Genomic DNA, 57,671 nt, shown 5'->3' on the forward strand with positions numbered 1-57,671 from the left:
GTGCCTGGCCACCGACGGACACGAAGTGATCGGTGTCGATCAAAACCAGACGAAAGTTGATCTGATCAATGCGGGCACCACACCGATTATTGAGAAGGATATTGGCGAAATCATCGCGGCAACTGTCAAGAGTGGCCATCTGCGCGCCACCGCGGACGTTCGCGACGCCGTGCTTGGCAGTGACATGTCGCTGATCTGCGTGGGCACGCCGTCCCAGTTGAACGGCAACCTGGATCTTTCCCACGTGCGCAAGGTATGCACGCAGATCGGTGCCGCGATCAAGGACAAAGATGGTTTTCATGTGGTCGTCGTGCGCAGCACGATGCTGCCCGGCTCAATGACTTCGGTGGTAATCCCCTCGCTGGAAGCTGCATCGGGCAAGAAGGCCGGGCTCGATTTCGGCGTTTGCAACAATCCTGAATTCCTGCGTGAAGGCACCGCGGTCTTTGACTATTACCATCCCCCAAAAACGGTAATCGGCGAAACCGACGAGCGCGCGGGCGATTTACTGGTCAAGCTGTACGAGAAGATGGATGCGCCGCTGGTGCGAACCGACGTCGCCACGGCCGAGATGGTCAAGTACACGGACAATACGTGGCATGCCGTCAAGGTGGCATTCGCCAACGAGATCGGCAACATCTGCAAGGCAATCGGCATCGACGGCCACAAGGTGATGGATATCTTCTGCCAGGACACCAAGCTGAACCTGTCGCCGTACTACATGAAGCCAGGATTCGCGTTCGGTGGTTCATGCCTGCCGAAGGACGTGCGCGCGCTGACCTACAAGGCCCGTTCGCTCGACCTGGAACTGCCGCTGCTCGATTCGATCCTGCCGTCGAACCGCAAGCAGGTGGAAAAAGGCGTGAAGATGATCGTCGACAAAGGCTCCCGCAAGGTCGGCATCCTGGGCTTTTCGTTCAAGGCAGGCACCGATGACCTGCGCGAATCGCCGATGGTCGACGTGATCGAGACCCTGCTGGGCAAGGGCTTCGAGCTTAAGCTGTTCGACAAGAACGTCAATCTTGCAGCGCTGACCGGTGCCAACCAGGATTACATCCTGAATCACATCCCGCACATTTCGAAGTTGATGGTGAATTCAATGGAAGAAGTGCTGCAGTTCGCCGATACGGTGGTGATCGGTAACGGTGCCGCCGAGTTCAGGCAGGTGCCAGGCATGCTGAAGGACAATCAGACGATCGTCGACCTCGTGCGCATCAGCAAGGAGCAGAGCGGAGGCCGGTACGATGGTATTTGCTGGTAAGCGCGTTAGCGAAGGGAAGCAGCGCCGCGTCCTTATCCTGGTCGAGAACCTGCCATCGCCGTTCGACCGGCGCGTATGGCAGGAAGCGACCACGCTACATGCGAACGGCTACGAGGTATCGATCATCTGTCCAACCGGGAAAGGGTATGAAGGCCGATACGAGGAGCTCGACGGCATTCATATCTATCGCTACAAGCTGCCGCTGGAAGCGGAAGGCGCGAAAGGCTACGCGATCGAATATTCCGCTGCGCTGTTCCATACTTTCCGGCTCGCCTGGAAGGTGCTTTTCCAGCGCGGCTTCGATGTGATCCATGCATGCAATCCGCCCGACCTGCTGTTCTTGATTGGCGGTTTCTTCAAGCTCACGATGGGCAAGAAGTTCCTGTTCGATCACCACGACATCAACCCCGAACTGTACGAAGCGAAGTTCGGGCGCCGCGATTTCTTCTACAAGCTGATGGTTCTGTTCGAGCGCTGGTCGTTCAAGACGGCCGACGTGTCGATCGCCACCAATGAATCGTACAAGCGCATTGCGATCGAGCGGGGCGGCATGGCGCCGGACCGCTGCTACGTCGTGCGCAGCGGCCCGAAGCTGGACCGCCTGCGCGTGCTGCCGCCGGTGGATGCGTTGAAGAAGGGCAGGCGCTACCTGGTCGGCTATGTCGGTGTGATGGGCGCGCAAGAAGGCATCCACCTGCTGCTTGAAGCAGCCAGGTACCTGATTGTCGACATGGGCCGCAAGGACGTGCATTTCGGTCTTGTCGGCGGCGGCACGTCGCTCGACCAGATGAAGGCGCTGGCCGTGAAAATGGGCATCGCCGACTACGTGACGTTCACTGGCCGCGTGCCGGACCAGGACCTCCTTGAAATGCTGAACACGGCGGACGTATGCGTGAACCCGGATGTGGCAAACGACATGAACGACAAGTCCACGATGAACAAGATCATGGAGTACATGGCGCTGGGCAAGCCGATCGTGCAGTTTGACCTCGCCGAAGGCAAGGTGTCGGCGCAGGAAGCGTCGCTCTATGCGAAGAAGAATGATCCGGTGGACATGGCGACGAAGATCACCGAGCTGCTGGACGATCCAGTGCGCCGCGCGCGCATGGGGGCCTTTGGCCGCCATCGCGTCGTCAACGAACTGGAATGGCAATACGAAGCACCGAAACTGCTGGCGGCGTATGAGCGACTGTATTCGGTCAACGCTCCGCGGCCTGGTGCGGTTCCCCCCTCATATAAAGGAAGCTAAATGAAAATTCTCGTTACCGGTGGCATGGGTTATATAGGGTCTCATACCGTTGTCGAACTTGTGAACGCCGGCCATGAAGTCGTCGTGGTCGATAACCTGGCCAACGCCGACCGTGCCGTGCAAGAGCGTGTGCAGCGCATCACCGGCAAGCCGTTCGAATTCTTCGAGGCGGACATTCGTGACCGTGCCGCGCTGGAGCGGGTCTTCTCGACTCGCCAGTTCGATTCGGTGATTCACTTCGCCGGGCTGAAAGCGGTTGGCGAATCGGTCGCGCAGCCGCTGCGCTATTACGATAACAACGTGTCCGGTAGCGTCGCGCTGCTGGAGACGATGGCCAAGTTTAACGTCAAGTCGATCGTGTTCAGCTCGTCGGCCACTGTGTACGGCGATCCGGCCACGGTGCCAATCACCGAGGATTTCCCGCTGTCGGCAACCAACCCCTATGGCCGCAGCAAGCTGATGATCGAAGAAATACTGCGCGACCTGCATAAATCCGATGACAGCTGGCGCATTGCCCTGCTGCGCTACTTCAATCCCGTGGGCGCGCACGAAAGTGGCCTGATCGGTGAGGAGCCGAGCGGCATCCCGAACAATCTGATGCCTTACGTAGCGCAGGTTGCGCACGGCAAGCGCGAATCGTTGTCCGTGTTTGGCGGTGATTACCCAACGCCGGACGGCACGGGCGTACGCGATTACATCCACGTCGTCGATCTGGCGATCGGCCACGTCAAGACGCTGGATAAGCTGGCGACAGGTTCCGGCGTATATACCTACAATCTAGGCACTGGTCGCGGCAACAGCGTGCTCGAGATGGTGCGCGCATTTGAAGCTGCAAGCGGCCGAAAAGTTCCATACAAGATCGTCGACCGACGACCCGGAGACATCGCCGCCTGCTATGCAGATACGGCGAACGCCGAGCGGGAGCTCGGCTGGAAAGCACAGTTCGACATCGCCCGCATGTGTAATGACACATGGCGCTGGCAGTCTTCATCGAAATAATTTTCCAGGAGAGCTTCACATGAAAGCAATGATTCTCGCGGCTGGCAAAGGCACGCGCGTGCGGCCACTGACGTACGAACTACCAAAGCCGATGATCCCCATTCTCGGCAAACCCGTGATGGCCTATCTGGTCGAGCACCTGGCCCGCTATGGCGTCACGGAGATCATGGTCAACGTCAGCTATCTGCACGAAAAGATTGAAGAGTATTTCGGCGAAGGTCACCAGTTCGGTGTGCAGATCGGTTACTCGTTCGAAGGCTATACGAACGATGATGGCGAGGTGGTTCCTGAGCCGCTCGGTTCCGCTGGCGGCATCAAGAAAATCCAGGAATTCGGCGGCTTTTTCGACGAAACCACGATCGTGCTGTGCGGCGACGCACTGATCGACCTGGATCTGAAATCGGCCCTGTTCGAGCACCGCCGCAAAGGCGCACTGGCAACGGTCATCACTCGTGAAGTGCCGTGGGACAAGGTGTCCAGCTATGGTGTCGTCGTCAGCGACGCGGATGGCCGGATCCGCGAGTTCCAGGAAAAGCCCGATCCAGCCACCGCGAAATCGAACTGCGCGAGCACCGGCATTTACATTTTCGAGCCGGAAGTGATCGACCTGATCCCGACCGACCGCGCGTTTGACATCGGTTCCGAACTTTTCCCGCTGCTGGCCGAAAAGGGCCTGCCGTTCTACCAGCAGACCCGCAAGTTCAACTGGATCGACATCGGCAGCGTCAAGGATTACTGGGAAGTGCTGCAAGGCGTATTGCTGGGTGAAGTGGCCAACATGGCGGTACCCGGCATCCAGGTCGACGAAGGCCTGTGGGTCGGCCTGAATACCAGCATTGACTGGAACAATGGTACGAAGATCGAAGGTCCCGTGTACATCGGCTCCGGCGTCAAGGTCGACGCGGGTGCCCATATCGTCGGCCCGACGTGGATTGGCCACGGCAGCCATATTTGCTCCGGCGCGAAGGTGGAACGCAGCGTCCTGTTCGAATATACCCGTGTGTTACCGGATGTTACGCTGAGCGAATTGATTGTCTTTAAGGACTATAGTGTCGACCGCGCTGGCGAGATGAAGCATGTGTCTCAGTATGAATCCGATGAATGGGCTAATGCACGGGACCGCCGAGCGGCTCGCCGCCGTGACACCGAACAAGATACCCCCCAGTTGGAACAGAAAAAAGCATGAAAATTTATCCCGTTATCCTGTCCGGCGGCGCCGGCACCCGGCTGTGGCCATTGTCGCGAGCGGCATTGCCAAAGCAACTATTGCCGGTGGTTGCCGAGAAAACGATGCTACAGGACACGGCGCTTCGCCTGAATGGTCGTCCGGAACTGATGCAGCCGCTCATCGTGTGCGGTAACGAGCACCGCTTCCTCGTTGCTGAGCAACTGCGCGAGGTCGATATCAAGCCGCTCGGCATCTTGCTCGAGCCGGAAGGCCGCAACACGGCGCCAGCCGTGGCGGCGGCGGCGCATTACCTGAAGGCAATCGATGCCGAGGCGGTGATGCTGGTGTTGCCAGCCGATCATGTGATCAGCGACACCGAGGCGTTCTACGGCGCAATCCTGCGCGCCGCCGCGCTGGTTGAGCATGGTGCGCTGGCCACGTTCGGTATCGTGCCGACGGCACCGGAGACGGGATATGGCTACATCCGCAGCGGCGAATTGCTGCCGGTGGGAGACAATTGTTTCAAGGTCGACCGCTTTGTCGAAAAGCCGGACCGTCCTACGGCTGAAGAGTTCGTCAAGGCCGGCAATTATTACTGGAACAGCGGCATGTTCCTGTTCCGTGCCGACGGCTATCTGCGGGAGCTGCAGCAATTCCAGCCGGCAATTGCCACCGCCACGGCCGAAGCAGTGTCGAAAGGTTACCGCGACCTGGACTTTTGCCGGCTGAACGAGGAAGCGTTTGCGGCCAGCCCGTCCGACTCGATCGACTATGCGGTGATGGAGCACACGCGTCACGCCGTCGTCGTGCCGGCGGCAATCGGCTGGAACGATGTCGGTTCCTGGTCCGCACTGTGGGAAGTGCAGCAGCATGACGAAAACGGCAATGTCTGCCGTGGCGATGTTTACCTCGATGGCGTCAAGGACTCCCTGGTGCGCGCGGAAAGCCGGTGCGTGGCCGTGATCGGCGTGGACAATGTCGTGGTCGTCGAAACCAACGATGCCGTGCTGGTTGCCCGCAAGGATCAGGTCCAGCGCGTCAAGCAGGTAGTCGACCACCTGAAGGGCCAGCAGCGCACCGAGCACCTGCACCACACCAAGGTGTACCGGCCGTGGGGCTGCTATGAAGGCATCGACATCGGCGAGCGCTTCCAGGTCAAGCGCATCACCGTCAATCCGGGTGGCAAGCTGTCCCTGCAGATGCACCATCACCGTGCCGAGCATTGGATCGTCGTATCGGGCACCGCGAGGGTCACCTGTGGCGACAAGGTTCAACTGCTGACCGAGAACGAATCCACCTATATTCCGATTGGCATGAATCACCGGCTGGAAAACCCCGGCAAGCTGCCTCTGCACCTGATCGAAGTGCAGTCGGGAAGCTACCTGGGCGAGGATGATATCGTGCGGTTCGAGGACGTGTACCAGCGCACCTGATCACGGTATCTCCGGTGCCGGAAGCCGGTTCGCGATGATGCTGGGCGGCCTTGCCATACTCGGGGTCGCGCTCCGGCGCCGCGTCTGACACCGCGCGTTATAATAAAAAACGGAAGCTCATGCTTCCGTTTTTTTTTCGGCCTGATCGTTTTCTTCCAATGTCTTGACGTGCACGGAGCCCAACCATTTTGCGAACCGCCTTTTTATTGACCGGCCTGCTGGCCGCTGCGATTGCCCAGGCAGCGCCGGGACTACGGCCGGAACAGCTGGCGGTTGTCATCAATGACGACGAACCGAACAGCGTAGAACTTGGCGAGTATTACCGTACCGCGCGCGGCATCCCGGAGGCAAACATCGTGCATGTCCGTATTCCGGGCAAGCCGCGCAAGCTTACTCTGGCACAGTTCGCGCAGCTCAAGGCGGAAATCGACGACAGGTTGAAACCCGAAGTGGAGGCTGTGCTGATGGTGTGGACGGCCCCGTATGCGGTCGAGTGCAATGGCATTACGGCGGCCTACGCCTTGGGATACGACGCGACGCAATGCATCAAGACCTGCGGGCCCGGCAAGCCCAGTCCGTACTTCAATGCGTCGGCGCTGCCAAGCCAGGTGCAGCCGGGCATGCGGCTGGCGATGCTGCTGCCGACCGACTCCGTCGAGGAAGGCAAGGCACTGATCGATCGCGGCAAGGCAAGCGGGTTTCGTGTTCCGCGCGCCGGAGCCTACTATCTGGTCACCAGCGAAACCGCGCGCAACAGCCGCGCGCAGTTCTTCCCGAAGGCGGGCACCATCCCGCAACGCAAGCTGACGATCCACACGCTGCGGGCCGATGCCATTGAAGGCAAGCGCGACATCATGATTTACCAGACCGGCAAGGCACGCGTGCCGAGCCTCGACACGCTCCAGTTCATGCCTGGCGCGTTGGCGGATCATCTGACCTCCATCGGCGGCGACTTGCTGGGAAACGGGCAGATGAGCAGTCTGCAGTGGCTGCGGGCCGGCGCGACCGCCAGCTACGGTACCGTGAGCGAACCGTGCAATTTTTGGCAAAAATTTCCCAATCCTGCCGTGCTGCTGAGCCACTATGCCAATGGCAGCACGGCAATCGAAGCCTACTGGCGCAGTGTCGCCTGGCCGGCGCAGGGGGTCTTCATCGGCGAGCCGCTGGCCGCCCCATATCGCCGCTGAACGGCACGGCCACGGCCACAGGCCATTGATCACCATGGGGCATCCCGGCAGCATGTTGTGCTGTCGAGCGCCAACCCTCCGGCTGCCTTTTCCCGGCACTGCGGCGCAGGCAGTGCAGCCGTACAGCGTCCCCGTTGGCATGCGCAAGTGCGGCAAGCCAGCGGCTGCCGCCGTTGTCGCGCGCCGCTTCACATTCATCGCCACGACCCGTTAGGCCGAACGGAGCATCGGACTGTCATTAAGGAGTCATATCGTTTAGCTAATATTTGATTGGCAATATTCGATTCACTCCTTCAATATCGCAGGAATAACAATGACACGACACGCTCCAACCCCGGGCCGCAAGACAGTGCTTGCAGCGGCTCTGGCCACCTTGCTGGCCGGCTTTGCCGCGCCGGCCATGGCCGCTTCCGACATCGTCATCAGCCAGGTCTATGGCGGCGGCGGCAATAATGGCGCCACGCTGAAGTCCGATTTCATCGAGCTGTTCAACCGGAGCGATGCGGCGGTTACGCTGGCGAACTGGAGTGTGCAATACGCGAGCACCGCGGGCAGCAGCTGGCAGGTCACGCGGCTGCCGGCGATCACGATCGAGCCCGGCAAGTATTACCTGGTGCAGCAGGCCACGGGCAGCGGCGGCGACGTCGCCCTGGAACCGGATACGACCGGCACGATCCCGATGAGCGGCAGCGGCGGCAAGGTCGCGCTGGTCAGTTCCACCACCGCGCTGGCGGGGGCCGCGCCGGCCGGCGGTACCTTGGTCGACCTGGTGGGCTGGGGCAGCGCCGGGCACTTCGAGGGCAGCGCGCCGGCCGGCGGCACCGGCAATGCCACCGCCGTGCTGCGCAACGAAGCCGGCTGCATCGATACCGATGACAACCGCGCCGACTTCACCGTGGCCGAGCCGATTCCCCGCAATGCGGCCGCGCCGGCGCACTCGTGCAACGTGCCGGTCGCCAGGCCGATCGTGCTGAGCTGCCCGGCCAGCCTGGGGATCGCCCAGGGCTACGCCGGCGGCGCACATCTCGACGCCAGCGACGCCGACAGCATCGTCAACGCAGCGTCGATCACATCCGCTGCTGTTCATGGCATCAGCCTGGGCTTCGCTGCCGCCAACGCCGAAGGCGGCAGCGCGTCCGGGCGTATCGAGGTCGCCGCCGACGTCCCGCTAGGCGATTTCCCTGTCACGGTCCGATTCGCCAACGACGATGCGCAGGAGGCCAGCTGCACGGTCAACGTTTCCGTGCGTCCGCTGGCGCCGCTCACGCGCACGATCCCGCAGATCCAGGGCAGTGGCGCGACGAGCCAGTACGCCAACAGCGTGCAGACGACCGAAGGCATCGTCACCGCGAAAGTGGCCGGCGGCTTCTTCCTGCAGGATGCCAACGGCGACGGCGATCCGGCCACGTCCGATGGCCTGTACGTCTACAACGCCGCGGCCGCCGATGGCGTCGCTGTGGGACAGCGTGTGCGCATCACCGGCAAGATCACCGAATACACGCCGGGCGGCGCCAACCGCTCGTACACGGAAATGACGGACGTGACGTCCGCTCCGGTGCTCTCGTCCGGCCACAGCGTGGCGCCGACCCATATCGTGCTGCCGAACGAGCGGCTGGACCAGGTGGAGGGCATGCTGGTGCGTTTCGCCCATCCGCTGACGATCTCGCAGACCGACTACCTGGGCAACCGCGGCGAACTGTCGCTGTCGTCCGGCCGCCTGGAGATCCCGACCAACCGCCACGCACCGCGCAGCCCCGAGGCGGCGGCACTGGCGGCGGCCAATGCCGCCAACCTGATCGTGCTCGATGACGGCATCTTCACGACACCGGTCACCATCCCGTACATCGGCGAAGGCCGCACCGTGCGCGCCGGCGACCTGGTGCACGACCTGACCGGTGTCGTCGATTACGGCGCACTGGGCGCAGGCGGTGCCGGCTTCAAGCTGCAGCCGACAGTGGCCCCGGCCATCACGCGAGATAATCCGCGCGAGGGCGCACCGTCGCTGCCTGCGGGGAACGTGAAGGTGGCCAGCGCTAACGTGCTGAACTTCTTCACCACGTTCACCAACGGCACTACCGCAACGGGGCAGACGAATCAGGGCTGCACGGTGGGTTCGACGACCACCCAGGGCAACTGCCGCGGCGCCGACAACCTGACGGAATACGTGCGCCAGCGCGACAAGATCGTCAACCAGCTGAAGGACGTCGATGCCGATGTCGTCGGCCTGATGGAAATCCAGAACAATGGCGACACCGCCGTGGGCCTGCTGGTCGACAGCCTGAACGCCGCCTACGGCTCGCCGGTGTACGCGGTGGTACCGAAACCGGCCGCCACCGGCACGGATGCGATCCGCGTGGCGATGATCTACAAGCCGGCCAGTGTCACGCTGGTGGGTGGCGCGCTGTCCGATGCGAACAGCGTCAACAATCGTCCGCCGATGGCGCAGGCATTCCGCGCCGTCAACGGTGAAAAATTCTCCGTCATCGTCAACCACCTGAAGTCGAAGGGCAGCTGCCCGTCCGGCTCGGGTCCGGAGGCCGACAACGGCGATGGCCAGAGCTGCTGGAATGCGACCCGCGTCGCGCAGGCAAGGCGCCTGGTGGAGTCGTTCGTGCCGCAAGTGCAGGCCGCGGCCGGCGACGACGACGTGCTGCTGATCGGCGACATGAACTCGTATGGCATGGAAGACCCGATCGCCGCGATCACGGCGAAAGGGTACGTGAACCAGCTGGAACGCTTCGTGCGCCCGGTCGGCATGCCGTACTCGTACGTGTTCGGCCACCAGGCCGGTTACCTCGATCATGCGCTGGCCAGCCCTTCGCTCAGCCCGCAGGTGGTCGGCGCCGCGGAATGGCACGCCAACGCGGACGAACCGGAAGTCATCGACTACAACACCAACGGCAAGCCGCAGGATCTGTATGACGCACAGCCGTACCGTGCGTCCGACCACGATCCGGTGGTCGTCAGCCTGGCGCTGGCGCCAGCGTACAGCGACGTGACGGCCAGCGTGCAGACGATCGGCTCCGGCCTGGCGTACAGCCGTTCCACGCAACTGTTCACGGGCACCGTCACGCTGGTCAATCGCTCCTCGTCCACGCTGAATGGCCCGCTGCAGTTCGTGCTGGCCGGCCTGTCGCAGGGCGTGACGCTGACCAATGCCACCGGTGTGAAGGATGGCTCGCCCTACATCACGGTCAACGGCCCGCTGGCGCCGGGGGCCCGCGTCGTGGTCCCGGTCAGCTTCAGCAATCCGGCAAAAGTCAACGCAACCTATACGGCCACCTTCTACAGTGGCGCATTCTGAGGATTCCATCATGACCGCATCCCCGTTCTTCTTCCGCCAGGCGGCCGCCGCGCTGGCGCTGGCCCTGTGCAGCAGCCTGGCAGCCGCCGACACGTCGTTCAACATCAGCATCGACACCTCCGGCTTCGGCTCCAGCGGCTGGCTCGACATGCAGTTCAACCCGAATGGTGGCCTGTACACGCCGGCCGCGACGGCAACAGTCACCAATTTCGCCGGCTTCGACGCCGCCGCCGCCGCGTATAGCGAAGGCAGCGTTGCCGGTTCGCTGCAGTCCGGCTACGTGTTCGGCAACGGCAGCTACTACAACGATCTGTTCCATGCGGTGAACTATGGCGGCGTGTTGAGCTTCACAGTGACGTTCGCAGGCGATGCCGAGCTCACCGGTAACCTCGGCCAGTCGCTGTTCACCGTGGCGGCCTACGCCGCGGACGAGGTTACGCCACTGGGTGTATCCAGTGGCGACAGCCTGCTGGCGATCACGTGGACGCCCGCCACGGTGGCAGGCATGGCCGGCAGCGCCAGCGCGGTCACGTACTCGGCCGCGGCCGCCGTCTCGGCTGTGCCCGAACCATCGTCCTGGCTGATGCTGGGCATCGGCGCGATGCTGGTTGCCGGCGCCGCCCGCCGCCGAATCTGATCCGACGTGCACTCTCCAGCCAGCCGTGTCCGCAGGGGCCGGCTGGCTTTTCTTTTGGCGCTGTCGCGTTAGCTCGGTGAAGGTTCGAGCAGAACCGTTGTCTGATCTGCTGTTGAGATAAGCGCGATGACGTCCTTGCTCGTGCGCGACGCGTGAATGCTGCAAGACGTTTGCGTGGCGGGCCGGCCGGCATCACGCACGAATCGCCCGTCCAGGCCGGCGTCCAGGCCGGCGTTCGGACGCGCGGCGCAAGCTACATCGGGTGAATGGGTATCGGCGCTTCGAGACGTGGCTGCGCCTGTTAAACGGCGTGGCGAGCCGCTATCTAGCCACTTGCACGGGCAGGCAGCGGGTGCTCGACGCAGCCCGGTTCAAGGCTCCCGCCCATCGGCCTCGCACTGGCGTGCTCGCAGATCGCCAGCGATGCCGACAGCCCGCGATGACGACGGGCAGGGCAACGCAACTGCCATCATGCACCGGTGGCCTGCTCGCGCACCGCGGGCGTTGCCATCCCTGTTGCGCCCTCCGCGCGACTCCGGCCGGCAAACCGGTTGCGTATCGCCTTTTGCAGGCGGCCGACGAAGCGTTCCTGGACGATGACGCACACTGCCACCAGCAGGAACAGATACAAGGGGTAGAAAATCATCGACTGCTCGGCTTCGCGCGCCATGGCAAGTACCGAGGTAAAGCCGCCGGAGGCCGACGGCCACACCTGGATAACCTGTTCGGCCTTTCGGAACAGTGCGAAAAGTGGGATGTGCAGCAGGAACAGGGGCAGCGACGCCGCACCCAGGCGGTCGCCCCAGTAGCGCAGCGTGCTGGACAGTGTCGGCCTGGCGCACGCGCACAGCCAGATGAGTGCAAGGCTGGCCGGGAAGAACAGTCCATTGCGGACAATGTGCAGGCGATACTGTTGATGAAGCACGATCATGCCAAGCACGATGGTGGCAACCACCAGTATCGCCGACACCAACCGTTGCCGGTGGCTGCCGGCTGCCGGACTGCGCGCGAATGTCACGCACAGCACCATTCCCGCAACGAATAACGGCAGGCGGATGATGGGGTTCCTGTGCAGCAGCCCCGCAGTGAACACATTGTTCGCATTCAGCAGATCGGCAATCGCGCCGGGCAGGCAAAACACTATTCCAAGCAGTACCAGTGCGATCTTCGGCGATTTCATCCGGTAGATCTTCAATGCGATCAGGGGAAACAGCAGGTAGTAGAAACCCAGTGCCGACAGCGACCATGATGGTCCATTGAAGATCATGTAGAACGGGTTCCACGCATTGAGCAGGGTGAACGACATGAACAGGGCAAGCGCCACTTCCCACTGCTCAAGCACCCTGATCACTTCGCCCGTGGTATCGGCACCGACGGTGATGCCTCCGCGCGCGAACAGTGTCACGGCAACCGGACCAATCGCCAGCAGCAGGCCGACGACGTGCAAGGGATAAAGCGTGGAAAAGCGTGCAACCAGGAAGCTGCGCGTGTTGATCTCGCGCCCGTTCTTCATCACGACATACGCATGCATGAGCAGGAAGCCGGACAGCACGAAAAAGACACTGGTGGCCATGTTGCCAAGCCCTAAGGCATGGTCGAACCAGGTGTTCTCGATCGGCGGATAATGAACCCGCAAGGTGTGAAACAGAACAAGGTAGATCGCCAGAATGAAGCGAAGCCAGTTCAGTGCCCAGAATCCTTTTTCTTTCGGGGTGACAGGGGCATGTTGGCCACCAACGATGCCGGATTCCAGATTTTCACTTTTCATTTCACTTCCGCTTCTCAATGGATGACTGATATTGATGCGGCTACCGTCGCGGATTGCCTGCATCACGAACACAGTCGGTCCGCGCAACGCGGGCTCTTAAACGCATGCCGCTGGACAGGTACAGGTCAGGTGACTGCCGGTTTATGGAAGAGCAAAGTGGCAATGGCCAAACGACATCGATGGACCGGCGATCGGCCACTACAGGCACGGATCGCTTCCCTGCATCGCTAATGCAGCGCTGTACTGAACAAGGCGGGATGTGGCCTCGGCACTGGTTAAACTATTTCGTTCCGGCCAGCAAGTCATACGTGAACGCTGCCGAACGCCGCCCGATCCAGAGGCAGCTCAACGACGCATATTTCATGTACCACGACGCTCTCGCGAGAGTGGCGCCATTGCTAATGTTGTTATTTTAACCTTATCAAACCTAGCCTGTACAGCGTGAAAGTGTTCGCGTCGCGAATTCGCGACTTGCCGGCGGATCGGCCGCACGAGGTCTGGCTGATTACAACGGCCGGGGTCGTCCGGCCATTGGCGACAGGCGGCAGCGCCATGCCTGGAACCCCTGGATTTAGTCGCGCAAGCTATGAATGACTGGGGCAAATTGTATTAGCAGGATTGCTACCGCTCGTGCATAGTGGCCCAGATGCTCAACATGTCATGTGGTGAATCATGGTAATCCAGGTACTTCTCATCGACGACGATTCAGCCATCCAGCAGGTGCTCGGCCATAACCTGCGACAGGCCGGCCATGCCGTGCGCAGTGCCGCTGACGCAGAAAGCGCCCTGATGCGGATCGACGAGAAATTGCCCGACCTGGTGCTGGTCGAATGGGATTTGCCTGGCCAGTCCGGCCTGTCGCTGATCCGCCGCTTGCGCGCACGGCCAAGCACGGTCGACCTGCCACTGATCATGCTGTCGCGCCGAACCACAGAGCCGGATGCCGTGCTGGCGCTGGAGGCGGGCGCTGACGACTACCTCATCAAACCGGTGGGGCCCCGTGAGACCCTGGCGCGGATCAATGCGGTATTGCGGCGCTATCATCCTGCGCCGCCTGAGACCTTGCGCATTGAGCCCGGCACCCAGCGCGTGATGGCGGGCAGCCGGCAGATCGTACTGGGCCGTGTCGAGTTCCGGCTGCTTGATTTCCTCATGCAGCATCCGCGGCGCGTGCACACGCGTTCACAGTTGCTGGACGGCGTGTGGGGTGTCGATGCCTACCTCGACGAACGCACCGTCGATGCCCATGTGGGACGCCTGCGCCATGCACTGCAGCCATGCGGCCTTCATGGCCATATCGAAACGGTGCGTGGCAGCGACTATCGTTTCGTGCCCGCATGACAGCAACGGACGGGTTGGTCATCCTCAGCCGGCAGGAGCAGGAGTACCTGCTGCATGCAATCGAATCCAGTCTCGACATGGCAGAGCCGGGCGAACTGTTCTTGTGGGCGCAGGGGCAATTGCAGGCACTGTTGCCGCACCGTCTGCTCGTCTGCGCGCATCTGGGACCGTCCGGCGAGGTGCTGCGCACTGAACTGCTGCATGGGGGCGCCGTGGCGCCGTCCGAGGCGGAAGCCTTCCGCGACCCGGTCAGCGGGCCATTGCCAATGTTGCTGGAGCGCTGGCGCCAGGGCGGGGCGCGGCCGCTGGCGTTGGTGGCCGGCGACGATGGCCGGCTGGCGCCTTACGGGATCGATAACCTGATCGCGCACGGCAGTGCGCCATTGCCCGGAGGTTCCACATTCTTCCTGCTGTGCGACCTGCCGCAGCTGCCTGGCGCCCGCCAGACGCACTTCCTGCGCCTGATGCTTCCGCACCTGCACTTGGCGCTGCTGCGGCTGGCACCTGCAGGTGTCCAACCGCCACGCAGCCTGTCGGCACGCGAGGAACAGGTGCTGCGCTGGCTCCGCGAAGGCAAGAGCAACCAGGAGATTGGCCACATCCTCGGTATCAGCGCGCTGACCGTCAAAAACCATCTGCGACGCCTGTACCGCGTGCTGGGCGTGAGCAATCGCGCGCATGCCGTGGCACGGGGGGCGCAACTGCGCGCCCACTGGAACGAACATTGCCAATAGGTCAAGCCGCGAACCGGCTGTCAACGAAAAACGCCCTCGCGGTGCCAGCGGGCGCCTGCTCTGCAATGCAAAACAAAAAAATTGTCTAAACCTTAAATGACGTGGTAGCCTTCAACGTCAACTCGGCAATCGGAGGTTGTTTCGGATGCAAGCAGCACAGCGTAAAACGCAGTATGCAATTCACGGCGCGGCGGACCGTCGGCACGCCCGCGGCTTCACGCTGCTCGAGCTGCTGGTGGTGATCGTCATCATCGGCCTGCTGGCAGCCTATGTGGGACCCAAGTATTTCTCGCAACTGGGCAAGTCGGAAGTCACGGTGGCGAAGGCGCAAATCGAAGCATTCGAAAAGTCGCTCGATACCTATCGCCTGGATGTCGGCCGGTACCCGAGCACGGAAGAGGGCCTGGGCGCGCTGCTCGCCGCGCCGGCCACCGCGGGCGCGAAATGGAACGGCCCCTACCTGAAGAAAGGCGTGCCGCCCGATCCGTGGGGCCAGCCGTACCAGTACAAGGCACCCGGCACGCGCGGCGAATACGAGATCACCTCCCTGGGCAAGGACGGCCAACCCGGCGGCAGCGCCGACAACGCCGACATCTCTTCGCAATAATCCCTCATCTACCCGTTCTCGGCAGCGATCCCATGCAGTTCGATGTCCGCACCCTGTCGCCGGAAATGGTGATCGGCCACATGGTGGTCGATGGCCGCGACGAGGCCGACGCGCGGCGCCAGGTCGAGGCGCGCGGCCTGTTCGTCAGTGCCATCCATCCGGTGCGCGGTGCACTGCGGCGCAGCCAGGGAAAAGCGCTCTCGCTGGTGCTGTTCAGCCAGGAATTGCTGGCGCTGCTGAAGGCGGGGCTGGGCATCGTCGAGGCGCTTGAAGCGCTGCTGGAAAAGGAATCGAGCCCGGCCACGCGTGGCGTGCTCGAGCGCCTGCTGGGCGGCCTGCGCGAAGGCCAGCGCTTCTCCACCGTGCTGGCCGAGCAGCCCCAGTTGTTTCCGCCGCTGTATGTCGGCATCGTGCGCGCCGCGGAAGGCACCAGCGACCTGCCGCGCTCGCTGGAGCGCTACATCGACTACCAGCAGCGCATCGATACCGTACGCTCGAAGATCGTCAGCGCCGCGATCTACCCGTGTATCCTGCTGCTGGTGGGCGGCGGCGTGTCGATGTTCCTGATCGGCTACGTGGTGCCGCGTTTCGCCGAGGTCTACCAGGGCGCCGGCCGCAATTTGCCGTGGTTGTCGCAGGTGATGCTGTCGTGGGGGCAGTTCGCCGGCGCGCATACGGGCGCGCTGCTGGCAGGCCTGGCGATCGTGCTGGTCGCGGGTGTCACGGCGGTACGCCGGCTGATGGCGAATGGCGGCCTGGTGCGCCTGCTGGGCAAGCTGCCCGGCATCGGCGAGCGCGTCAAGATCTATGAACTGTCGCGGCTGTACCTGACGCTCGGCATGCTGAATGAAGGCGGCATCACGATCGTGCAGGCCATCGAGACGGTGCAGGGCATGGTATCGGCCAATGTGAAGAGTGGCCTGCAACTGGCGAAAGTCGCCGTGGAGTCGGGCCTGCCGCTTTCCACCGCGTTCGAGGCCAACGGCCTCACCACGCCGATTTCGCTGCGCATGCTGCGAGTGGGCGAGCGCACCGGCGACCTGGGGCCGATGCTGACACAGTCGGCGGCTTTCTATGATGGCGAAATCAGCCGCTGGATCGACCGTTTCACGCGCACCTTCGAACCGCTGCTGATGGCTGGCATCGGCCTGATCGTGGGCGCCATCGTGGTATTGCTGTACATGCCCATCTTTGACCTTGCCGGAGAAATGTCGTGAACGATCCGGCCATACAGACCGCCATCGCCTCGCTCGACCATGCGCTGCTGGCGCGCGCGCGCGCCGCCCAGGCCGTGTCGAAACGCACGCTGGTGGAAGAACTGGAAACGCTGAGCGGCATGGAGCCGCGCCTGGTGGTGCGCGCGCTGGCGCTGCCGTTCGGGCTCGCCGTGCTGGAAACGGTCGAGATGCTGGCCTTTGCGCCGGCGTTCGACCTGCTGCCGCTGTCGCAGGCGATGGCGAAGAAATGCGTGCTGCTGCGCACGCTCGAGGGCGTGGTGATCGGCGTCATCGCCGACCCGTTCGACCTCGATTTGCAGACCTGGCTGTCGGCCCAGGCACGCGCCACGCCGCATGCGCCGCTGCAAATGCGGCTGGCGCTGCAGGCCGATATCGCCGCCTACCTGTCGAAGCAGGAAGAAGGCGCGCGCGCCACCGACTCGCTGCTGCCCGGTACCGAGAACGGCCGCAGGGACGGCAAGACAGCCGCCGTGCTGTCGTTTGCCTCGGTATCCGAGGCTGCCAGCCCGGCGGTGCGGCTGGTGAATTCCACGTTGTACGACGCGCTGAAAGCCGGCGCGTCGGACATCCACCTGGAAAGCACCGCCGGCGGCCTGGCCGTCAAATACCGTGTCGATGGCGTGCTCGATCACGCCACCGCGGTCGGCGGCATCGAGGTCGCCGAGCAGATCATCTCGCGGCTGAAGGTGCTGGCCGAGCTGGACATCGCCGAACGCCGCGTGCCGCAGGATGGCAGCTTCCGTGTCGAGTCGGCCGGCCGCGAGATCGACCTGCGCGTATCGATCATGCCGAGCATCCATGGCGAGGACGCCGTCATCCGCGTGCTCGACAAGCGCGCGATGATCGAAGCGTACGGTTCGCTGTCGCTGGAATCGCTGGGCTTCGACGCACCGTCGCTGGCCACGCTGCGCACGCTGGCGCAGGAAGCCTACGGCATGCTGCTGGTGACGGGGCCGACCGGTTCCGGCAAGACCACCACGCTGTACGCGGCGCTGACCGAAATCCATAACGGCCGCGAGAAAATCATCACGATCGAAGACCCGGTCGAATACCAGTTGCCCGGCATCCTGCAGATCCCCGTCAACGAGAAAAAGGGCCTGACGTTTGCCAAGGGCCTGCGCTCGATCCTGCGGCACGACCCGGACAAGATCATGGTAGGCGAGATCCGCGACCGCGAAACGGCGGAAATCGCCGTGCAGTCGGCACTCACCGGCCACCTGGTGCTGACCACCGTGCACGCCAACAATGTGTTCGACGTGTTCGGCCGTTTCACCCACATGGGCATCGATCCGTATGCCTTCGTGTCGGCGCTGAACGGCATCTGGGCGCAGCGGCTGGTACGCATCAACTGTCCGCACTGCGCGGTCGACTACACGCCGGACGACGACGAGCTGGCCAGCGTGGGCCTGGCCCGCGCCGACGTCTTCGACTACCGGTTCAAGGCCGGCAAGGGCTGCGGCGACTGCCGCGGCACCGGCTACAAGGGACGCCGCTCGATCGCCGAGATCCTCACGCTGAACGACGAGATCCGCGAGCTGATCGTCGAGAAGCGGCCGATCCGGCAGGTCAAGCAGGCCGCGTACGCGAACGGCACGCGCAGCCTGCGCCATGCCGCCCTGGAAGTCGTCAAGCGCGGCGGCACGACGCTGGCCGAGATCAAGCGGGTGACCCTGCATGCGTAGAGCCTTCGGACAGGTATTGTGCCTCGGCGTCGCCACGGGTGCCGTCAGCCTCCTGGCGGCCTCGCGCTGGCGCGGCGACAAGGTGAAGGTGCTGGCCGAGCAAGCGCTGGCGGGCGCCGGCGGCGAGGCCCTGGGCGCGGCACTGCGCGCACTGCTGGCCAGGCAGGACGTGGCCGGCTGGCCGGTGACGGTGGTGCTGGCCGACGAGCTGTGCCGGCTGTGGCAGGTAGCGCCTCCGCCGGGTGCCGCCCGGCTGCCCGACATCGAGGCGGCCGCCGCACTGCGCTTTCATGCCTTGTATGGGGAAGGCCCGGCAGCGTGGCAAGTCACGGCCGACTGGCATTCCACCGAACCGTTTTTTGCCGCCGCGGTGCCGCGCACGCTGCTGGCGCTGATCGATGCCGTGGCGCTCGAGAACCGGCTGCACGTGGTGCAGGTGGTGCCGCATTTCGTCACCGCGTGGAACCGCTGGTGCCGGGCGATCCGGGCTGGCGCCTGGTTCGGCCAGCTGCACGACGGCCTGCTGACCGTTGCGGCGATCGAGGGCCGGCAATTGCGCGCAGTGCGTGCGCTGCAGATGCCGCCGGCCGCCGATCATTACTGGCTGACGCAGATGATGGGGCGCGAAGCGCTGCTGCTGGGGCTCGAAGCGCCAGCGCAGGTGCAGCTGTGCGGACCTCTGCCGGCGGCGCTGGCCAGGCCGGCCGGCACGGGGCAGGTGAGCGTCGCGCGAGTCGACACCGGCCTGGGCGACGAGTTGTCCACCACCGGCCGCCTTGCCTTTGCCGGGAGCGCGCCATGAAGCCGATGCAGATCGATTTCGCGCCCCTGACCTGGCGGCGTGCCCTGTACCGGCTGCACCCGGCACTGCTGGCGGCCGGCATCGCCGGTATCGCGCTGTGCGCCGGCGGCATCTGGTTCGCCATGCAGATGGCCGAGCAGCGTGCCGCGCGCGCGCAGCAGATCGAGCAGTTGCGCGCCAGCCAGGCCGCGCTGTCGAAGCGGCCGGCGCGGGTGGCCGAGGTGGCGATTCCGGAAGCGCAGGCCGTCGCCGTGAACGCCGCGATCCTGCGCCTGAACGTGCCATGGCGTGCACTGGAGGATGCGATCGGTGGCGCCACGCCGGCCAGTATCGCCTTGCTGGCGCTCGATCCCGATCCGAAAAAGCAGTTGTTGAAGATCACGGCGGAGGCGCGCAACAGCGATGACATGGTCGACTATGTACAGGTGCTGAAGCAGCAGGAGTTCTTCACCGGCGCGGCACTGGTGCGCCATGAAATCGGCGAGCAGGAGGCGAACCATCCGGTCCGCTTCCAGGTCGAAGTGCAATGGAGGGTGCAATGAAGGACCGCGCAGTGACGGAAGTCCAGCTCGCGCCGCTGATGCTGGCGCTGCGCCTGTCGGCGTTGCGTGCCGGCGGCGCGGCATGCCTGGCGGTGGCGCTGCTCGCGGCCGGCCTGGCCACCTGGGCGTGGCTGCTGCCGCAACGGGCCGCCTTGCAGGAAGAGCTGGCACGGCCGCTGCCCAAGGCGTCGACCCTCGTGGAAGCGCCGCCACCACCCACCGCCAACGAAAACCTGGCGCTGTTCCATGCCACGCTGGGCGAGAAACGCTACGCCGAGCAGCAGGTCAAGACGCTGTTCGACCTGGCTGGCAAGGCTGGCCTGGCGCTCAATCGCGGCGAGTACAAGTTCGCCTACGACAAGGCCAGCGGCGTGACCACCTACCAGATCGCATTGCCCGTGAAGGGCAGCTATCGGAACATCTGGCAGTTCGCCCTGGAGGCGCTGGCCGTGGTGCCGTTCGCCGCGCTCGATGAAGTGAGCTTCCGGCGCGACACGATCGCCGACCCGGTCGTCGAGGCGCGGCTGCGCCTTACGCTTTACCTGAAGGATGGCCCATGAAGCCCCGGCACCTGCTGATGGGAGCGGGGCTGGCGATCGCGGCCGGGCTGGTGCTGTTCGGCGATACCACGCCGGAAAGCGACATGGCCGAACCGGTCGAACGGGCGCAGGCGCCGCGCGCCGCGGCGCCTGCCGCCGCGCGCGCGCCTGCCGCGCCGCCGGCGGATGGCGCAATCCTGCGGCTGATCCCGCGCGCCGAATTGATCGGCGCGACGGGCGAGGGCGCGTTCAAGGGCAGCGAGGGCGTGTTCGCCGGCCAGGACCTAAATCCGCCGCCACCGCCGCCCGAGGCACCAAGCGGCCCGCCGCCGCCGCCACCGGCGCCAACCGCGCCGCCGCTGCCGTTCACCGTGCTGGGCAAGGGCGTGGCGGACGGTGCCTGGGAAGTCTACCTGGCCCGCCCCGACCGCACCTATGTGGCCCGGGTGGGTACCGTGATCGACGGCATGTACCGCATCGACACCATCGCGCCGCCGACGCTGACGGTTACTTACCTGCCCCTGAACCAGGTGCAACAGCTAAATATTGGAGTCATGGATTGAACACGCACGATAATGGACGCTGGGTACGCGGTGGACGCTGGATACGCGGTGCAGGCTGGATACGCGGTGGCCGGGCATGCCGCGTGCTGACACTGTCCACGCTGGCACTGGCGTTGGCAGGCTGCGCCGGCCAGATGGCGTATCGGGACGGCACCGCACTGATCGAGAAAGACCAGGTCGAGGCGGGCCTGCTGAAGGTGCAGGAAGCGATCGCGCAGGATCCGGGCAATGCACAGTATCGCGCCACCTACCTGCAGGCGCGCGACCGCGCGATCATGCGCTACCTGGACCAGGCCGAGCGGCAGACAGCCGAAGGCCAGCGCGAACTGGCGCTGCAGAACATCCAGCGCGTGCTGGCCCTCAATCCGCAGAACGAGCGCGCCCGCATGGTGCTGCGTGGGCTGGACATGGCGGAACGCCATGACAGGCTGCTGGCCGATGCCGCCGCGCTGGTCGAGCAGAAGGAATTCGGGGGCGCCATGGCCAAGATCGACGCGGTGCTGGCCGAAAAGCCCGACCAGCCGCGCGCAAGGCAGCTGCAGCGCGAGATCGCCGAGTGCAATCCACCGAATGGCGGCGAGACCGCGCTGGCGAAGACCTACAAGCAGCCGATCACGATCGAGTTCCGCGAAGCGCCGCTGAAGCAGGTGTTCGACGTGATTTCGCGGCGCTCGGGCCTCAATTTCGTGTTCGACAAGGATGTGAAATCCGATGCCCGCACCACCATCATGCTGAGGAACAGCACCGTCGAGTCGGCGGTCTACTATCTGCTGATGACGAACCAGCTGGAACAGCAGGTGATGGATGCGAACACGATCCTGATCTACCCGAATATCGCGGCCAAGCTGAAGGAGTACCAGGAAACCGTCGTCAAGACGTTCTACCTGGCCAACGCGGAGGCCAAGCTGGTTGCCAACACGCTCAAGACCATCCTGAAATCGCGCGACGTGGTGGCCGACGAGAAGCTCAATCTCGTGATCATGCGCGACAACGCCGATGCGATCCGCCTCGCTGAAAAAATCGTGGCGGTGCAGGACATGGCCGAACCGGAAGTGATGCTGGAAGTGGAGATCCTCGAAGTGAAGCGCAGCAGCCTGCTGCAGCTGGGTGTCGCCTGGCCCACCAGCGTTACGCTGGCGCCGCTGGTGACGGGCGAGGGAACGCGAGTGACACTGAGCGACCTCGACAACCTGAACCGCCGCACGCTCGGCATCACCGGCATCAGCGCAACGGCCACGGCGAACCGGAATGCCTCGGACTCGAACCTGCTGGCCAACCCGCGCATCCGCGTACGCAACAAGGAAAAGGCCAAGATCCTGATCGGCGACAAGGTGCCCGTCATCACCACCACCGTTTCGCCCGGCACCGCCGGTTTTGCGCAGGAAAGCGTCAGCTATATCGACGTCGGCCTGACCCTGAACGCGGAACCGACGATCTACCTGAACAACGAAGTGGCGATCCGCATCTCGCTCGAGGTGTCGAACCTGGTCAATACCATCGAGACCAAGTCGGGCACGACGGCGTACCAGATCGGTACCCGCCAGGCCTCGACGATGCTGCAATTGAAAGATGGCGAGAACCAGGTGCTGGCCGGCTTGATCAACAACGAGGAGCGCAACGGCGGCAACCGCGTCCCGGCGCTGGGCGACCTGCCCATCCTGGGGCGCCTGTTCGGCACGCAGCGGGACGAGACACAGAAGACCGAGATCGTGCTGTCGATCACGCCGCACCTGGTGCGCAACCTGCAGCGGCCGCCGGCGGAGGCCACTGAATTCTCCGCCGGCACCGAGGCGAACTTCCGCCGCAAGCCGGAACTGTCGGTGCGCACGCCGGTGCTGATGCCGCAGCGCGGCGCGCCCGCCACAGGGACGCCAGGGGCACCCGGCACGAGCGGCATGCCCGCGGCGCCGCCGACGCCGCAGGAAAGCGGCACGCCGGTCGGCGTACCGCTGTCGACATCGCAACCGGGGCCGGCATCGAGCGTGACCCAGCAGCCGGTACAGGTGCTGCCGGTCGCGCCGCCGCCGCCAACCACGTTGCCGCAGCCCGCCACGACGACGCCGCCGCCCGTGCAAGAGCAGTGATGAACGGCATGCTCCGCCGGCGGCACGGCTTCACGCTGATCGAGCTGCTCGTCACCGTGGCCATCCTCGGCCTGCTGGCGGCGCTGGTGGTGCCGACGGCGCAGGTCACCGTGCAGCGCCGCAGCGAGGCGGAACTGCGCACCGCGCTGTACCAGATCCGCAAGGCCATCGACGATTACAAGCAGGCCTACGACGATGGGCGCATCGCCAAGACGCTCGGCAGCACCGGCTATCCGAAGAACCTGGAAACGCTGGCCGACGGCGTGGTGGACCTGCGCGATCCGAAACGTGGCAAGATCTTCTTCCTGCGCCGCGTGCCGCGCGATCCGTTCGCCTTCGACAGCGAGCTTTCCGCCGCGCAGACCTGGGGCAAGCGCAGTTACGCCAGCGAGGCCGAGGAGCCGCGCGAAGGCGAGGACGTCTACGACGTGTATTCGAATTCCGACAGGGTAGGGCTGAACGGCATCCCCTATCGAAAATGGTAGGCAAATGGTGAACAAGTCCAGGAACGATGGATTCACGCTGATCGAGCTGCTGGTGGTGCTGGGCATCGTCGCGCTGCTGCTGACGCTGGCCGTGCCCCGCTATTTCCCCAGTGTCGACAAGACAAAGGAAACGATCCTTGCCGATAACCTGCGCAGCACGCGCATGGTCATCGACCAGTTCTATGGCGACACCGGCCGGTATCCGGAATCGCTGGAACAGCTGGTGGAGAAAAAATACCTGCGCGCGCTGCCGGTCGACCCGATCACGGAAACCACCGACAGCTGGCAGCTGCTGCCGCCGGAAGATCCGGCGCAAGGCGGCATCGCCGACATCAAGAGCGGCGCACCGGGCAATGACCGCAGCGGCAAGCCGTATGCGGAATGGTAAGCGGCCGTCCGCAGCCGGCGGTTTCACCTATGTCGGCCTTATCATCCTGGTCGCCATCATCGGCCTCGTGGCGGCCACCACCGTGCGGGTCGGCGTCACGCTGCAACGCGCGCAGGCCGAGCGCGACCTGCTGCATATCGGCGAACAGTTCAGCAATGCACTGCAAAGCTATGCCGCCGCCACGCCGGCCGGACAGCCTCGGCAGCCAGCCACGCTGAAGGAATTGTTGAAGGACCCGCGTTTCCCCGGTACCCGCCGGCACCTGCGCAAGATCTTCGTCGACCCGATGACCGGCAAGGCCGAATGGGGCATCCTTTACCTGTCGGACAACAAGGGCATCCTGGGCATTCACAGCCTGTCGGCGGCGCAGCCGATCAAGATCGCCAATTTTCCTTCGCGCTTCCAGTCGTTCAGCGGCAAGCAGAAGATCTCTGAATGGGTCTTCACGTTCGATGGCCAGGAACCATTGCCGCCGGGCCAGTTCAAGCCGGGCCAGCAGGGCCAGCAGGGCCAACAGGGGCAACAGGGGCAACAAGGGCAACTCAAGCCGCCCACGGGCAGCACGTCGACGACCGCGCCAGGCATCGGTGGCGCAGCGCCGGGCGCGCCGCTCAACCCGACAGCGCCTGCTGCGCCCACCGAGCCGGAGCCCGCTGCGCCGGATCCGGTGGACAATCCTTCCCCCGAACCTGCGCCATCGCCCGAATCGCCGGCGGAGCCGGCAGCCGAGCCGGCTGAACCCGAGCCTGACGAACCGGCTCCAGCCGATCCGGCGGAGCCTGCTGAAACTCCCGAACCTCCCGCGCAGCCGGAGCGGCTGCCCGCCGGGGCGAACGCCTCCTGACGTCCGCGCCGGCGCCACGGCCACGGCCCGTGTGTGGCCGCCAGTGACACCTCATCGGCTGCCTGGCGCTGTTTTCGTACGACAGCACGATTGAAACCCTACCAAACTGCAGAGTCTGGCGATCTCGGTTAGAGTACGCGCCGTGGCAACTTTTGTTGTAAGAATAATAGTTGTCATAAGAAAGTTACAATTTTCTCTTGTAATTTTGTGATGCTATTATGTTATGATCTATCTCAGCAGTTCAGCAATGTACTGACCAGCGACGTACTACTACTACTACTCTCACAAGGATAACTTCATGAAACTGAAATTCGCCGTAGCTTCCGTACTGGCCGCCGCTTCGATGAGCGCTTTCGCCGACAACCAGAACCTGTCCGTCATCGAAGGTGTTACCACCGAATTCGACTCCGTCGGCACCCTGTTCGCTACCGATGGCGCAGATGTGCTCACCTTCGGTGGTGTGGCACCTGGCCTGTACGACGTTGTCATCACCGTCAGCGGTCAACAGTTCGACTGGAACATCGGCGCAACGACCCTGAACGGCGTGACCGGCGCATACGACGGTTCGTTCGGCAAGTTCAAATTCCTGGGCGTGGAAGCCACCACCAGCTCGCCATTCGTCCTGAACCTGGCTGGTACGGTGACCGGTAAATCGCCGTTCTACTCGGGCGAAATCAACATCACTTCGGCAGTTCCGGAGCCAACCACTTACGGCATGCTGCTGGGCGGCCTGGGCATCATGGGCTTCCTGGCCCGTCGCAAGTCCAAGCAAGCGTAATTCCAGTTTTCTCAAAAAAACCGCTGCCTCGGCAGCGGTTTTTTTTTGCCGCATGCAGCTGCGGCTCGCCTTTCGTCTGCAGTCCTTGGCTACTTCCCAGTGCGCCGGAAGTCGCGCACGCGAAAGCCCAGTGCCAGCAGCGCACCGAAATACACGGCGCCGCACACGCCGATGACGAGGAACAGCGCGCCCGCGCGCAGGAAGGGTGTCGCGCGCATGGCCAGCCAGTCGAAGTGCTGGCTGCCGAACCAGGCGACGGCCCCCATCACGGCCACCGCGCCAACCAGCCGGGCGAAGAATTTGCCCCAGCCGGGCAGCGGGCGATAGATGTCGCGCTTGCGCAGGCCGGTGTACAGGAACGTGGCGTTGATGCACGCAGCCAGGCCGATCGACAGCGCCAGGCCAGCCACTTCCAGCCACGGCACGAACACCAGGTTCATCAACTGGGTGGCGAACAGGACGCCTACCGCGATCTTCACCGGCGTGCGGATATCCTGCTTGGCATAGAATGCCGGCGCCAGCGTCTTGACGAGAATGATGCCGATCAGACCCACCGCGTAGGCAATCAGCGGCCGCGCCGACATGCGGGCCGCTTCGTCGCTGAAGTGGCCGTAGTGGAACAGCGTGGCGATCAGCGGCAAGGCCAGCACGGCCATCCCGACCGCAGCGGGGATCGCCAGCAGGAAGGTGAGGCGCAGGCCCCAGTCGAGCAGCGAGGAATATTCCTTCGGATCGCCGTCCAGGCTGGCTTTCGACAGATTGGGCAGCAGGATCGTGCCCAATGCCACGCCCAGCAGCGCGGTGGGGAATTCCATCAAGCGGTCGGCATACGTGAGCCAGGAAATGCTGCCTTCGCGCAGGTGCGAAGCGATGGCCGTATTGATCATCAGGCTGATCTGGGCGGCGCCCACGGCGAATACCGCCGGGCCCATTTTTTTCAACACGCGGCGCACGCCGGCATCGCGCAAGCCCGCGAGCGGATTGATCGACAAGCGCGGCAGCATGCCGATTTTCACCAGGGCAGGAACCTGGATCGCCACCTGCAGCAGGCCGCCGACGAACACGCCGATCGCCTGCGCATAGACGGGTTGTTCCATGTACGGCGCCAGGAACAGCGAGCCCGAAATCATCGACAGGTTCAGGAGCACCGGCGTGAAGGCTGGAATCTTGAACTGGCGCCAGGTATTCAGGATGCCGCCCGCCATCGCCACGAACGACATGCACGCTATATAAGGGAACATCAGCCGGGTCATCCATACGGCGGCGTCGAATGCGCCCGCATCCTGCTGCAAGCCACCGGCGATCACGGCCAGCAGCAGCGGCGCGCCGACGATGCCGGCGGCGCTCACGAGCAGCGTGGCCCAGACCAGGCAGTTGGCCACGTGATCGGACAGGGTCTTGCTGGCCTCGGCCCCCTCCCGGGTCTTGTACTCGGCGAGGATCGGCACGAAAGCCTGCGAAAACGCGCCTTCGGCAAACAGGCGGCGCAGCAGGTTGGGAATGCGGAAGGCGACATTGAACGCGTCGGTATAGGCGCCGGCACCGAAAGCCCGGGCAAACAGGCTTTCGCGCAGCAGCCCCGTGACACGCGACAGCATGGTCATGCTGGAGACGGCGGCGAGGGTTCTGAGCAGGTTCATGGGGCGAGATTATAGCGGTGCTGCCTGGATGCAAGTCTTACAATTTTATGAAGCGCCGCGTGTGTGGTTTTGGCAAGTTTTCGCGACGATCCCGCTTTTTGAATTGCTCCGGGATCAAAAGCTCGTTATAATTTAAGGCTGTACAGAATTCAGTGACGCAGACATCGATGTTGACCAGCTCTGCGTTGGCCTGCTTGGTCGACTGAACGCACCGGTTTGGCAAACGCTGTTGTTTGCAAACGAACTTTGACAACGATTTAGGAAATTCCATGGCAAATACCGCACAAGCGCGCAAACGCGCTCGTCAAGCAGTCAAGCAAAACGCACACAACTCGGCACAGCGTTCGACCCTGCGCACCGCGATCAAGGCCGTTCGCAAGGCAATCCAGGCTGGCGACAAGGCTGCTGCAACGCAGATCTTCCAGTCGTCCGTGTCGACCATCGACTCGATCGCCGACAAGAAAATCATCCACAAGAACAAGGCCGCTCGCCACAAGAGCCGCCTGGCAGCTGCCCTGAAGGCACTGTCCGCCTAAGTTCGCGTGCGGCGGCAATGGCCGCCAGACAGGTGCACACAAGACCCGCATGGCGCAGCCATCGCGGGTTTTTCGCTTTGCGCGGAGAATTCAGGCAGGGTGGCCGCTTATTTCCGTGTAGGCAGGTTGCCGATCTTCATGCCCGGCTTGATGTGTTTTTGCTGGAACCATCCCTGGTTCATTTCAAGTGCGTACTTGACCGGCACGCCTTTCGTCGAGCAGTGGCTGTCGAGCGTGTGCGGCTGCATGTCGCGGATGTTGACGATCTTGCCGTCGGCATCGATGAACGCTACCGACAATGGCAGTGGCGTGTTTTTCATCCACATGCATTGCGTGGCCGGCGCATCGAACACGAACACCATGCCGGCATTGGCCGGCATCGCTTCGCGGAACATCAATCCCTGCGCGCGCTGGGCATCGCTGGCTGCAATCTCGGCCTTGACCAGGTGCATGCCGGCAGTCAGCGTGGTGGTGTCGAAGCGCCCGTTCTGGGCGGCGGCGCCAGTGGCGGCGCAAAGGACGGCGAAGGCAGCGAGGGCAGGGGCGATCTTCATCGTGTCGAGGGCAGGTGGGTGAGCGGCATGGCAGCCGCGGCGCGGGCACGGTGCAATGCACTCCGTGCCGCGACGGGAAATTTTTCTGTCGAAAGCATACTCAAGGCTTCAGTTCGGCGGGATCGATCTCGATCCATTCGCCCGGCATCAGCGGATGGGATGCCAGCGATACCGCGCCGATGGCGCTGCGCACCAGCCTCAGCGTGGGCAGGCCGACCGCAGCGGTCATGCGCCGCACTTGGCGGTTCTTACCTTCCTGCAGTGTGATGGCCAGCCAGGAGGTCGGCTTGTCGGTCCGCATCCGGATCGGCGGATTGCGCGGCCACAGCCATTCCGGCGCGGCAATGCGCATCGCGCGGCAAGGCTTCGTCGTGAAATCGCCCAGGTCGAGCGGCGCCTGCAGCCGCGCCAGCGAGGCGGCATCGGCAATGCCGTCGACTTGCACCAGGTAGGTTTTCGCTTCCTTGCGGTCCGGATGGGCGATTTCGTGCTGCAATTTGCCGTCGTCGGTCAGCAACAGCAGTCCCTCGCTGTCGGCATCGAGGCGCCCGGCCGGATAGACGTTCGGCACCGGCACGCAATCAGCCAGCGTCAGGCGCTCGGGCTGCGGGGAAAACTGGCACAATACCCCGAATGGCTTATTGAGTAAGATCAGCATTGCGGGATTGTACCGACTAAACCATGGCGGGCATTGAAATACTGATGCATAATCGGCAGTTGCTGTAGTTGTCTTATATCTTATAGAAGACATTTACACCTGGCTTGCAACTGTTGGGCACCTCGAAAACCGTCGTGAGCGGCAGCAGTTTTGGCCGAGAAGCGCAGCCGTACAGGCGTACGGCGAGCATCGCAGGCCGAAAATGCCACGCGCGGCAGGTTTTTCGAGATGTCCTGGTGTGTGCAAGCCGTCATAGCAGCCGCAAGTTCATGGCGCCGCCAGCGTCGCTTCATTTCGGAGAATTCGATGTACCAACATATCAAAGTGCCGGCCGACGGCGAGAAAATCACCGTCAACGCGGACTTTTCGCTGAGCGTGCCGGACCAGCCGATCATTCCCTTCATCGAGGGCGACGGAACCGGCGTCGACATTACGCCGGTGATGCTGAAAGTGGTCGATGCCGCCGTGGCGAAGGCCTATGGCGGCGCGCGCCGGATCAGCTGGATGGAAATCTATGCCGGCGAGAAATCCACCAAGGTATACGGTCCCGATGTCTGGCTGCCCGAAGAAACGCTGGCGGCAGTCAAGAATTACGTGGTGTCGATCAAGGGGCCGCTGACGACGCCGGTGGGTGGCGGCATCCGTTCACTGAACGTGGCGCTGCGCCAGGAACTGGACCTGTACGTCTGCCTGCGCCCGGTGCGCTGGTTTGCCGGCGTACCGTCGCCAGTCAAGGAGCCGCACAAGACCGACATGGTGATCTTCCGTGAGAACTCGGAAGACATCTACGCCGGCATCGAATACGCGGAAGGTTCCGAAGGCGCGAAGAAGCTGATCAAATTCCTGCAGGAAGAGCTGGGCGTGCGCAAGATCCGCTTCCCTGAAACGTCCGGACTCGGCATCAAGCCGGTGTCGCGCGAGGGCACCGAGCGGCTGATGCGCAAGGCGATCCAGTACGCGATCGACAACGACAAGCCGTCCGTCACGATCGTCCACAAGGGCAATATCATGAAGTACACCGAGGGCGGCTTCCGCGACTGGGCGTATGCGCTGGCCCAGAAGGAATTCGGCGGCGAGCTGATCGATGGCGGTCCGTGGTGCAAAGTGAAGAACCCGAAGACGGGCAAGGATATCGTCGTCAAGGATTCGATTGCCGATGCCTTCCTGCAGCAGATCCTGCTGCGCCCGGCCGAGTACAGCGTGATCGCCACGCTGAACCTGAATGGCGACTATATTTCGGATGCGCTGGCCGCGCAGGTGGGCGGCATCGGCATCGCGCCAGGCGCCAACATGTCCGACTCGGTGGCCATGTTCGAAGCCACGCATGGCACCGCGCCGAAGTACGCCGGCAAGGATTACGTGAATCCGGGCTCGCTGATCCTGTCGGCCGAGATGATGCTGCGCCACATGGGCTGGACCGAAGCCGCCGACCTGATCATCGCATCGATGGAGAAGGCCATCACCAGCAAGCGCGTGACCTATGACTTCGCCCGCCTGATGGAAGGCGCCACGCAGGTGTCATGCTCGGGTTTCGGCGAAGTGATGATCGAGAATATGTAATCCGCGCTGCCTTCCCGACGAGCCCGCACGGCATGCGGGTTCGTCATCGTTGCAAGGTCAGGCGCTGCGCCGTCGCGCTGCAAAGCCGATACCGGCAAGCCCGGCCAGCAGCATCATCCACGTTCCAGGCTCCGGTATCGCGGCAACCGGCACCATCTCGATCTGCAGCGTGATATTGCGCCAGGCAATGCTGGCAAATGGGGCCGGGCCGTTTGCCTGCCGATACCCGTTGATGTCCGCAGCCGTGACCAGTTCGGCGTAGAATGGCTTGCTGGAATCGATGTATTCGGGATCCGTCAGCGTGGCGGTCTCGCTCACCAGGGAATCCTCGGACGGCGCACTATTGTAAAACCAGCCGCCGCCGAAACCTTGACCGAGGATATACAGGCTATAACCCAGCCAGAAGTCATTTCCCTGATACTCTGCAGGCGGGTTCACCCGTTCCACGTCGAGAAATCCACCCAGCGTCATGGACTTGACGGCGTAGCCTTCCGCGGGAGTGAAGTCGGCCGTAATGCCATACCAGGCACCGACGTACTGGTTGGTCGTCTGTTGCAGGGCAGTGCCTTCGGCCCACTCCAGGCCGAGCACGGCGAACCGGCCGTTGTCGGAAAGGATGTTCACCTTGTCGAGACTGGCCTGGGACTGGTCGCGGAAATTGCCGACGGTAAGGTGGCTGAGCGTTACCTCCGATGGGGCAGCGAAGGCGCCCTGAACTACCGTGGAAAGTAGTGCGGCGCATGCCGGACGATGCAGTTTCATGAAGACTCCTGAATAGTTGAGTTGAACATTGCGCTGAAATGAATAAACAGGACGCACGCACGGCTCCCGCGCGCATCGGTGAAACTTGCAAACTGCTATAGGATGGGGCGAAAAAAAACCCCGCATCAGCGGGGTTTTTTCAGTCGAGGAAGCAGATCAGCTAGCCTGGATATTGGAAGCTTGCTTGCCTTTCGGGCCCTGCGTGACTTCGAACTGCACCTTTTGACCTTCTTTCAGGGTCTTGAAGCCGTTCATGTTGATTGCGGAGAAGTGTGCGAACAGATCTTCGCCACCATCATCAGGGGTGATGAAGCCGAAACCTTTGGAGTCATTGAACCACTTAACGGTACCAGTTGCCATAATAAAAAGAACTTTCAAATAATAACGAATCACACGAGCCATAAAAGCAAGAAGCTTCCTGCCCCCTCCTCGACAACTCACTTCTTACCAACATGTACATTTCTGCACAAGTCGATATGGCATTGTTGGCGAGCCAATTTTCTATGTCAAGCGCTTTGTCGGGGCAATAGTAAGATTTTTGCAACACGAGAAATCAGGAAAGGACTTGATTTTGCGCCAGGGGGCGCCATCTGCGCGCAGTTGGGAAAGCGCGTAAGATTGAGGACAAATGGAAACGTCGGGTTAAACGGGCGTTGCATCGACCACGAAAGCATTAGAATATAAGCGTATGGCAACCAAGCATGACACCGAGACCGTCCTGGAGCGGCAGACGCTGAAGCCGCCCCCCATGTACCAGGTGGCGTTGTTGAACGACGACTACACCCCGATGGAATTTGTGGTCGCGATCATTCAGGAATATTTCAACAAGGATCGCGAAACGGCTACGCAAATTATGCTGAGTGTGCACCGCTACGGCAAAGGCGTGTGTGGTGTGTTCTCTAAAGATATTGCATCAACCAAGGTGGAGTTCGTTTTAACGCATGCGCGCAAGGCAGGGCATCCCCTGCAGTGCGTGATGGAGGAAGTATGATCGCGCAGGAATTGGAAGTAAGTTTGCACATGGCGTTTGTCGAGGCTCGGCAGGCACGGCATGAATTCATCACGGTTGAGCATCTGCTGCTGGCGCTGCTGGACAATCCTTCGGCGGCCGAAGTGTTGCGTGCCTGCGCGGTCAATATCGAAGACCTGCGCAAGACACTCACCAACTTCATCGGCGACAACACTCCCACCGTGCCCGGAACCGGCGAAGTGGACACGCAACCCACGCTTGGTTTCCAGCGCGTGATCCAGCGCGCCATCATGCACGTCCAGTCTGCCTCCAACGGCAAAAAGGAAGTGACGGGCGCGAACGTGCTGGTGGCCATTTTTGGCGAGAAGGATTCGCACGCGGTTTACTACCTGCACCAGCAGGGCGTAACCCGCCTGGATGTCGTCAACTTCATTTCGCATGGCGTTCGCAAGGACCAGTCCGGCGAAGCGGCCAAGGCATCGGAAGGCGTCGAGGAAGGCGCCCAGACGGAAGGCCAGACCAAGGAAAGCCCGCTCGACCAGTTCACGCAAAACCTCAACAAGTCGGCCGCGGAAGGCAAGATCGATCCGCTGATCGGCCGTGAGGAAGAAGTCGACCGCGTGATCCAGATCCTGTGCCGCCGCCGCAAGAACAACCCGCTGCTGGTGGGCGAGGCCGGCGTGGGCAAGACCGCCATCGCCGAAGGCCTGGCCTATCGGATCACGCAGGGCGATGTGCCGGAGATCCTGTCGAACGCCGTCGTGTACTCGCTGGACATGGGAGCGCTGCTGGCAGGCACCAAGTACCGCGGCGACTTCGAGCAGCGCCTGAAAGCGGTGCTGAAACAGTTGAAGGACAACCCGAACGGCATCCTGTTCATCGACGAGATCCACACGATCATCGGTGCCGGCTCCGCCTCGGGTGGCACGCTGGATGCGTCCAACCTGTTGAAGCCGGCACTGGCCAACGGCCAGCTGAAGTGCGTCGGCGCGACCACGTTTACGGAATTCCGCGGCGTGTTCGAGAAGGATCACGCGCTGTCGCGCCGCTTCCAGAAAGTGGACGTCAACGAGCCGACCGTCGAGCAGACCGTGCAGATCCTGCGCGGCCTGAAATCGCGCTTCGAGGAACACCACGGCGTGAAGTATTCGTCGTCGGCACTATCGACGGCGGCCGAACTGGCGGCCCGCTTCATCAATGACCGCCACCTGCCGGACAAGGCCATCGACGTGATCGACGAAGCCGGCGCCGCCCAGCGCATCCTGCCGAAGTCGAAGCAGAAGAAAACCATCGGCAAGACGGAGATCGAAGAGATCATCTCGAAGATCGCGCGCATTCCACCGCAAACCGTCAACCAGGACGACCGCAGCAAGCTGCAGACGATCGACCGCGACCTGCGCAATGTCGTGTTCGGCCAGGATCCGGCGATCGAAGCGCTGGCATCGGCGATCAAGATGTCGCGTGCCGGCCTCGGCAAGCAGGACAAGCCGATCGGCTCGTTCCTGTTCTCCGGCCCGACCGGCGTGGGCAAGACCGAAGTGGCGAAGCAGCTGGCCTTCATTCTCGGCATCGAACTGATCCGGTTCGACATGTCCGAGTACATGGAACGCCATGCCGTCTCGCGACTGATCGGCGCGCCGCCGGGATATGTCGGTTTCGACCAGGGTGGCCTGCTGACCGAAGCGATCACCAAGAAGCCGCACGCCGTGCTGCTGCTGGACGAGATCGAAAAGGCGCACCCGGACATCTTCAACATCCTGCTGCAGGTGATGGATCACGGTACGCTGACCGACAACAACGGCCGCAAGGCCGACTTCCGCAACGTGATCATCGTCATGACCACGAACGCGGGGGCGGAAGCGCTGCAGAAGGCGCCGATCGGTTTCACGAACACCAAGGAAACCGGCGACGAAATGGCCGACCTGAAGCGCATGTTCACGCCGGAATTCCGCAACCGGATCGATGCGATCATCAGCTTCCGCGCGCTGGACGAGGAAATCATCCTGCGCGTCGTGGACAAGTTCCTGATGCAGCTGGAAGAGCAGCTGCACGAGAAGAAAGTGGAAGCGATCTTCACGGAGAACCTGCGCAAGTTCCTGGCGAAGAAGGGCTTCGATCCGCTGATGGGCGCGCGGCCGATGTCCCGCCTGATCCAGGACATGATCCGCAAGGCGCTGGCCGACGAACTGCTGTTCGGCCGCCTCGTCACCGGTGGCAGGGTGACGGTGGACCTGGACGAGAAGGACCAGATCAAGCTGGACTTCCCGGAACCGGATGCGGCACCTCTGCCGCCGCCGGAAACGGTGGAAGTGGAGTAATCCTCTTCGGCAACAAAAACCCGCTCGCGAGAGCGGGTTTTTTTTCGGCCCGCTCCATATCGCGGTCCTGTTGATTCCGGATACTCAGCCGCGCCGGCGCCTTGCCGCCATCCCGGCCACCGCCAGCCCGGCCAGCAGCATCGCATACGTGCCTGGTTCGGGCACGGCCGGAACGGTCGACAGCGTCAGCTCGATATACGGCTCTGCGCGAATCCCGCCCAGGTAGATGCCCTGGTCGCCGGCGTCGACCGGGACCGCGTTCAGTGTCTGGTTCGTGAACCCGATGACGAAATAGGACCCGGATACGGCGTTGATATCGGCCAGCGCCGCGCCGTTCAGGGTAATGATCGCGGGGCTGTCGTACAGCGTGGCCGACGCGTACTGCGTTCCGCTGCCGAGGTCGGCGAACACACCGGTGCCCGGATGGAAGGTGTTCAGGAACGGCTGCAGGCCGCCATCGACGTCGAACAGGCCGATGACGCTTGGCGGGGCGTCGCCGTACACGGAAGGCGACAGCGACAGCGTGGCCGATTCCCAGGTGGTGCCGGCCGGGATGAAGAATGCCGCCCAGCTGTTGAAGCGCAGGCCCGTGTCGTTGCCAGTGTAGGTATTGCCGAGCGGCGTGGCTTCGTTGCTGCCGCCATTGCTGTTGACCCAGCCCTGCAGCTGGGCGATCTCGGTTACGGAATCGGCCTGCGCGGGCAGGGCGGTGGCCAGCACGAACGCACAGGCGGCGAGACGGGCAAGCGGGCGGGCGAAACAGACAGGGGGCGTGCGCTTCATGGGCGATTCTCCTTGCGGTGGTGGGGGGATGCGAACCATCGTAGAAGTCGACCGGACAGCCCATCAATGACAGTTACAATTGTTGCATCTTCCCCGTCGGTCTCTGCCAACGATCCACCGTTGTGCTAGCGTCGCGCGCCCGCGCGCGCTACGTTTTCCTGCGCCCGTGCCCGCTGCGTTTCCTGCGCCGTGCCCGCTGCGTTTCCTGCGCCCGTGCCCGCTGCGTTTCCTGCGCCCGTGCCCGCTGCGTTTCCTGCGCCGTGCGCGCTGCGTTTCCTGCGCCGTGCCCGCTGCGTTTCCTGCGCCCGCGCGCGCTTACCCGCGGCGCCGGCGCCCCATCCGGTAAGCGCAAGCCAGCAGCAGCACGCCTGTCGCCAGCATGCCGCCGCGCCCCGGTTCCGGCACCGGCGCCAGCGGCACGCCATCGAGCGTGATCGCGTCGAATGCCAGCCCGCTGTCGGCACTGCGATCGACCCAGTTGACCACGCCGAACTCCAGCGTGTACGCGCCCGCGGCCGCGATCGTGTAGGCGGCGCCGATCCAGCCGGTCTGTCCGCAAGGCTCCAGATAGCAGCTGCCCGAATCGGCTCCCAGCGGGCTCCACGTCGGGATAAGACCTTCGACATTGGAGAAGGGCGGATCCAGCGTGGCCGCGCCGGCCGGCATGCCGAAGCCGGGCACGGCGCCGCCGCCCGGCGAGGTGCGGGCCGTCGCCAGCAGCGCCGCCTGGCTGCCATCCGAATTCAGCAGGCGCACCCAGGCGTAATCGCTGAAGTCGCCGCCATCGGTCGTTACATAATTGAAGGCAAACCGCAGTGCGTCCCCGGCCTGCGCTGTGAACAAATGGGAGCGCAAGGCACTGCCGGCGAACGAATCGGCTGGCGCGCTGACGCCGGGCAGCAGCACGCCGGCCACGCCGCCATTGGTCGATACCCAGCCATACTGCGTGCCGCCGGCGGGCGCCAGGGTGATATTGCCGTCCTCCTGCGCGGTACCGCAATCGCCCGTGCATTGCCAATTCGCAGGAATGCCGCCATCGAACACCTGCGCGTGGCTGGTGCCGGTCGTGCCGAGACAGATCGCCGCTGCCGCGGCAAGGCAACGCATTGGAATTTTCATGACTGGTCTCCGTCGGTTTGAGATAGCTCAAACAACCAGCATTTCTCGTGCCTGCGCTAGCCGCAGGGCGAGACCGCCGGCAAATGCCCGGCGTGTGTAAAAGTTTTCGACATCCGTTGCCATCACAGCTCCAGGCTGCGCACCTGTGCGGCGCGGCGCCGCGACACCTCCACCTTCAGGCCATCGGGCAGCAGCAGGTCGAAGCCGCCCGCATCATTGGCCGTCACGCGCTCGACGAATGCCAGGTTGACGATATGGCGCCGGCTGGCCCGCAGGAAGCATTGCGGATCCAGGCGTTCTTCCAGCTGCGTGAGCGAGCGCAGCATCAGCGGTCGCGCATCGTCGAAATAGACGCGCGTGTAGTTGCCTTCGGATTCGAACAGGCGAATGCTGTCCAGTGCCACGAACCAGCACCGTTCGCCATCGCGAAGGAAGAGCTTGCGCGGGGCAACCGGCTTCCCCGGGGCCGGCACGCCGAGCCGCAGTGCGGCGCGTTCCAGGGCGCTTGCCAGCCGGTTGGCCTGGATCGGCTTTTGCAGGTAATCGAGCGCGTTGACTTCGAACGCTTGCAATGCATACTGGTCGAACGCGGTCGTGAAGATCACTTCCGGCGTGGCGTCGAGCGCCTGGAGCAGGTCGAAGCCGCTGGCGCCAGGCATCTGCACGTCGAGCAGAAGCAGGTCGGGTTGCAAGGCCGCCACCTGCGCCATCGCCTGCTCGGCATTGGCTGCTTCGCCGACGATCTCGACGCCGGGATGCGCGCCCAGCAGACGCCTCAGCTCGGCACGCGCAAGGCGCTCGTCATCGACGATCAGGACCCGCAACGATGTCCGCATTGCTGCTTCGCGCGGCGATTCCGGCCTCATGCCCGGCCTCATGCGGCAACCGGCAACTGCAGCGTGGCGCGCACCCACCCGTCGCGTTCCGCCAGGTCGAGGCGGGCACCCCCGCCCACCGCCAGTTCCAGCCGCTTGCGGGCATTGGCCAGCCCGACCTGCGTCGATTGGCCGGCGCGGCGGATCGCGCCGGCATTGGCGATCTCGATCAGCGTCACGCCTTCGCCGCGCCAGGCGCGGATGCGGATGTCGCTGCCGGTGACGCTCAGCTCCACGCCGTACTTGACGGCATTCTCGACCAGGGTCTGCAGCGACATCGGCGGAATCATCACCTGTTCGAGCCCCGCTTCGATGTCGACCTGCACGCGCAGCCGTTCTTCGAAGCGGATCTTCTCGATCGCCAGGTAGGCGCCCACGGCTTCCAGTTCGGCCGCCAGCGGTACCGTGTCGGCATGGCCCGATTGCAGCGCATAGCGCATCAGCCCGGCAAGCTGGTCGATCATTTGCGCCGCGCTGTCGCGATCCTCGTAGATCAGCGCGCGCACGCTGTTCAGGCTGTTGAAGAAGAAATGCGGGTTCACCTGCGCCTGCAGTGCGCGCAGTTCGATGTCCTTCGCGTGCAGTTCCAGCCGCAGTGTCTCGGCTTCGGCCCGGTGGGCCCGCCGCAGCGTTTGCGCCGCCGTATAAAAAATGGTCCAGGCGACGAAACAGCCAAGCCAGAACAGCAACGCACTGGGTAGCCAGGCAAAGCCGTGTGGTTTGCCGAACGGCTGCAGCACGGCAAAGCCGGCATACGCGATCGCGCATTGCAGCACCGTCAGCACGGCAACGCCGCCGGCCAGCAGCGGCAAGGATGTGGTGCCGGCACGCTTCAACAGATAACGGTGCCACAGTTCCGACAGCAGCAGCCCGCCGGCGGCACCCCAGAAGCACACGCCCGCCATGGCGGGTGTGACGACGATGCCGGCAGCCAGCGACAGATTGAACAATGCGACGCCGCCCCAGCCCAGCACCTGAAAAATCCAGTACCAGTTCAGGCGCGCGATCAGGGGGACTGGTGCGGTGACGTTGTTCACTTGCCGTTCACTTCAAGAATTGGTCGATGCGATCATACATCCAGGCCGGGTCGTCGTACATGATGAAGTGGCGCGCACTCTGTGCCATTTCCACGCGCACGCCGGGCAGCCTGGCGTACTGCGTCCTGTACACCTGCTCGATCGCTTCCCGCGGCGCGTAGTCCTTGTAGGCGACCCAGGTGCCCAGCACCAGGGTCGGCGCCTGGATGCGGGCCACATCGTCGCGCAGGTCGTTTGCCATCAAATCATGCATCGCACCGGCGACCACCTTGCGGTCGGAACGCTGGCCCCAGCCGGCGATGCGGTCGACGTCCTCGGGCTTGCTCACCATCGTCATCACGGTACGGCGTTGGCTGGCCGCGTAGTCCGTCTCGGCGCCGGCCAGCATGCGCTCGCGCATGGCGCCTGCCATCTGCTTCAGCTGGTCGGCCGTGATGTTCGGTACCTGGGTGGCACCCAGTGCGGGCAGCGAGTCCACGATGACGAGCTTGCCCACCATGTCCGGATGGCTGGCCGCGAACTTCATCGCCACGAAGCCGCCCAGGCTGTGGCCGATCAGTACCGGCTTGCCCAGCTTGTTGGTGGCAATGTACTCGGCCAGCTGGCTTTGCACCTGCGGCAACAGCTCGCCCTCGATGGCTGGCTGGCCGGCAAAGCCCGCCAGGGTCAGCACGTGGCACTGGCGCGGACCGCACAGGTGCTGCGCCGTGCCATGCCATACCTCGCCGGAAGAGGCGAGGCCGGGGATCAGGATCACGGCCGGACCGCTGCCGGTGACCTCGGCCTTGAAGGCGGAAGCCGCCTGAGCGGGAAGCGTGGCGAACAGGGCGGCTGCTGCTACGGCGAAGATCGGTTGATATCGTTTCATGGTGTTCCTCCTTGAAACGCATCCTCGCACCCGTGGCCCGACCCGGCACAGGCTGCGGGACGAACGGCACAAAACAAGGATGAACGGCGTGGGATGAATGGTGAGATGAGTGGCGAGATGAATCGCGAAATCAGCGGCGAAATCAGCGGCAGCTCAGCCGCCCGCTTCCTCGCGCAGCCGGCGCCACAGCGTGGTGCGGCTGATGCCGAGGTAGGCCGCGGCCGCGTCGCGCCGGCCGTCGAAACGGCGCAGCACATCGGTCACGCGCTCCGCGGCCGGCGGTACCGCGCCGGCGGCACCAGCAGCCAGCTCGGGCCCCACGGCAAGCACGAATGCGGGCGTGAGTGCCTGCAGCGGCTCGGCGGCCAGGAACAGCGCCAGCCGTTCGCACAGGTTGCGCAACTCGCGCACGTTGCCGGGCCATGCGTACCCGGTCAGCAGCGGCGCGCATGCCTGCAGCTCGGCTTGCAGGTTGCGCTGGGCGCGCGCCCCCAGCGCGGCGAGCGCATTGCGCAGCAGCCACTCCGCCAGCGGCACGATGTCGGCGGTGCGTTCGCGCAGCGGCGGCAGCGCCAGGCGCAGGACCGCCAGCCGGTAGAACAGGTCGGCGCGAAAGCGCCCGTCGCGCACCCGCTGCGCCAAGTCGCAATGGGTGGCGCTGACGATCCGCACGTCCACCGGTACCGGCCGCGTGCCACCCACGCGCACCACTTCGCGCTCTTCGAGCACGCGCAGCAGCCGGGTTTGCAGCGCCAGCGGCATTTCGCCGATCTCGTCGAGGAACAGCGTGCCGCCATTGGCCGCTTCGAACAGTCCGGCACGGCCGCCGCGCCGCGCGCCGGTAAACGCGCCTTCCTCATGGCCGAACAGTTCCGCCTCCAGCAGCGATTCGGCGATTGCGCCGCAATTGACTGCCAGGAACGGCCGGCGTTCGTCCACCCGGCCGTGCGGCGCGGCGCGGTGGATCGCCTGCGCGGCCAGTTCCTTGCCGGTGCCGGTCTCGCCCTGGATCAGCACCGTGGCGTTCGATCGCCCGTACAGCACCACCATCTGCCGCACCTGTTCCATCGCAGGGGATTCGCCGCGCAGGTCCGCCAGGCCGTGGCGGGCCCGCGGCGTGTCCTGCACGGCGCCGCCGCGGCCACGGCGCCGGCCCGCCCAGCCGGTTTCCAGTTGCGCCAGCCGGGCGATTTCCAGTGCATCGTCGAATGCCTGCCGGATCGAAGCCGACGAGTAGACGAACACGCCGGTCAGCCCGGCATCCTCGGCCAGGTCCGTGATCAGGCCGGCGCCGACGATGGCGCGGATGCCGGCCGCCTTCAGTTCATGCACCTGGGCCAGCGCATCCTCCCGCGTTACATAGGTGCGCTGCGCCACGTCGAAGCCGAACGTGGCCGCGAACTCGGCCAGTTCCGGCATTGGCTGCTGGTAAGTGACGACGGCGATCTTCTCCGAGACACGGCGGGCCCGCGCCAGCGCACGCATCATGTCCGTGCCGCTGGCCTTGGCCACCACCAGCGGAACCGGCAGGCGGCCTTTCAGGTAGGCGGCATTCGAACCGGCCGAGATGACGGCGTCGCAGCGCTCCGTGGCAAGCCGCTCGCGGATATGGCGCACCGCTTCGTCGAAGCCGAGGTGAATCGGTTCGATCGTCGCCAGCGCGTCGTATTCCGGCGTGATGTCGCGGAACAGGTCGGACAGGCGCGACATCGAAACCGTCCAGATGACGGGCTTGTCCGGATCGCCGTGGGTCAGGTAGCTCATGTTTCAATTATAGTTCAGCGGCGTTTCAGGTGTTGCAAATGGAACGTTGCATGGACCGTGCGATTTGTTGCAAGCCATTGATTTGGCGCGCTTTGCAATGCTCCACCTGGGCTGGCACGCTCCTTGCGCGGTATATGTCATCCATCTCATCCATGTCATCCATGCCATCAACTGTGCTAACTCGAAAGGTCATCATGAGTATTCCATCCGCCGGAGCCGCGTTCCGCCAGGCCGTCCGCGAAGAATCGCCCTTGCAGGTTGTGGGCGCGATCAATGCCAACCACGCGCTGCTGGCCAAGCGTGCCGGCTTCCGCGCCATCTACCTGTCCGGCGGCGGTGTCGCCGCCGGTTCGCTGGGCCTGCCCGACCTCGGCATTTCGAACCTCGACGACGTGCTCACCGATGTGCGCCGCATTACCGACGTCTGCGACCTGCCGCTGCTGGTCGACGTCGACACGGGCTTCGGCGCGTCGGCCTTCAACGTGGCGCGCACCGTCAAGTCGATGATCAAGGCCGGCGCTGCCGCGCTGCATATCGAAGACCAGGTAGGCGCCAAGCGCTGTGGCCACCGGCCAGGCAAGGAAATCGTCAGCAAGGGGGAGATGGTGGACCGCATCAAGGCGGCCGTCGATGCGCGCACCGACGAGAACTTCGTCATCATGGCGCGCACCGATGCGCTGGCTGTCGAAGGCCTGGAGGCCGCCATCGACCGGGCCATCGCCTGCGTGGAAGCGGGGGCCGACATGATCTTCCCCGAGGCGATGACGGAACTGGCGATGTACCGGCAGTTTGCCGGCGCGGTAAAGGTGCCGGTCCTCGCCAACATCACGGAATTCGGTTCCACGCCGCTATTTACGGTGGATGAGTTGCGCACGGCGGACGTGGGCCTGGTGCTGTACCCGCTGTCGGCCTTCCGTGCGATGAACAAGGCGGCGGAGAATGTCTATGGCGCCATCCGCCGCGACGGCACGCAGCAGAACGTGCTGGACTCGATGCAGACCCGCGCGGAACTGTATGAGCGCATCAACTATCATGACTTCGAACAAAAGCTCGATGCATTGTTCGCGGCACAGAAAAAATAAGGAGACAGGCATGACCGAGACCACTTTCAAGCCCAAAAAATCCGTCGCGCTGTCCGGCGTCACCGCCGGCAATACGGCACTGTGCTCCGTCGGCAAGACGGGTAACGACCTGCACTACCGCGGCTACGACATCCTGGACGTTGCCGATTCGTGCGAGTTCGAGGAAATCGCCTATCTGCTGGTGCACGGCAAGCTGCCGACCGCGGGTGAACTGAAGGGCTACAAGGCCAAGCTGAAGTCGCTGCGCGGCCTGCCGCAGGCGGTGAAGCTGGCGCTCGAGGCGCTGCCGGCCGGCGCGCACCCGATGGACGTGATGCGCACCGGCGCTTCCGTGCTGGGCTGCGTGCTGCCGGAAAAGGAAGACCACAACCTGGCCGGCGCGCGCGACATCGCCGATCGCCTGATGGCGTCGTTCGGTTCGATCCTGCTGTACTGGTATCACTACAGCCACGCCGGCCGCCGCATCGAGGTGGAAACGGACGACGATTCGATCGGCGGCCACTTCCTGCACCTGCTGCACGGCGCGCCGCCGTCCGAATCGTGGGTGAAGGCGATGCACACCTCGCTGATCCTGTACGCGGAGCACGAATTCAACGCTTCCACGTTCACGTCGCGCGTGATCGCCGGCACCGAGTCGGATATCTACTCGGCCATCACCGGCGCGATCGGCGCGCTACGCGGCCCGAAGCACGGCGGCGCCAACGAAGTGGCGCTGGATATCCAGAAGCGCTACGAGAATGCCGATGAGGCCGAAAGCGACATCCGCGCCCGCGTGGCCGGCAAGGAAGTGGTGATCGGCTTCGGCCATCCGGTCTACACGGTATCCGACCCGCGCAACAAGGTCATCAAGGAAGTGGCGCGCCAGCTGTCCCAGGAAGCGGGCTCGATGAAGATGTTCGACATCGCCGAACGCCTCGAATCGGTGATGTGGGAAGTGAAGAACATGTTCCCGAACCTTGACTGGTTCTCCGCCGTGTCGTACCACATGATGGGCGTGCCGACCGCGATGTTTACGCCGTTGTTCGTCATTTCCCGCACGTCGGGCTGGGCCGCGCACATCATCGAGCAGCGCATCGACAACAAGATCATCCGCCCGAGCGCCAACTACGTGGGCCCGGAAGACCTGCGGTTCGTGCCCATCGCCGAGCGCCGGTAGAGAAACAACGTGAAGGAAGCAAATTGAACACGCCCATGAACACCGCGTACCGGAAGAACCTGCCCGGTACCACGCTCGACTACTTCGATGCACGCGCCGCGGTCGACGCGATCGAAGCGGGCGCCTATGACAGGCTGCCGTATACCTCCCGCGTGCTGGCGGAAAACCTGTGCCGCCGCTGCGATGCCACCCAGCTCACGGCATCGCTGCAGCAACTGGTCTACCGCAGCCGCGACCTGGACTTTCCGTGGTTCCCGGCCCGCGTGGTGTGCCACGACATCCTCGGCCAGACCGCGCTGGTCGACCTGGCCGGCCTGCGCGATGCGATCGCCGGGCAGGGCGGCGACCCTGCGCTCGTCAATCCCGTGGTGCCCACGCAGCTGGTGGTCGACCACTCGCTGGCCGTCGAATGCGGCGGCTTCGATCCCGATGCGTTCGCGAAGAACCGCGCCATCGAGGATCGCCGCAACGAAGACCGCTTTCATTTCATCGAATGGACCAAGCGGGCGTTCCACAACGTCGACGTGATTCCGCCGGGGAACGGCATCCTGCACCAGATCAACCTGGAGCGCATGTCGCCGGTGGTGCAGGTGAGCGGCGGCGTCGCCTATCCGGATACGCTGGTGGGGACCGATTCGCACACGCCGATGGTCGATGCGCTGGGCGTCATCGCCATCGGCGTCGGCGGGCTGGAAGCGGAGACCGTGATGCTGGGCCGCGCCTCGTGGATGCGGCTGCCGGACATCGTCGGCGTCGAGCTGGCGGGGCGGCCGCAACCGGGCATCACGGCCACCGACATCGTGCTGGCGCTGACCGAATTCCTGCGCAAGGAAAAGGTGGTATCGGCCTACCTCGAGTTCCACGGCACAGGGGCAGCCGCGCTGACGCTGGGCGACCGCGCGACGATCTCGAACATGGCGCCCGAATTCGGCGCCACCGCCGCCATGTTCGCCATCGACGAGCAGACCATCCAGTACCTGCGCCTCACCGGCCGCGAAGACGAGCAGGTGGCCCTGGTCGAGCTGTATGCGAAACAGGCCGGCCTGTGGGCCGACAGCCTGGCCAGCGCCGAATACGAGCGCGTGCTGCGTTTCGACCTGTCCACCGTGGTGCGCAATATCGCCGGGCCGTCGAACCCGCACAAGCGCGTGCCGACCTCCGAGCTGGCCGCGCGCGGCATCGCCGGCGTGGTCGAGAACGAGCCGGGCCGCATGCCGGACGGCGCCGTCATCATCGCCGCCATCACCAGCTGCACCAACACGAATAACCCGCGCAACATGATCGCCGCCGGCCTGCTGGCACGCAACGCCAACCGGTTCGGCCTGCTGCGCAAGCCTTGGGTGAAGAGCTCGCTGGCACCCGGGTCGAAGGCTGTCACGCTGTACCTGGAGGAGGCCGGGCTGCTGCCCGAGCTGGAAAAGCTGGGCTTCGGTGTCGTCGCCTATGCCTGTACCTCGTGCAATGGCATGTCCGGCGCGCTCGATCCGGCGATCCAGCAGGAGATCGTCGAACGCGACCTGTACGCCACGGCGGTCCTGTCCGGCAACCGCAATTTCGACGGGCGCATCCACCCATATGCGCAGCAGGCCTTCCTGGCCTCGCCGCCGCTGGTAGTGGCATATGCGATCGCCGGCACGATCCGCTTCGACATCGAGAAGGATGTGCTCGGTCATGACGCGCAGGGCAACGCCATCCGGCTGCAGGACCTGTGGCCGAGCGATGACGAGATCGACGCCATGGTGGCGGCCAGCGTGAAGCCCGAGCAGTTCCGCAAGGTGTACATCCCGATGTTCGCCCGGCAGGAGGAGGCGGGCGGCAGCGTCAGCCCGCTGTACGACTGGCGGCCGCAAAGTACCTATATCCGCCGCCCGCCGTACTGGGAAGGCGCGCTGGCCGGCGAACGCACGCTCACCGGCATGCGCCCGCTGGCCGTCCTGGGCGACAACATCACCACCGATCACCTGTCGCCGTCCAACGCCATTCTTCTCGACAGCGCTGCCGGCGAGTACCTGGCGAAGATGGGCTTGCCGGAAGAAGACTTCAATTCCTACGCCACGCACCGCGGCGACCATCTGACCGCGCAGCGCGCCACATTCGCCAACCCGACCTTGAAGAACGAGATGGTCGTGGTCGATGGCCAGGTCAGGGCCGGCTCGCTGGCGCGGGTCGAGCCGGAAGGCATCGTCACGCGCATGTGGGAAGCGATCGAAACCTACATGGAGCGCCGGCAGCCGCTGATCGTGATCGCCGGGGCCGATTACGGCCAGGGATCGTCGCGCGACTGGGCAGCGAAAGGCGTGCGGCTGGCGGGCGTGGAAGCGATCGTCGCCGAAGGCTTCGAGCGCATCCATCGCACCAACCTGGTCGGCATGGGCGTGCTGCCGCTGGAGTTCACCGGCGGCATGAACCGGCTCACGCTGGGTATCGACGGCACCGAAACCTTCGACGTGGTGGGCGAGCGCAAGCCGCGCGCCGCGCTGACCCTGGTGATCCACCGGAACAACGGCGAAAACCTTACGGTGCCGGTACTGTGCCGGCTCGACACGGCCGAGGAAGTGGCGATCTACGAGGCGGGCGGCGTGCTGCAGCGCTTTGCGCAGGATTTCCTTGCCTCCAGGGCCCAAACTGCCAGCGAGGCCGCATGATGGCCCCTCCGCAAATCAGGATTCCCGCCACCTACATGCGCGGCGGCACCAGCAAGGGCGTGTTCTTCCGGCTGGAAGACCTGCCCGAGGCAGCCCGCGTGCCGGGGCCGGCGCGCGATGCGCTGCTGCTGCGCGTGATCGGCAGTCCCGACCCGTACGGCAAGCAGATCGACGGCATGGGCGGCGCCACGTCGAGCACCAGCAAGGCGGTGATCCTGTCGAGGAGCACGCGGCCCGGCCACGATGTCGATTACCTGTTCGGGCAGGTGTCGATCGACAGGCCGTTCGTTGACTGGAGCGGCAATTGCGGCAACCTGTCGGCCGCCGTCGGGCCGTTCGCGCTTGCCAACGGCATGGTCGAGCCAGGCCGGGTGCCGCGCAACGGCCTGGCCGTGGTGCGCATCTGGCAGGCCAATATCGGCAAGACGATCATCGCCCACGTGCCGGTGGCGGACGGGGCGGTACAGGAGACCGGCGATTTCGAGCTCGACGGCGTAACGTTCCCGGCAGCCGAGGTGCAGCTTGAGTTCATGGACCCGGCGGCGGACGAGGAGGGCGCCGGCGGTGCGATGTTCCCGACCGGCCGCGTGGTCGACGAGCTCGACGTGCCTGGCGTGGGTACGCTGCGCGCAACCATGATCAATGCCGGCATCCCGACCATCTTCGTCGAGGCCGCCGGCATCGGCTACACGGGCAGCGAACTGCAGGATGCCATCAATGGCGACGGCAAGGCACTGGCGATGTTCGAGGCGATCCGCGCCCACGGCGCCGTGCGCATGGGCCTGATCGCGCATATCGACGAGGCTGCACGCCGCCAGCACACGCCGAAGGTGGCGTTCGTGGCGCCGCCCGCTGCCTATACCGCTTCGTCCGGCAAAACCGTGCAGGCCGGAGAGATCGACCTGCTGGTGCGCGCGCTGTCGATGGGCAAGCTGCACCATGCGATGATGGGGACTGCCGCCGTGGCGATCGGCACGGCCGCGGCGATCCCCGGTACGCTGGTCAACCTGGCGGCCGGTGGCGGCGTGCGCACCGCTGTGCGGTTCGGCCACCCGTCCGGCACGCTGCGCGTCGGCGCCGAAGCGCTCGAGGTCGAAGGGCAGTGGCGCGTGACGAAGGCCGTCATGAGCCGCAGCGCCCGCGTGCTGATGGAAGGCTGCGTGCGCGTCCCGTTCCAGCAATAGCCGTTACCGCGGGATGGGGAGCGGCCGGGCCGCCTGTTTCAGGCGGATTTGTAACCATCTGTTGTATCGAAGCCCGGCACCGCCGGGCTTCTTGCATTGTGCATGGCTATTGCAGGGCGGCCGGGTTATGATTTGCCGTTGAGTTGCCTGAATGCAGCTTTTCTTGCGCGCGATAATTCCATGAACGATTCCCCCGCTATTGCCGACCCGTTTGCCAACCCGATTGCCGACGCCATTGCCGACGCACTGCAGCTGATCGGCATGCCTGCCTGCGCCTGCGACGGCAGCGGCAGCGTGGTGGCATCGAATGCGGAACTCGATGCGCTGCTGGCGCGCGATCCGCGCGGGATGGCAATGGCTGAACTGTTCGCCCGGCATGTGCGCGGCGACAGCGGCGCGGCGCTGGCGGCCGCGCTGCACGGCAGCGACACCGCTTCGTGGGACAGTTGCCTGTCCGCCGCGGCCGGCCGTTACGTGGCCGTGCAGGTCACCGTCAAGCCTTTCCCTGCCACGTCGGCGCTGCGCGGCGGCACCGTCCTGTTCCACGATATCGGCTCCGTCCAGCGCGACCAGCGCGCGCTGCGCAAGGCACTGCTGGAACAGCGCGCGATCCTGGAAAACGCCGCGGTCGGCATCATCTTCAGCAAGCACGATCACGTCCACGAATGCAATATGCGCGCGGCGGAGATGTTCGGCTATGCCCGCCAGGAGCTGGAAGGCAAGCCTACCCGCATCCTGTACCCCGACATGGAGCACTTCGACAGCTTGCGCAAGCAATGGATGCCGGTGCTCGGCCAGGGACGCTCGGTCACGCTGGAAACGCCGATGCGGCGGGGCGACGGCGCTCTGTTCTGGTGCCGCGCGCATGGCCGCGCCGTCGATCCGTCCGACGAGCAGGCCGGCATGGTCTGGATCGTCGAGGACATCAGCGAGCAGCGTGCCGCCAGCGAGGGCACCCGCAAGATCCTGCTGGAACAGCAGGCGATCCTCGACAACGCATCGGTCGGCATCCTGTTCACGAAGAACCAGCGCATGTTGAGCTGCAATCCGCGCATTGCCGCGATGTTCGGCTACGCGCCGGACGAGATGGTCGGCATGCATGCGGGGGCCGTGTTCCCGTCCGAGGCAGTCTACCGCGAGTTCGGCGGCGAGGCGGGGCCGATGCTGGCCAGCGGCCGGCCGTTCGAGAAGAAGGAGTTCCAGTTCCAGCGCAAGGATGGCGCGCTGTTCTGGTGCCGCGTGCGCGCCAAGGCCGTGGACCAGAAAGACAACGATGGCGGCACGATCTGGATCCTGGAAGACGTGACGCAGTCGCGGCAGAACCAGATGGAAACCGAGGCGCTGATGAACAATGCCTCGATCAGCATCCTGTTCACGCGCCAGCGCACGATCACCCGCCACAACCGCGGTTTTGCCGAGATGTTCCGCTATGACGGCGACGAGGCGATCGGCATGGCCTGCGAGGCGCTGTATCCGTCGCTGGCCGCCTACGAGGCGCTCAGCGCGCAGGCCGGCCCGCTGCTGGCGGCTGCCCGGCCGTTCCAGACCGAGATCGAATTGCGGCGCAAGGACGGCAGCACGTTCTGGGCGCAGCTGATCGCCTATGTGGTCAATCCCGAAGCGCCGGCCCAGGGTACCATCTGGATCGCCGAAGACCGCACCGAGCACAAGGCCGCCGAGGAATCGCTGCGCCAGGCGGCGGATTCGGTGCGCCGCGCGCGCGACGAGCTGGAAGTACGGGTGCTGGAGCGCACCGCCGAGCTGGCGGGCGCGAATGCCATGCTGCAGGGGGAGATCGTCGAGCGCCGGCATGCCGAAGCCCGGGTGCACCATATGGCGTACCACGACAGCCTGACCGGCTTGCCGAACCGGGCATTGCTGACCGACCGGATCGAGCGGGCCGTGCTCAATGCGCAGCGCACCGAACGGTTGCTGGCGGTGATGTTCCTCGACCTGGACCGCTTCAAGACCATCAACGACTCGCTGGGCCACGTGACCGGCGACGCGCTGCTGAAGGAAGTGGCCGGCCGTTTGTGCCGGGCAGTGCGGGCCAGCGACACCGTGGCGCGGCTGGGCGGCGACGAATTCGTGGTGCTGGCGCCGCATATCCGCGACAGCGACGAGGCGGCCCATGTGGCCGAAAAGATCATCGAGGCGCTGGCGCAGCCGTTCCCGCTGGACGGGCACACGCTCCACATCACGCCGTCGATCGGCATCTGCGTTTGCCCGGACGACGGGCAGGACGTGGAAACGCTGATGCGCCATGCCGACGCGGCCATGTACCATGCCAAGGCGGCCGGCCGCAACACGTACCAGTTCTTCACGCAGAAGATGAATTCCGCCGCCTCGCATTTCGAGCTGGAAAGCAGCCTGCGCAGCGCGCTGGCGCAGAGCCAGTTCGAACTGCACTTCCAGCCGATCATCGACATCGGCACGCGGCGGCTGCATTCTCTCGAGGTACTGTTGCGCTGGCGCCGGCCGGGCAGCGGCCTGGTGGGGCCGGACAAGTTCATCCCGATCCTCGAGGAAAACGGACTGATCGTACCTGTCGGCGAATGGGTGATCCGCCGCGCATGCGAGCAGATCATGGAGTGGAAGCGGCAGGGCCTGCGGCCGGTGCCGCTGGCGGTGAACCTGTCGCCGCGCCAGTTCATGCACAGGGGCCTGGTGCCGGCGATCCGGCGCATTCTCGATGACACGGGCATCGATCCGGCATTGCTGGAATTCGAGATCACGGAAACCGCGCTGATGCAGCACGGCGAGCAGACGCTGGACATTCTCGGCCAGATCAATGCGATGGGTATCCGCCTGTCGATCGACGACTTCGGCACCGGCTATTCGAGCCTGGCCTACCTGAAGCGCTTCCCCGTCAAGAAGATCAAGATCGACCGCGCCTTCATCAAGGACCTGGAAAAGAGTGCCGAGGATCGGGCGATCGTGGCGGCGATCGTCGCGCTGTCCGACAGCCTGCAGCTGTCGGTGGTGGCCGAAGGCGTCGAGACGGAAGGCCATTACGCGCTGCTGCAGGCGCAGGGCTGCCAGTTTGCCCAGGGCTACCTGTTCTCGCCGCCGGTGCCGCGGGTCAACGCCGCGAACATGCTGGAACGCCTGGGCTGAAGCCCGGCAGGCTGCTACCCCAGCGTTGCGATCACCGGCGTGTGGTCGGATGGCTGCTTCCATTTGCGCGGCGTGCGATCGATCGTGCAGCCGGTGCAACGCGCCGCAAGCGGCGAGGACAGCAGGATGTGGTCGATCCGCAAGCCCTGGTTCTTCTGGAAGCGCAGCATCCGGTAATCCCACCAGCTGTACGTTTTCTCCGGCTGGGCGAACAGGCGATAGGCGTCGGTCAGGCCGACGTCGAGCAGGGCCTGGAATGCCGCGCGTTCCCGTGGCGAGACGTGCACTTCGCCTTCCCAGGCCGCGGGATCATGCACGTCGCGGTCTTCCGGCGCCACGTTGTAGTCGCCCAGCACGGCAAGGTTCGGGTGGCGCGCCAATTCATCGGCCAGCCAGTCACGGAAGGCCGCCATCCAGCCCAGCTTGTATGCGTACTTGTCGGAGTCGATAGCCTGGCCGTTCGGCACATAAGCGCAAACGACGCGCACGCCATCGATCGTCGCGGCGAGGATACGCTGCTGTTCGTCCGGATGCAGCGGATTATTGCGGACGATATCGGTCATTGGCAGGCGCGACAGGATCGCCACGCCGTTATAGGTTTTTTGCCCGGAAAATTGCACCTGATAGCCTGCCGCTTCGATAGCGGCGGCAGGGAATTTGTCGTCGGTAAGTTTTGTTTCCTGAATGCAGATTATGTCGACCGGGTTCGTTTCCAGCCACTGCAGCAGGTGCGGCAGGCGGACATTCAGGGAATTGACGTTCCACGTGGCGAGTTGCATAGTATTCCTTGTGAGCGTTTCATTTCGGGCCGCATATTACCGCAATGAGTACTCCACAAGTTGCAAAAACCTAATACAATGTACGGAAGTTCAATTGCGCTGCGTCAGCAATTGGAAATAATAAGACTACTCTCAGACGCAACTTCGTTGCAAAATGCGACCACTTTGAAAAATTATTGCCGTTTTTGCCTCTCAGTTATCAAAATAGTATTAAAATTCGATTAGCGGTGCCTTGAAAGGGCAATATACTGAGCTTGTTCATCATGAGCAGCTTGCGCCCCTTGGCCCGCTGAAAGCATCTTCAGCGCGCAACACACAAAATTGCTTCATCTCTAGTGTTGTCGTGCGTCAATAGATGGTACTATTGAGAAATATTGGTTTAAACGTGCAAAGCATTTGTAAAGGAAGAAAATGCGATCTGCATTCGAAGCATGGGCTCAGAAGGACGGGCATATCGTCCGCCGCCGCGAGGACAAGCCAGAAGAATATCTGGTGTATGAAACGCAGCGCCGCTGGCTGATCTGGCAGGCGGCGCTGGAACACGGCAAGACTCCGGGTGGCCGCAAGGCCGCGAAGGAAGCCGTGGACAAGGTCAGTACCCGTACCGCAACCGCGACCGCAACACGTCCGCAAGTGATTGCATCGGACGAGGCCGCTGTGCGCACCCAGGTGCTGAACGAAGTGCTGGATGCTTTTTCGGCACTGAAAAGCAGGGACAACACGGCAATGGACGACATCATGCATGTCATCCAGGGCTTGAAGCAGAAGCAGCAGGCCGCCAAGAACGGCGACTGACGGCTCGATGCCAGACCGGCAGAAGACAATGGCCGGCATGGTGCATGTGCACCATGCCGGTTCGGTCGCATGCCGGATCCTGCCGGGTGCCACGCTGGCATTGCTGCTTGCGGGCTGCGCAACGCTGACCGAATCGACCGAACAGTACGTGATGGTACAAACCGTGCTCGACCACCAGCAGGTGGCCGGTATCGGCTGCGTCCTGTCCAACGATGCCGGCCGCTGGTTCGTCACGTCTCCCGGCCGTGTCCGCATCCGGAAGAGCACGCAGCCTTTGACCGTCGACTGCCGTCTCAACGACGTCTATGCATACGACCAGATCGGTCCCAGGCAGAACAGTTCCCGCTGGGGCAACATCCTGCTCACCGCGGGCACTGGCCAGTTCGTCGATCGCCAGACCGGTGCCGGGTTCGATTATCCCGGCACGCTCACCGTATTGCTGAAGCGGGTCGCGCCGGCAAAGCCGCCGGTTGCACCGGCTCCAGTTGCAGTTCCAGTTCCTTCACCGCCTCCCGCGGCACCACAGCCGCCGGGTGGATCCGCCATTTATTGAAGCCTTCTTCCACGCCACGTCTGCGCCAGCTCACGATGCCGTGGCACCCGATGCCTAACATGTCCGTTTCTTTGAAGAATCGGAAATGGAGGCACGATGGAATTTTTGGTGATCGTCGCGGCGGGAATTGTCATCCTGCCCGTCATCCTGTTGTTCTCGGTGTTCGGCGCCTATGCCAGGATCCGGGACCTGGAAGACATGGCGGCGCAGATGCGCCAGACTATCGACACGCTGGTACACCAGCAGTGGAACCGGAGCGGCGGCGTACCTGCCGAGCCCCAGCAGGAGCAGCCCCGGCGTGATCGACCTGCCGGTGGCAAGATGCCATCGAGCCAGAATGAGGGCGCCATCCCGGTATCCCCCGAGTCCATGCCTGCAGGCGCGGGCACTGCGGCACCAGTGGTTTCCCCAGTCAATCCGCCTGTAACCAGTCCGCCGGCAACCACGCCACAGGTAGCCACGCCACAGGTAGCCACGCCACAGGTAACCACGTCACCATTAACCGCTTCACCAGTAACGGCTTCGCCGGTAACCAGCCCGCCTGCCGTCAGTCCTCAACCTGCAAGCCCCGCACCGCATGCCCCGCCATCCGCGCTGGCTGCGTCCGCGGTGACGTCCCCCGCGCCCGTCGAGCTTCCGGACGCATGGCGCGACCGTATGCAGGCGGCGGATTCGAACCCCATCCAGCGCGCGCTCGCCGCGGCGCTGCGCTGGCTCCTTACCGGCAACCTGGTTGCCAAGGTTGGATTGATCATCCTGTTCATCGGCATCAGCTTCCTGCTGAAGTACGTCGCCGTGCAAATCGTCATCCCGATCGAGTTGCGCATTGCCGCGATCGCGGCCGCAGATATCGCACTGCTGGCCTGGGGCTGGCGCATCAGGACCAGTCGCCGCAATATCGGCTTGCCGGTGCAGGGTGCCGCGATCGCCATATTGATGCTGCTGACATTTGCTTCCTTCCGCATGTATGCATTGATCCCGGGCGGCGCGGCATTCGCGGTGCTGTTCCTGCTAACGGTGTTCACCTGCCTGCTGGCTGTGCTCCAGAATGCTGTCTGGCTGGCGCTGTTCGGCATTACCGGCGGGTTCCTTGCGCCGATCTTCACATCGTCCGGCACCGGTAGCCACATCGCGCTGTTCTCTTACTATGCAGTGCTCGACATGGGCATCCTGGCAATCGCGCTGAAGCGTTCGTGGCGTGCGCTGAACGTGGTGGGACTGACGTTCACCTCGCTGATCGGCATTGCCTGGGCCGTGCAACGCTACACGCCCGACGACTACCTGTCGGCGCAGCTGTTCCTGCTGTTGTTTTTCCTGTTCTTCACAGCCATTTCGCTGGTCTATGCGTTCCGGCAATCCGCGACCATGAAAAACCCGGTCGACAGCACGCTGGTGTTCGGCACGCCGCTGCTCGGCGCTGCATTGCAATGGGCACTGGTGCGCGACATGGAGTTCGCTGTCGCGTTTTCGGCCTTGGGCGGTGGCGTGTTCTACACGGGACTGGCGCTGGCGCTATGGCGTCGAAGCGGCGACAACCTGCGCCTGCTGGTCGAGTGGTTCCTGGCCCTGGGCGTGGCACTGGGCACACTCGTCATACCGCTTGCGCTGGATGCGCGCTGGACATCTGCCGCGTGGGCCGTGGAAGGCGCGGCACTGGCATGGCTGGGCTTGCGGCATGGCCGCGCCCGGACCTGGGGTTTCGGCCTGCTGGTGCAACTGGGCGCCTGGTTCGCGTTCCTGTTCTCGGCCGGCAACCTGACGCCGGGCACGGCGGCCGAGGCACACCTGTGGCTCGGCTTCCTGATCGTCGCGGCCAGCAGCGGCCTCATGTCCCGGCTGTTCGGCCGCCGCGCCGCGGAGCCGGGCACGACATTCGATACGCTCGGCGTCATGCTGCTGTGCGTTGCCACGGCCTGGCTGCTGGCCGGCACCTGGACCGAAATCGTGTTGCGGACGGAAGGCGCGACACGTAGCAATCTGCTGGCCGTCACGGCACTGATGCTGAGTGCCGGGCTGACATTCGCGGCAGTGCGCGCCGGCTGGCGCGGCGCGCGTGGCATGGGGCTGATGGTGCAGTTGCTCGCGGGCGTGACACTGCTCGTGCAGATCGGTGAAGCGTGGCACTGGTCGTGGCAGGCGGCGCACGACGGGCGTCCCGTGACCGGCGTCGTGCTGGTGACGGCTGCCGCCTTCCTGACCGCCTGGCGGATGACACGCGCGAAGGAAATCATGGCGCGGCGAAGCGCGCCTGGCATGCTCGCATGGGGAGCGCTATGGTGGTTTGGTCCATTGCTGGATACCTGTGCCGGTTACGTTGCCGGCTGGACCGGCATCGAGCCGGCGCCGCGCTTCCTGCCATTCCTCGACCTGTGGCCCGCCTATGCGCTCTGCCTCGCCGCATCGTCCGTGCTGCTGGCGTGGCTTGGCCCGCGCCTGCGTTGGCGCTCGCTGCGCTGGTTGACGGCTGCCTGCTGGGCCGGACTGGCGGTGGCGATGATCGAATTGCTGATCGGGCTGCATGCCGGCCACCTGCCGCTGCTGGAGGACTGGATCGCGCTGGCCGTGCTGCTGGCAGCTGGCGAATACCTGCTGCACCGCTGGCCGGGCAATGGCTGGCGGATCGGGCGGGAGGCCCTGCTGGTACTGCACACCGTCCGCAGCGTGGGGCCATGGCTGATGATCTGGCCGCTGGGGTTCCTGCTGATCGGCGACTGGCTGGCGGGTCAGCATGTTCTGCTGGCCCGGGCGGGTTGGGAAACCGCCGGTTCCTGGGCACGCTTCGTACCGCTGTGGGGGCAGATGCTGGTTGCCGGCTGGCTGCTGCACCGCACGCGCATTGGCGGCTGGCCGGTCCAGCCGGTACCGGAATGGTACGGCAAGGTACTGCTGCCGCTGGCGACGGCGTGGACCGTGTTCCATGTGCTGGCGTGGAACCTGACGCAGGGTGGTGCGATGGCGCCGCTGCCCTACCTGCCGCTGGCCAATCCGCTCGATCTCACCACCGGGTTCGCGACCGTGCTGGTGTTGATGCTGTGCCGCGGCGAACCGGGCATCACGCTGCCGCGCGCGTGGCAGCACAGGCTGCCGTGGCTCGGCATGGCGGCGGCATTCGCCTGGTTCAACCTGATCCTGTTGCGCAGCGCAGCCCACTGACTGGACCTCCCTTACCGGGCCGATGCGCTGTTTGCGTCGCGCACGGTACAGGCGGCGCTGTCGCTGGTCTGGACCGTGGCGGCCCTGGTACTGATGCGCCGCGCGTTCGGCCGGGTGCAACGCCGGCCATGGCTGGCCGGCGCAGCGATGCTGGGGCTCGTGGTTGCCAAGCTGTTCCTTGTCGACCTGGCCGGCAGCGGCAGCATCGCGCGCATCGTCTCCTTCGTGGGCGTCGGCCTGCTGATGCTGGCGATCGGCTACCTGGCGCCATACCCGGCGTCACCGCCGCAAGATGCGCAGGCGCGCAAGGGAGGCTCGGCATGAGGCAGCCATTTGCTCGCATGGCCGCCACGGCGGCACTGGCGCTGGCAGGTTTGCCCGCCGGCGCGGCAGATACCCCGGCGCATTATGCATATCAGCAGGAACTGGCGGTCAGCGGCCGGGAGGCAGTCGTACAGTACAGGCTGCCCCGCAACGTCTACCTGCACGCACTATCGGCCGAGCTGCACGACGTGCGCGTGTTCGATGCAAGCGGTACGCCGCTGCCGTTCGCCTTGCGCGCGCCGGTCGATGTGGCGCAGGCCAGCCGGCAAGCCATATCGGTACGCATGTTCCCCGTGTTCAGCCAGCCGGATGAGGAAGGCATCGATGCCGGTGTCGAGATCCGCCGGAGCCGGGACGGCACCGTGATTTCCGTGGAAGCACGCGCCGCCGGCGCGCAGGCGGCTGTGCCGGTGTTGTCGGCGCTGGTCCTCGACATGGGAGCGGGCCGAACCTTCGATGCGCTCCAGTTTTCCCTGCCATCGGGCAGCGGGCGGTATCAGGCCCGGCTGCGTATCGAAACCAGCGATGACCTGCAGCAATGGCACGGCATTGCCGAAAGCCAGGTCAGCTGGATGGTAAGCGGCGACGGCCAGGCGCTGGCCAGCGATCGCATCGCCTTCGAGCCGCGGCAGTTCCGTTATGCGCGCATTCGCTGGCTGTCCGGCAAGCCCATGCAATTTGCCGGCATTCGCGGGGAAGCCGTGCGCTTCGACGAAATGCCGGCCCCGCTCGAGACCATGCTGGTGCAACCGGTGCCAGGCAAGGCCGCTACCGACCTGATGTATCCGTCGGCCATCGCGATTCCCGTTCAACGGATCGGCCTGCAGTTCGCCGAGCGCAGCATCAGCCTTCCGGCCGAGCTGGGCAGCTACCGTGAACTGCCCGCGCTTCGCGGCTCCCGGCGGACGACCTGGCAGTTCGAGCCTGTGGTGAGCGCCACGTTCTACCGGTTCGGGCAGGGTGGCCGCGAGCGTGTATCCGGCGATGTGCCGATCCCGCCTCGGCACAGTGCGCACTGGGTGCTCCGGCCACTGGCGGCCAGCGGCAGCCAGCCGGCATTGCGGCTGGGCTGGTCGCCGGCGACGCTGGTGTTCCTGGCCAATGGCCGTGCGCCGTACAGGCTGGCTTATGGCCGCCGCGACGCACGGCCGGGGGCATGGAGCATCGAACAGGTGGCGCCGGGCCTGACCCAGGCGGAACTGGGCAACCTGGAACGCGCTACCGGCTCGGCCGAGCGGATCGTGGCGAAGCCGGCGGCACCGGCTCCCGGCGCCGCCGTGCAGGCAGCGGAGTCCGCGGCCACCCGCAAGGGTATCCTTTGGGGCACGCTGGCACTGGGCTTGTGCGTGCTGGCGGCGATGGCCTGGCAACTGGTTCGCCAGCTGAAATGAAAACGCCGCCCGGCGCGAGCCGGGCGGCGTTCATCCCGCCGCGCCGTGCTGCCCGCGCGGCCGGGTCCTTCCTTACGCCCTGTTTTACACCCTGTTGATCAGGAAGTTCGTCAGCAGCGGCACGGGCCGGCCGGTGGCGCCCTTGGCGGCGCCCGACTTCCAGGCGGTGCCGGCGATGTCCACGTGGGCCCATGGATACTTGCGGGTGAAGTTTTCCAGGAATGCGGCGGCGGTGCACGAAGCGCCGCCCGGCGAGCCGATATTGGCCAGGTCGGCGAAGTTCGACTTCAGCTGCTCGTTGTACTGTTCGCCGATCGGCAGGCGCCACACGGTATCGCCGGTGGCGCGGCCGGCCGCGGCGATTTCCTCGGCCAGCGCGTTGTGCTCGTCGTCGTCGCGCGTGAACAGGCCGCTG

At 64.3% G+C, this 57,671-nt stretch carries 50 protein-coding genes (2 of these 50 running past the window's edge); 36 read left to right on the plus strand and 14 right to left on the minus strand.

Going from position 1 to position 57,671, the window contains the following annotated elements:
* The 8 genes from ACY34H_RS09355 to ACY34H_RS09390 form a co-directional block, all read left to right on the plus strand.
* On the plus strand, positions 1–1,261 hold the 3' portion of the coding sequence (locus ACY34H_RS09355; protein ID WP_464977219.1) for a nucleotide sugar dehydrogenase. 50 nt of this gene lie to the left of the window's left edge; only the last 1,261 of its 1,311 coding nucleotides appear in the window; its start codon lies beyond the left edge, outside the window; the stop codon is at positions 1,259–1,261.
* Complete coding sequence (locus ACY34H_RS09360; protein WP_464977220.1) at positions 1,245–2,510, plus strand: glycosyltransferase family 4 protein; 1,266 nt, start codon at positions 1,245–1,247, stop codon at positions 2,508–2,510. Before ACY34H_RS09355 ends, ACY34H_RS09360 begins: the two co-directional genes overlap by 17 nt.
* The gene (galE, locus tag ACY34H_RS09365) at positions 2,511–3,509 is read left to right on the plus strand and encodes a UDP-glucose 4-epimerase GalE (protein ID WP_464977221.1); all 999 of its coding nucleotides are present in this window, start codon (positions 2,511–2,513) and stop codon (positions 3,507–3,509) included.
* A gap of 19 nt (positions 3,510–3,528) precedes the next feature.
* On the plus strand, positions 3,529–4,695 hold the full coding sequence (locus ACY34H_RS09370) for a sugar phosphate nucleotidyltransferase (RefSeq protein ID WP_464977222.1): 1,167 nt from the start codon (positions 3,529–3,531) through the stop codon (positions 4,693–4,695).
* On the plus strand, positions 4,692–6,110 hold the full coding sequence (locus ACY34H_RS09375; RefSeq protein WP_464977223.1) for a mannose-1-phosphate guanylyltransferase/mannose-6-phosphate isomerase: 1,419 nt from the start codon (positions 4,692–4,694) through the stop codon (positions 6,108–6,110). Before ACY34H_RS09370 ends, ACY34H_RS09375 begins: the two co-directional genes overlap by 4 nt.
* 188 nt (positions 6,111–6,298) lie before the next feature.
* A complete protein-coding gene (locus ACY34H_RS09380; protein ID WP_464977224.1) occupies positions 6,299–7,297 on the plus strand; it encodes a TIGR03790 family protein in 999 nt (332 codons plus the stop codon).
* A 313-nt stretch (positions 7,298–7,610) separates the two neighbouring features.
* Complete coding sequence (locus tag ACY34H_RS09385; protein WP_464977225.1) at positions 7,611–10,601, plus strand: ExeM/NucH family extracellular endonuclease; 2,991 nt, start codon at positions 7,611–7,613, stop codon at positions 10,599–10,601.
* 10 nt (positions 10,602–10,611) lie between these two features.
* Positions 10,612–11,238 (plus strand): NF038129 family PEP-CTERM protein, encoded by a 627-nt coding sequence (locus ACY34H_RS09390; protein ID WP_464977226.1) that lies wholly within the window; start codon positions 10,612–10,614, stop codon positions 11,236–11,238.
* Positions 11,239–11,707: 469 nt separating this feature from the next.
* Here the strand turns inward: ACY34H_RS09390 and ACY34H_RS09395 are convergent, their stop codons facing one another.
* Entirely contained in the window at positions 11,708–13,069 is a 1,362-nt protein-coding gene (locus ACY34H_RS09395) for an acyltransferase family protein (protein WP_464977286.1), read from the minus strand.
* 609 nt (positions 13,070–13,678) lie between these two features.
* On the opposite strand from ACY34H_RS09395, the gene ACY34H_RS09400 reads away from it, so the two are divergent.
* The 14 genes from ACY34H_RS09400 (at position 13,679) to ACY34H_RS09465 (ending at position 25,633) form a co-directional block, all read left to right on the plus strand.
* On the plus strand, positions 13,679–14,347 hold the full coding sequence (locus ACY34H_RS09400; RefSeq protein ID WP_464977227.1) for a response regulator: 669 nt from the start codon (positions 13,679–13,681) through the stop codon (positions 14,345–14,347).
* Positions 14,344–15,081, plus strand: coding sequence for a LuxR C-terminal-related transcriptional regulator (locus tag ACY34H_RS09405; RefSeq protein ID WP_464977228.1), 738 nt, complete (start codon positions 14,344–14,346; stop codon positions 15,079–15,081). The genes ACY34H_RS09400 and ACY34H_RS09405 overlap by 4 nt, the downstream gene beginning before the upstream one ends.
* 145 nt (positions 15,082–15,226) lie before the next feature.
* Positions 15,227–15,688: a type II secretion system major pseudopilin GspG gene (gspG, locus tag ACY34H_RS09410; RefSeq protein WP_464977229.1), complete on the plus strand. Its 462-nt coding sequence runs from the start codon at positions 15,227–15,229 to the stop codon at positions 15,686–15,688.
* 32 nt (positions 15,689–15,720) lie between these two features.
* Positions 15,721–16,905 (plus strand): type II secretion system F family protein, encoded by a 1,185-nt coding sequence (locus ACY34H_RS09415; RefSeq protein ID WP_464977230.1) that lies wholly within the window; start codon positions 15,721–15,723, stop codon positions 16,903–16,905.
* Complete coding sequence (locus tag ACY34H_RS09420; protein WP_464977231.1) at positions 16,902–18,608, plus strand: GspE/PulE family protein; 1,707 nt, start codon at positions 16,902–16,904, stop codon at positions 18,606–18,608. Before ACY34H_RS09415 ends, ACY34H_RS09420 begins: the two co-directional genes overlap by 4 nt.
* Positions 18,601–19,410 (plus strand): hypothetical protein, encoded by an 810-nt coding sequence (locus tag ACY34H_RS09425; RefSeq protein ID WP_464977232.1) that lies wholly within the window; start codon positions 18,601–18,603, stop codon positions 19,408–19,410. The genes ACY34H_RS09420 and ACY34H_RS09425 overlap by 8 nt, the downstream gene beginning before the upstream one ends.
* Complete coding sequence (locus ACY34H_RS09430) at positions 19,407–19,952, plus strand: hypothetical protein (protein ID WP_464977233.1); 546 nt, start codon at positions 19,407–19,409, stop codon at positions 19,950–19,952. The genes ACY34H_RS09425 and ACY34H_RS09430 overlap by 4 nt, the downstream gene beginning before the upstream one ends.
* Positions 19,949–20,512, plus strand: coding sequence for a hypothetical protein (locus ACY34H_RS09435; RefSeq protein ID WP_464977234.1), 564 nt, complete (start codon positions 19,949–19,951; stop codon positions 20,510–20,512). Before ACY34H_RS09430 ends, ACY34H_RS09435 begins: the two co-directional genes overlap by 4 nt.
* Entirely contained in the window at positions 20,509–21,054 is a 546-nt protein-coding gene (locus ACY34H_RS09440) for a hypothetical protein (protein WP_464977235.1), read from the plus strand. The genes ACY34H_RS09435 and ACY34H_RS09440 overlap by 4 nt, the downstream gene beginning before the upstream one ends.
* An 83-nt stretch (positions 21,055–21,137) precedes the next feature.
* On the plus strand, positions 21,138–23,138 hold the full coding sequence (locus ACY34H_RS09445; RefSeq protein ID WP_464977236.1) for a secretin N-terminal domain-containing protein: 2,001 nt from the start codon (positions 21,138–21,140) through the stop codon (positions 23,136–23,138).
* Between the two features lie 8 nt (positions 23,139–23,146).
* Positions 23,147–23,623 (plus strand): type II secretion system protein, encoded by a 477-nt coding sequence (locus ACY34H_RS09450; protein ID WP_464977287.1) that lies wholly within the window; start codon positions 23,147–23,149, stop codon positions 23,621–23,623.
* Positions 23,624–23,627: 4 nt separating this feature from the next.
* Positions 23,628–24,011, plus strand: coding sequence for a type II secretion system protein (locus ACY34H_RS09455; protein ID WP_464977237.1), 384 nt, complete (start codon positions 23,628–23,630; stop codon positions 24,009–24,011).
* Positions 23,998–24,855, plus strand: a complete 858-nt coding sequence (locus ACY34H_RS09460; protein ID WP_464977238.1) for a type II secretion system protein — start codon at positions 23,998–24,000, stop codon at positions 24,853–24,855. Before ACY34H_RS09455 ends, ACY34H_RS09460 begins: the two co-directional genes overlap by 14 nt.
* 298 nt (positions 24,856–25,153) lie before the next feature.
* Positions 25,154–25,633, plus strand: coding sequence for an FxDxF family PEP-CTERM protein (locus ACY34H_RS09465; protein WP_464977239.1), 480 nt, complete (start codon positions 25,154–25,156; stop codon positions 25,631–25,633).
* 89 nt (positions 25,634–25,722) lie between these two features.
* Here ACY34H_RS09465 and murJ read toward each other — a convergent pair whose 3' ends face one another.
* Positions 25,723–27,273 carry a murein biosynthesis integral membrane protein MurJ gene (murJ, locus tag ACY34H_RS09470; RefSeq protein ID WP_464977240.1) on the minus strand — a complete coding sequence of 517 codons (1,551 nt, stop codon included), beginning with the start codon at positions 27,271–27,273 and terminating at the stop codon, positions 25,723–25,725.
* 269 nt (positions 27,274–27,542) lie between these two features.
* On the opposite strand from murJ, the gene rpsT reads away from it, so the two are divergent.
* Positions 27,543–27,809: a 30S ribosomal protein S20 gene (gene rpsT, locus ACY34H_RS09475; RefSeq protein WP_131147094.1), complete on the plus strand. Its 267-nt coding sequence runs from the start codon at positions 27,543–27,545 to the stop codon at positions 27,807–27,809.
* Between the two features lie 107 nt (positions 27,810–27,916).
* Here the strand turns inward: rpsT and ACY34H_RS09480 are convergent, their stop codons facing one another.
* Both ACY34H_RS09480 and ACY34H_RS09485 read right to left on the minus strand, forming a co-directional pair.
* A complete protein-coding gene (locus ACY34H_RS09480) occupies positions 27,917–28,363 on the minus strand; it encodes a DUF192 domain-containing protein (protein WP_464977241.1) in 447 nt (148 codons plus the stop codon).
* A gap of 100 nt (positions 28,364–28,463) precedes the next feature.
* Positions 28,464–29,021 carry a pseudouridine synthase gene (locus ACY34H_RS09485; RefSeq protein ID WP_464977242.1) on the minus strand — a complete coding sequence of 186 codons (558 nt, stop codon included), beginning with the start codon at positions 29,019–29,021 and terminating at the stop codon, positions 28,464–28,466.
* 306 nt (positions 29,022–29,327) lie between these two features.
* On the opposite strand from ACY34H_RS09485, the gene icd reads away from it, so the two are divergent.
* Entirely contained in the window at positions 29,328–30,581 is a 1,254-nt protein-coding gene (gene icd / locus ACY34H_RS09490; protein ID WP_464977243.1) for an NADP-dependent isocitrate dehydrogenase, read from the plus strand.
* A 57-nt stretch (positions 30,582–30,638) separates the two neighbouring features.
* Here icd and ACY34H_RS09495 read toward each other — a convergent pair whose 3' ends face one another.
* Together ACY34H_RS09495 and cspE are read right to left on the minus strand one after the other, a co-directional pair.
* On the minus strand, positions 30,639–31,343 hold the full coding sequence (locus ACY34H_RS09495; protein ID WP_464977244.1) for a PEP-CTERM sorting domain-containing protein: 705 nt from the start codon (positions 31,341–31,343) through the stop codon (positions 30,639–30,641).
* Positions 31,344–31,499: 156 nt separating this feature from the next.
* On the minus strand, positions 31,500–31,703 hold the full coding sequence (cspE, locus tag ACY34H_RS09500) for a transcription antiterminator/RNA stability regulator CspE (protein WP_107141363.1): 204 nt from the start codon (positions 31,701–31,703) through the stop codon (positions 31,500–31,502).
* Between the two features lie 328 nt (positions 31,704–32,031).
* On the opposite strand from cspE, the gene clpS reads away from it, so the two are divergent.
* Positions 32,032–32,334 carry an ATP-dependent Clp protease adapter ClpS gene (clpS, locus tag ACY34H_RS09505; protein ID WP_130185626.1) on the plus strand — a complete coding sequence of 101 codons (303 nt, stop codon included), beginning with the start codon at positions 32,032–32,034 and terminating at the stop codon, positions 32,332–32,334.
* A complete protein-coding gene (gene clpA, locus ACY34H_RS09510; protein WP_464977245.1) occupies positions 32,331–34,631 on the plus strand; it encodes an ATP-dependent Clp protease ATP-binding subunit ClpA in 2,301 nt (766 codons plus the stop codon). Before clpS ends, clpA begins: the two co-directional genes overlap by 4 nt.
* Before the next feature lie 84 nt (positions 34,632–34,715).
* On the opposite strand, the gene ACY34H_RS09515 is transcribed toward clpA, so the two are convergent.
* The 6 genes from ACY34H_RS09515 to prpR form a co-directional block, all read right to left on the minus strand.
* The gene (locus ACY34H_RS09515) at positions 34,716–35,414 is read right to left on the minus strand and encodes a PEP-CTERM sorting domain-containing protein (protein WP_464977246.1); all 699 of its coding nucleotides are present in this window, start codon (positions 35,412–35,414) and stop codon (positions 34,716–34,718) included.
* Between the two features lie 315 nt (positions 35,415–35,729).
* Positions 35,730–36,533: an NF038132 family protein gene (locus tag ACY34H_RS09520; protein ID WP_464977247.1), complete on the minus strand. Its 804-nt coding sequence runs from the start codon at positions 36,531–36,533 to the stop codon at positions 35,730–35,732.
* A gap of 122 nt (positions 36,534–36,655) precedes the next feature.
* The gene (locus ACY34H_RS09525; RefSeq protein ID WP_464977248.1) at positions 36,656–37,399 is read right to left on the minus strand and encodes a LytR/AlgR family response regulator transcription factor; all 744 of its coding nucleotides are present in this window, start codon (positions 37,397–37,399) and stop codon (positions 36,656–36,658) included.
* An 8-nt stretch (positions 37,400–37,407) separates the two neighbouring features.
* Positions 37,408–38,445, minus strand: a complete 1,038-nt coding sequence (locus tag ACY34H_RS09530; protein WP_464977249.1) for a sensor histidine kinase — start codon at positions 38,443–38,445, stop codon at positions 37,408–37,410.
* Positions 38,446–38,452: 7 nt separating this feature from the next.
* On the minus strand, positions 38,453–39,313 hold the full coding sequence (locus ACY34H_RS09535) for an alpha/beta fold hydrolase (RefSeq protein ID WP_464977250.1): 861 nt from the start codon (positions 39,311–39,313) through the stop codon (positions 38,453–38,455).
* 153 nt (positions 39,314–39,466) lie between these two features.
* Positions 39,467–41,077, minus strand: coding sequence for a propionate catabolism operon regulatory protein PrpR (prpR, locus tag ACY34H_RS09540; protein ID WP_464977251.1), 1,611 nt, complete (start codon positions 41,075–41,077; stop codon positions 39,467–39,469).
* Between the two features lie 194 nt (positions 41,078–41,271).
* On the opposite strand from prpR, the gene prpB reads away from it, so the two are divergent.
* The 5 genes from prpB (at position 41,272) to ACY34H_RS09565 (ending at position 50,261) form a co-directional block, all read left to right on the plus strand.
* The gene (gene prpB / locus ACY34H_RS09545) at positions 41,272–42,159 is read left to right on the plus strand and encodes a methylisocitrate lyase (RefSeq protein WP_464977252.1); all 888 of its coding nucleotides are present in this window, start codon (positions 41,272–41,274) and stop codon (positions 42,157–42,159) included.
* A 10-nt stretch (positions 42,160–42,169) separates the two neighbouring features.
* Positions 42,170–43,315 carry a bifunctional 2-methylcitrate synthase/citrate synthase gene (gene prpC, locus ACY34H_RS09550; protein WP_464977253.1) on the plus strand — a complete coding sequence of 382 codons (1,146 nt, stop codon included), beginning with the start codon at positions 42,170–42,172 and terminating at the stop codon, positions 43,313–43,315.
* 35 nt (positions 43,316–43,350) lie between these two features.
* On the plus strand, positions 43,351–45,960 hold the full coding sequence (gene acnD / locus ACY34H_RS09555) for a Fe/S-dependent 2-methylisocitrate dehydratase AcnD (RefSeq protein WP_464977288.1): 2,610 nt from the start codon (positions 43,351–43,353) through the stop codon (positions 45,958–45,960).
* Entirely contained in the window at positions 45,957–47,144 is a 1,188-nt protein-coding gene (prpF, locus tag ACY34H_RS09560; RefSeq protein WP_464977254.1) for a 2-methylaconitate cis-trans isomerase PrpF, read from the plus strand. The genes acnD and prpF overlap by 4 nt, the downstream gene beginning before the upstream one ends.
* 180 nt (positions 47,145–47,324) lie before the next feature.
* Complete coding sequence (locus ACY34H_RS09565; RefSeq protein WP_464977255.1) at positions 47,325–50,261, plus strand: sensor domain-containing protein; 2,937 nt, start codon at positions 47,325–47,327, stop codon at positions 50,259–50,261.
* Between the two features lie 14 nt (positions 50,262–50,275).
* Here ACY34H_RS09565 and ACY34H_RS09570 read toward each other — a convergent pair whose 3' ends face one another.
* Entirely contained in the window at positions 50,276–51,040 is a 765-nt protein-coding gene (locus tag ACY34H_RS09570; RefSeq protein ID WP_464977256.1) for an exodeoxyribonuclease III, read from the minus strand.
* A 411-nt stretch (positions 51,041–51,451) separates the two neighbouring features.
* On the opposite strand from ACY34H_RS09570, the gene ACY34H_RS09575 reads away from it, so the two are divergent.
* The 5 genes from ACY34H_RS09575 (at position 51,452) to ACY34H_RS09595 (ending at position 57,256) form a co-directional block, all read left to right on the plus strand.
* Positions 51,452–51,835 (plus strand): hypothetical protein, encoded by a 384-nt coding sequence (locus ACY34H_RS09575; protein ID WP_464977257.1) that lies wholly within the window; start codon positions 51,452–51,454, stop codon positions 51,833–51,835.
* Between the two features lie 28 nt (positions 51,836–51,863).
* Positions 51,864–52,388 (plus strand): hypothetical protein, encoded by a 525-nt coding sequence (locus tag ACY34H_RS09580; protein ID WP_464977258.1) that lies wholly within the window; start codon positions 51,864–51,866, stop codon positions 52,386–52,388.
* A 96-nt stretch (positions 52,389–52,484) separates the two neighbouring features.
* On the plus strand, positions 52,485–55,541 hold the full coding sequence (locus tag ACY34H_RS09585; protein WP_464977259.1) for a DUF2339 domain-containing protein: 3,057 nt from the start codon (positions 52,485–52,487) through the stop codon (positions 55,539–55,541).
* Positions 55,542–55,865 (plus strand): DUF2339 domain-containing protein, encoded by a 324-nt coding sequence (locus tag ACY34H_RS09590; protein ID WP_464977289.1) that lies wholly within the window; start codon positions 55,542–55,544, stop codon positions 55,863–55,865.
* A complete protein-coding gene (locus tag ACY34H_RS09595) occupies positions 55,862–57,256 on the plus strand; it encodes a DUF3999 family protein (RefSeq protein ID WP_464977260.1) in 1,395 nt (464 codons plus the stop codon). Before ACY34H_RS09590 ends, ACY34H_RS09595 begins: the two co-directional genes overlap by 4 nt.
* Positions 57,257–57,340: 84 nt before the next feature.
* Here the strand turns inward: ACY34H_RS09595 and ACY34H_RS09600 are convergent, their stop codons facing one another.
* A protein-coding gene (locus ACY34H_RS09600; protein ID WP_464977261.1) for a leucyl aminopeptidase crosses the window boundary here: on the minus strand, positions 57,341–57,671 show its 3' portion. 1,163 nt of this gene lie beyond the right edge of the window; 331 of the gene's 1,494 nt are visible here — the last part of the coding sequence; the start codon falls outside the window, past its right edge — the gene reads right to left on this strand; its stop codon occupies positions 57,341–57,343.

This window comes from Pseudoduganella sp. jia 9 (genome assembly GCF_055502615.1).

Bases quoted from the DNA above. Each gene is read 5' to 3' on its own strand.
- ACY34H_RS09360 (WP_464977220.1), top strand. From the start codon at position 1,245: ATGGTATTTGCTGGTAAGCGCGTTAGCGAAGGGAAGCAGCGCCGCGTC.
- galE (WP_464977221.1), top strand. From the start codon at position 2,511: ATGAAAATTCTCGTTACCGGTGGCATGGGTTATATAGGGTCTCATACC.
- ACY34H_RS09370 (WP_464977222.1), top strand. From the start codon at position 3,529: ATGAAAGCAATGATTCTCGCGGCTGGCAAAGGCACGCGCGTGCGGCCA.
- ACY34H_RS09375 (WP_464977223.1), top strand. From the start codon at position 4,692: ATGAAAATTTATCCCGTTATCCTGTCCGGCGGCGCCGGCACCCGGCTG.
- ACY34H_RS09385 (WP_464977225.1), top strand. From the start codon at position 7,611: ATGACACGACACGCTCCAACCCCGGGCCGCAAGACAGTGCTTGCAGCG.
- ACY34H_RS09390 (WP_464977226.1), top strand. From the start codon at position 10,612: ATGACCGCATCCCCGTTCTTCTTCCGCCAGGCGGCCGCCGCGCTGGCG.
- ACY34H_RS09395 (WP_464977286.1), bottom strand. From the start codon at position 13,069: ATGCAGGCAATCCGCGACGGTAGCCGCATCAATATCAGTCATCCATTG.
- ACY34H_RS09400 (WP_464977227.1), top strand. From the start codon at position 13,679: ATGGTAATCCAGGTACTTCTCATCGACGACGATTCAGCCATCCAGCAG.
- ACY34H_RS09405 (WP_464977228.1), top strand. From the start codon at position 14,344: ATGACAGCAACGGACGGGTTGGTCATCCTCAGCCGGCAGGAGCAGGAG.
- gspG (WP_464977229.1), top strand. From the start codon at position 15,227: ATGCAAGCAGCACAGCGTAAAACGCAGTATGCAATTCACGGCGCGGCG.
- ACY34H_RS09415 (WP_464977230.1), top strand. From the start codon at position 15,721: ATGCAGTTCGATGTCCGCACCCTGTCGCCGGAAATGGTGATCGGCCAC.
- ACY34H_RS09425 (WP_464977232.1), top strand. From the start codon at position 18,601: ATGCGTAGAGCCTTCGGACAGGTATTGTGCCTCGGCGTCGCCACGGGT.
- ACY34H_RS09430 (WP_464977233.1), top strand. From the start codon at position 19,407: ATGAAGCCGATGCAGATCGATTTCGCGCCCCTGACCTGGCGGCGTGCC.
- ACY34H_RS09435 (WP_464977234.1), top strand. From the start codon at position 19,949: ATGAAGGACCGCGCAGTGACGGAAGTCCAGCTCGCGCCGCTGATGCTG.
- ACY34H_RS09440 (WP_464977235.1), top strand. From the start codon at position 20,509: ATGAAGCCCCGGCACCTGCTGATGGGAGCGGGGCTGGCGATCGCGGCC.
- ACY34H_RS09450 (WP_464977287.1), top strand. From the start codon at position 23,147: ATGCTCCGCCGGCGGCACGGCTTCACGCTGATCGAGCTGCTCGTCACC.
- ACY34H_RS09455 (WP_464977237.1), top strand. From the start codon at position 23,628: ATGGTGAACAAGTCCAGGAACGATGGATTCACGCTGATCGAGCTGCTG.
- ACY34H_RS09460 (WP_464977238.1), top strand. From the start codon at position 23,998: ATGCGGAATGGTAAGCGGCCGTCCGCAGCCGGCGGTTTCACCTATGTC.
- ACY34H_RS09465 (WP_464977239.1), top strand. From the start codon at position 25,154: ATGAAACTGAAATTCGCCGTAGCTTCCGTACTGGCCGCCGCTTCGATG.
- murJ (WP_464977240.1), bottom strand. From the start codon at position 27,273: ATGAACCTGCTCAGAACCCTCGCCGCCGTCTCCAGCATGACCATGCTG.
- rpsT (WP_131147094.1), top strand. From the start codon at position 27,543: ATGGCAAATACCGCACAAGCGCGCAAACGCGCTCGTCAAGCAGTCAAG.
- ACY34H_RS09480 (WP_464977241.1), bottom strand. From the start codon at position 28,363: ATGAAGATCGCCCCTGCCCTCGCTGCCTTCGCCGTCCTTTGCGCCGCC.
- ACY34H_RS09485 (WP_464977242.1), bottom strand. From the start codon at position 29,021: ATGCTGATCTTACTCAATAAGCCATTCGGGGTATTGTGCCAGTTTTCC.
- icd (WP_464977243.1), top strand. From the start codon at position 29,328: ATGTACCAACATATCAAAGTGCCGGCCGACGGCGAGAAAATCACCGTC.
- ACY34H_RS09495 (WP_464977244.1), bottom strand. From the start codon at position 31,343: ATGAAACTGCATCGTCCGGCATGCGCCGCACTACTTTCCACGGTAGTT.
- cspE (WP_107141363.1), bottom strand. From the start codon at position 31,703: ATGGCAACTGGTACCGTTAAGTGGTTCAATGACTCCAAAGGTTTCGGC.
- clpS (WP_130185626.1), top strand. From the start codon at position 32,032: ATGGCAACCAAGCATGACACCGAGACCGTCCTGGAGCGGCAGACGCTG.
- clpA (WP_464977245.1), top strand. From the start codon at position 32,331: ATGATCGCGCAGGAATTGGAAGTAAGTTTGCACATGGCGTTTGTCGAG.
- ACY34H_RS09515 (WP_464977246.1), bottom strand. From the start codon at position 35,414: ATGAAGCGCACGCCCCCTGTCTGTTTCGCCCGCCCGCTTGCCCGTCTC.
- ACY34H_RS09520 (WP_464977247.1), bottom strand. From the start codon at position 36,533: ATGAAAATTCCAATGCGTTGCCTTGCCGCGGCAGCGGCGATCTGTCTC.
- ACY34H_RS09525 (WP_464977248.1), bottom strand. From the start codon at position 37,399: ATGAGGCCGGAATCGCCGCGCGAAGCAGCAATGCGGACATCGTTGCGG.
- ACY34H_RS09535 (WP_464977250.1), bottom strand. From the start codon at position 39,313: ATGAAACGATATCAACCGATCTTCGCCGTAGCAGCAGCCGCCCTGTTC.
- prpR (WP_464977251.1), bottom strand. From the start codon at position 41,077: ATGAGCTACCTGACCCACGGCGATCCGGACAAGCCCGTCATCTGGACG.
- prpB (WP_464977252.1), top strand. From the start codon at position 41,272: ATGAGTATTCCATCCGCCGGAGCCGCGTTCCGCCAGGCCGTCCGCGAA.
- prpC (WP_464977253.1), top strand. From the start codon at position 42,170: ATGACCGAGACCACTTTCAAGCCCAAAAAATCCGTCGCGCTGTCCGGC.
- acnD (WP_464977288.1), top strand. From the start codon at position 43,351: ATGAACACCGCGTACCGGAAGAACCTGCCCGGTACCACGCTCGACTAC.
- prpF (WP_464977254.1), top strand. From the start codon at position 45,957: ATGATGGCCCCTCCGCAAATCAGGATTCCCGCCACCTACATGCGCGGC.
- ACY34H_RS09565 (WP_464977255.1), top strand. From the start codon at position 47,325: ATGAACGATTCCCCCGCTATTGCCGACCCGTTTGCCAACCCGATTGCC.
- ACY34H_RS09570 (WP_464977256.1), bottom strand. From the start codon at position 51,040: ATGCAACTCGCCACGTGGAACGTCAATTCCCTGAATGTCCGCCTGCCG.
- ACY34H_RS09575 (WP_464977257.1), top strand. From the start codon at position 51,452: ATGCGATCTGCATTCGAAGCATGGGCTCAGAAGGACGGGCATATCGTC.
- ACY34H_RS09580 (WP_464977258.1), top strand. From the start codon at position 51,864: ATGGCCGGCATGGTGCATGTGCACCATGCCGGTTCGGTCGCATGCCGG.
- ACY34H_RS09585 (WP_464977259.1), top strand. From the start codon at position 52,485: ATGGAATTTTTGGTGATCGTCGCGGCGGGAATTGTCATCCTGCCCGTC.
- ACY34H_RS09595 (WP_464977260.1), top strand. From the start codon at position 55,862: ATGAGGCAGCCATTTGCTCGCATGGCCGCCACGGCGGCACTGGCGCTG.